The organism is Maricaulis sp., assembly GCF_017642925.1.
Lineage (GTDB): Bacteria > Pseudomonadota > Alphaproteobacteria > Caulobacterales > Maricaulaceae > Maricaulis.
The window spans coordinates 1-55367 of record NZ_JAEPOL010000022.1; the positions used below are offsets into that span (position 1 = coordinate 1).

Below are 55367 nucleotides of genomic sequence, written 5' to 3' on the forward strand. Positions count from 1 at the left end.
GATTTCCGGTGCGGCGCGGATCGACCGCCGCATGTCGGCGAATTTCGGCGTCGGGGTCGGCAGCGATACCGGCCATGTCGGCGCCCGCGCCGGCGTGCGGTGGGGCTGGTAGCCCCGCCGCGAAATTCGTCGGGTACCGGGCGCCCGGGATCGGGGCGCCTGGAATTCGGGAACGCCTAGAATTCGTGGACGATCGAAAAGTCTAGCCGGCTGTCGGTTTCCTCGCGGCCGGGCTGGGCATCGAACTCGTGCTTGACGCGATAGCCCAGCTCCACCCCCCAGTCCTCGCTGATAGCGGTGGTCAGCTTGAAGCGCTGCTCGGCGCGTGAGGCCGGACCTGCCAGCAGCGTCGTCTCCGAGGAGAATTGCGCGGTTTCCGTCACCGCGAAGTCATAGACCGAGCCCAGTTCGAGCACCCATTGCGTCACGCCGCCCTCATCGGTGGGCACGCGGTGGCGGGCACCGGGGCCGGCGCGCAGCACCCAGCTGGTGCGATTGTCGTCGAGCGCGTGCAGCGTCGCACCGGCCGATAGGACAGCGGTATAGTCGAAGCCGGACATGCGGTCCTGCTCATAACTCGATCCGAGATAGAAGCTCCAGGCATCGACGGTCGGGCGCTCGCCGCGCGCTTCGACCAGCCAGCGGTCGCGCGTCACATTGCCGTCGCTCTCGGTGTAGAAATATTCCGTCTTACCGTCGAAACCCCAGCCGCCATTGAGCGGCCGGCTGACTTCCAGCGCCATCGAGTAATTGGTCTGGTCGGTATTGCCGCTGTCGACGGCGAGGCCCGCCTTGGCACGGCCATCCCAGTGATGAGGATGGAACCAGTCCATGCGGCCGGGCCAGTGCGCGGTCCGGGGCGCCTCCGCCTCGCCGGTCTCGATCGTGTCCGTGCCGCTGTCATGCTGCGTGGTGCCGGCCCCCGAGGGCGCGGCCACCGTCTCCGCATCGGTATCCGGAGCGTCGATAATGGAGACCTGCGGCGTGCCGCGGCGGGCAGCCTGGACGATTTCCGGTTCCAGCGCGACCGTGTCGCGAGCAGTCTGGTCCCAGGCGCGCAGCACATCGAGGCGGCGCGGCAGCAATTCGGCGACGGCCGCGCGGACATCGGAGCGGCCGCCCGGTGTGACCGTGGCGATCAGGTCGGCCGTGGCGAGGAATTCCTCATCGTCCTGGCGGACATCGGCGGCGGCCAGCAGGGCCCGGTATTCGCGGGACAGTTCGGCATGAGCCGTTGACGGGCAGAGCATTGCCGCAGCGCCGAGAAGCGGAATCAGGCGAACACGCATACGCAAACCTTTCGTGTGCCGGCAGACCTAACGGCCGAAGGCCGTCAGGTCCAGACATGCACAGCGCAAAAAAGGTGCGGAACCGCGTGTTTTTCAAGCGTAAAACCGGTGTCCGGCCTGGCTTGAAACGCTCTAGTTGAGAAGCCCCTGTTCGGCGGCCATGGACTTCATGGCTTTCTGGAGCTTTTCGAAGGCACGGACCTCGATCTGGCGGATACGCTCGCGCGACACGCCATACTGGTCGGCGAGTTCTTCCAGCGTCTTGGGCTCTTCGGTCAGACGGCGTTCCTGCAGGATGTGCTGTTCGCGCTCATTGAGCTCGCCCATGGCCGACTGCAGCAGCGTCATGCGCGTGTCGAACTCGTCGGACTGGACCAGCTCGTCTTCCTGGCTTTCCGCATCGTCATCGGCCAGCCAGTCCTGCCATTGGCCCTCACCCTCGGTGCCGCGCAGCGGCGCGTTGAGCGAGGCATCGGGACCGGACAGGCGCCCGTTCATCGACACCACGTCCTCGGTGGTCACGCCCAGCTTGGTGGCGATCGCCTCGACCTGTTCCGGCTTGAGATCGCCTTCTTCCAGGGCCTGCATCTGGCTCTTCATGCGGCGCAGGTTGAAGAACAGCTTCTTCTGGGCCGCGGTCGTGCCCATCTTCACCAGCGACCAGGACCGCAGGATGTATTCCTGGATCGAGGCGCGGATCCACCACATGGCGTAGGTCGCCAGGCGGAAACCCTTTTCCGGGTCGAATTTCTTGACCGCCTGCATCAGGCCGACATTGCCTTCCGAGATCACCTCGGCCACCGGCAGGCCGTAGCCGCGATAGCCCATGGCGATCTTGGCGACGAGACGCAGGTGGGAAGTCACCAGCTTCTCGGCGGCTTCCGGATCCTCGTGCTCGCGCCAGCGCTTGCCCAGCATGAATTCCTCATCCTTGGACAGCATGGGGAAGCGGCGGATCTCCGCCAGGTAGCTCGACAGGCCCTGTTCGGGCGAGAGCGCGACTGAAAGTGCGTTGGCCATGATGACATCCTATCCCTTCGGCAGCCTGCGGGCATGCGTCATTTTCACGCCCCCCGGATGCCGCGTCCGAAGCCTATGTAGGAAACGGATACGCCGAATGTTAGCCCCTCACAGTGCTGTGATGTGCATGACTGTCATTCGTGAATGACCGAGCCGGGCGCTCAGGCTTTCTCCGGCAGCCTTGCCCGGGCGATCTGCAGCTCCAGACGCTTGATCTCCCTGAGGGTGCGATTGGTCATCATTTGGTTGCCCAGGCTGGACTTCATGAACAGGCCGATCACCAGCGAGGCCAGGATCAGCACCGCCCAGCGAACGGTCATCACCGGATCGGTGGTCTGGACCATCTGCCAGGCGCCCCAGATCGCAAGCCCGGCGCCGACAATGTTGGTGATATAGGCCACCCACATCACCCAGGCGAGCTTGCCGCGAAACACCGAGAGCGCCTGGCTGAAATAGCCCGGCTCGTCCTCGAACTCGGCCAGCAGGGCCCGGTCGTCGGCATCGAGCGCTTCGGCGATGAGCGCGTCGAGTTCGCTGTCACTGCGTGTCATCACTGTCTCCTTCTCTGTCAGGTTCGAGCGCGGCACGGATTTTCCGCCGCGCATGCATCAGGCGTGTCTTGACGGTTCCGGCCGGAATACCCAGCGCCACGGCGATCTCGGCGACCGAGAACCCGTCCATGTAGTGAAGGCCCATGGCCGCCCGCTGGGCCGGCGGCAGGGCGGCAATGGCCTGCGACACCCGGGCAAGGTCGGACCGGGCTTCGGCCTCGGCCCATTCGACCCGCGCCTGGCCGGGATCGCTGGCCAGGTCGTGAGCGGTGCGGCGGGTGCGCTGGATACGGGAGACGGCCTGTGCCGCCTTGCGCGTTACGATGCGGTAGCTCCAGGCCGGGAAGGCGACCGGGTCGCGCAGACGCGGCAGGCCCCGGACGATATCCACCCAGGCGTCCTGCAACACGTCGCGTGCCATGTCGGACGTATCGGTCAGCCGCCGTGCATGGGCGAGCAGGCGCGGCTGCCAGTAGGCGGCCAGATGCCCGAACGCCGTGCGGTCGCCCGCCTGGGCGGCCAGCACCTGGCTTTCCTGGAAAAGTCTCTGGACGTCGCGCCGCACCGCACCGCTCCTGACCGACGGTCAACCTGCCGTCAGGTCAAAGGTGCCCGAAATGCGCGAACCGGTTCAATCGCGTTTGGGAACGCCGGCCTGGAAGCGCAGATAGCCCCGCTCCACCATGCGCCGCATCGCCTCATAGGCCTCGCACAGCTCGTCATAGGCCGACCGCAAATGGGTCAGCCGCTGGACTTCCTGTTCCGACAGGGGCGAGCGCGAACGCGCCGCCGACATCGCCGCATCCACCCAGGCACCTCGTGCCTTGGAGGCGGACAGGGCCAGGTTCTGGAAATCCTCGATGGTGACGTGATGGATCGTCTTGCTCATCACGGCCTGATTGGCGGCAAACACCGTATAGTCGATCTGTTCGAGATGGCCGCGGCGCTTGCGCTGCTCGACCGGATCCTCGACCAGGTCCGGCTCGAAATGGTCCGAGATCCGGCGATAGCTCGATGTCATCGTCTTGGCCATGGCGACACCTCCTTATGGGCATCCATGGCCGACGCTAGCACAGGATGCATTAACGCCCGGTGTAAACCGGCCGCCCTGACAAAACCCTGACAAGGCCGCAAACTCGCCTGATGCGAGCAGGTGGATTTTCTGGAACGTCTGGCCTGGACTGGAGCTGGTCTGCCAGCTCGGTGGCGCTGATCGCTCTGGATGTTCTGTCCGAGGGGGCTGAATAGCCGGGAGTTGAGAAGGGTATCGGGAAGCGGAAACACCAAGTGGCGTTTGGGACGTAGGGGGCACCGGGCCTTCCCGCTTCCCGATCTGTGTTACGGCGTGGCCGGGCCGCCGCCGAAGATCAGCACGAGAGAACCGCTGACGAAGGCAATGGCGTAAAAATACAGCCGGATTTTCTGCCTCATGGCGGACCTCACACGATTACGTTGTTCTTGCCGGAGAAACGGCCTCCTGACGCTTTGGTTCCCGGGGCGCTGCAGATTTTTTTGCACCCCGGGAAACCGGTCCCGATCAGTCGACCAGGTCGGCGACAATCCGGGTCGCCGCATTGATCAGAAGCACCTCGTTATCGACCCGCACATAGTAGTGGCCATGCGGCGGGGGCGAGAGCTGATAGCGGCCGTAATCGCGCACCACGACATACTCTTCGCGCTCGAACCGGTCGCCGATGCGCCAGGCATCGCGCTGGCCGTCGCGATAGCCCTGTTCATAGGCCCGCGCTTCGTCCCGGCGGTCGTGATCGCCCGGCCCGCAGCGGCCCTGGCGTTCGAGGCCCGGCGGGCAATGCGGCGGATCGGCCTGTACGGGTGCGCCGGCGAGCAGGGCCAGCCCGGCGGCCGCCACTGTGCCGCGCAGAATATTCCTGCAAGTCGCGGACGGATGGAAATGTGTCATGTCCAACCTCCTTCACTGGGGACAGGACGTGAAACGGCCGGACGCGGCCGGAGTTCCCCGGCGAGGCCCTGCCATCGGAGGGCGAGCTTCAGCCGCGGACGGCCAGCGCGATCAGCTTCGCGACCGTGTTGAGATTGCGGCCGGTGCCGGTTTTCGTTGCCGGAACAACGAGTTTCGACTGCGCCATGCCCTCGCCGTAATGGATATAGATTTCCCGCGCGCCGGCGGCGATCTGCTCATCGGCCCGGTGGCGCAGCGTCGCTTCCAGATCGGCCGGCGGCGCCGCGTCGAGGAAGTGCACGATGCAGCGGTTTCCCGCCGCTTCGGGAAACGGGTTGGCGTCGAGCACGGCCTGCATCGCGTCGGGCGAACGCATCACGACACCCACCGGCTTGCCGGCATAGGCCTCCAGCGTGGCCTCCAGCGCCGCGCGGGCATCGTCCGCCGTCATCGCGCTTTCGAAGACGAGATTGCCGCTGGCGATATAGGTACGCGGATTGCCGAAGCCGATCCGTCCGGCCATCGCCCGCAGCTCGGCCATGGGCAATTTCCCGGTCCCGCCGACATTGACGGCGCGCAGAAGGGCGATGTGGGTGGCCATGACGTCGTCCGGAAACCGCGGTTCAGCGTTCCAGTTCGATATCCCAGTAGAGATAGTCGAGCCAGCTTTCGTGCAAGAATTTCGGCGGGAATTTCCGGCCCTGCGACTGCAGCTCGTGCATGTTGGGGCGCTGCGGCGGACGGCGCAGCGGCATGCCGGCCTCGCGCGGGGTGCGGCCGCCCTTCTTCAGATTGCAGGGCCCGCAGGCCGCGACGATGTTTTCCCAGCTGGTCTTGCCGCCCTGGCGGCGCGGGATGACATGGTCGAAGGTGAGCTGGTCGACGCCCGGCGCGCCGCAATAGGCGCATTTGAAACCGTCGCGCAGCCACACATTATAGCGCGTGAAGGCGGGCGAGCGGTCCTGGGCGATATAGTCGCGCAGCGCCACGACCGAGGGCACATGCATCTCGAAAGAGGGCGAGTGCACGACCTCGTCATAATGGGAAACGACGGCGACGCGTTCGAGGAAGACATTCTTGATGGCTTCCTGCCAGGGCCAGGTCGATAACGGCCAGTAGCTCAGGGGCTGATAGTCCGCATTCAGCACCAGACAGGGCCATCCCTGCGGCGCCCGATCAAGCACCTGCATGGCGACCTCCCTCGACAACGCCGCCGGAGCGGCCGCTGAGGGGGTGTGTCTTTTGGACAAGCGTCCTGAAAGCTCACCTCCCGTCGCGCTCAAGACGCGGATTCGTCTCGACGAATCATCTCGCATCCCGGGCTTGGAGGAAGGTTACAGCTATTCGCGTGACACGCCTATGACGGTCTTGAGAATCTTGCGTGTCGGCCCGGCAGGGCCTGTCCGGGCTAGAGGTAGCGGCCCGACAGGGCGCGGCCCAGGAAGTGGGCGCCCAGTTCCAGACCGTCCTGGCCGATCGAGTGCGGAATGCCCTGCGAGATATGCCATTGCGCCCCGTGTCCGGCCGCGGCGATATGTTCGAGCGCGTCGAACATGAAGCCCAGCGGCAGCACCTGGTCCTGGTCGCCATGGATCAGCATGAGGGGCGGCTTCGAGACCATCTCCTCCTTCAGGCGTGCCCCGCCCGGCAGGGCACCGGAAAAGCCCAGTATCCCTGCCAGCGGCCGCTTGCGCCGCAGACCGGCATGCAGCGACAGCATCGTGCCCTGGGAGAAGCCGCACAGGACGAGGTCCTGCTCGCTCAGCCGGTAGCGGTGCAATTCCTGGTCGATGAAGGCATCGACGATGGGCCAGGCCGCGCTGGCGCCGGTCTCGATGCGCTGCGGGTCGAGATTGGAGATCGGGAACCATTGATACCCGTCCGGCGCACCCGGCACCGGGTCCGGCGCATTCGGCGACACCCATTGCACATGCGGCAGATCCTTCGCCCAGTGCTGGCCCAGCCCGATCAGGTCCTGCCCGTTCGACCCGTATCCGTGCAGAAAGATCACAAGTTTCCTCGGCGCCTGTCCGTCGCGCGGGGCCAGGCGGGGTCCGTCGATGGGTCGTGACATTAAAGGCTCCGGTATGGTCTGCGTCTCCCGAGATAGCGGGATGCGGGCGCCGGGGGCAAGGGGCAGACACAAGGCTTCCCCTGCAAAGCGGGGGAAGTGGCCGATCCCGGCCAAGGGCCGGGTGAGGTCGAAGGGGGTGAGTCTGCGCACTGGCGCGCTCCGCGCCGCTTGCGCGGCGCCCCCTCAGTCGGCTACGCCGACAGCTCCCCCGCAAGCGGGGCGAGCCCTGATGGTCCCGCAATGAGCCCCACCCATGCTGATTGAACTCGCTCTCACCTTATTGCTTACCGCGCAGTCTGCCCCGGACCCCGCTGTTCGCGGCGACCAGTGCGCCCGGCTGGGTGGCGCGTTCGGGACGTCATGGACGGATGGCATCACTGCGGAACGGATCGCGCTAGAGCGAGACTTCTATATCTGCCTGAACGAAATCGCGGACACGGGCCGGACCGCAATCGGAGCCGCGCCGGCGCTGCACCGCGAACTCGATAACCCCGATAGAGCCGTGCGCAATGGCGTTCTTCGCACGCTTGCGCATATTGGCGACCAGTCGGTTGTGCCACACGCGCATCAGCTTCTGGAAGCAGGCGACTTCACCGCCTCTCTTGCCGCATTGACCGCCCTGGAGCTTCTGGGAACGGAAGCTGATGTCGAGCCCCTCCGCCGCACAGCGGCAGGCCACTGGTCCGCCATAGTCCGCCAGCGTGCGTGGCAACTCTCGCTCAGCGGCGCCCTGAGCGACACTCGCGAACCCGGATCGGGGCCTGCCCGCGAGGAGGCGATGCGGGTTGATCCCGTCTTCGGCATGCGTATCCCCCGCGTGCCACGAGACCGCGATCTCTATATTCTGCCGCTCAGCGACTGGCCTTACCCGTCCTGCCCATCAGAGACCTTCCGGGTCGCCAGCGAAGTTGTCAGCTGGCGCGACCGCATCCCCGAGGGCCAGCCCACCCCGACCACGCTGCGCTTCGCCGATGGCTCGTTACGCTACACCGGCCGAGGTGAATGGGGCGGAGAACTGGAATGGCAGCCGGATGATGGCCCGCCAGAGCAGATCGTTTCGGACAATATTGTCGGCGCAACCCGCACGAGCGCGAGAACCGTTGTGGTTGTAGCGGGCCTGGCGCACTCTGGGGATGAAGGGCGAGTACTCATTGTCGAACGGCACGGCGACCACTGGCGTGCTGAAGACGCGGCCAGCCTGCCTTCTGCCCCCTTGTGGGTAGTAGATTTTGGCGAGGGCCGCATTGGCATTCGTACGGCGCGCGGCTTTCATGTGTTCGACGGCCGCCGGATGATTGGGGAAGGCCAGTGCGAACCCGGCCCCCTCGCGCCGCCGGAGTTCGCCCGCTAGCGGTTTGCCGGGACGCGGACCCGGGGTACACCTGCCTCCAGCCATGACCTTCACCACGCGTTTCGCCCCCTCGCCCACCGGTTTCCTCCACCTCGGCCATGCCTTTTCGGCGTGGACGGCATTTTCGGCGGCGCGCGAGGCCGGCGGGCGGTTTATTCTGCGGATGGAGGATATCGACACGGTTCGCTGCAAGCCGGAATTCGATGCGGCCATCTTGGAGGATCTTGCCTGGCTGGGGCTGGAGTGGGAGGAGCCGGTGCGGCGGCAGTCGGCGCATTTCGGCGATTTCGACGGCGTGCTGCAGCGGCTGCAGGAACGGGGTGTCGTCTATCGCTGTTTCAAGACGCGGCGGGAAATCCTGGAGGATATCGCCCGCGCGCCGCATGGCGTCGGCGATGTCTATCGCGGACCGGCCGAACCGATGAGCGCGGACGAGGAAGCGGCGCGTGTCGCGGCGGGCGAGGCCTATGCCTGGCGGCTGTCGCTGGCGCGCTGCCGCGATGTGCTGGGCCCGCGCTTTGCCGCGATGCGTTTTGTCGAGGAGGGGCGCGGCGAGATCATCGCCGATCCCGATCCGCTGGGCGATGTCGTGCTGGCGCGCAAGGATGTCGGCACGAGCTATCACATCGCCGTCGTGCATGACGACGCCCTGCAGGGGATCACTCATGTGATCCGCGGCGTCGACCTCTTCGAGCTCACTCCGCTGCACGTGCTGCTGCAGACGCTGCTGGACCTGCCCGTCCCGGTCTATCGCCATCACCGGCTTCTGACGGATGCGAAGGGCGAACGCTTCGCCAAGCGCAACAAGGCCGCCACCCTGCGTGTCATGCGGGCAGCCGGCGAGACACCGGCGGATATCCGGGCGCGCTTCGCCTGAGCGCCCACATGAGCAGGATTTAATCCGCCGCCGCGCATCCGGGCGGCGTCTGTCATGCATCACCCTGACAGGACGTCACGCAATCCATAACGGGGGACAATCATGCCACTGCTTTCACTTTCACTCACCGCAGCGCTCGCCGTCGCGGCGCAAGCCGGTCCGGCACCCTCGCAGGCCTTTGACGACGCGCTGGTTTTCGGCGCCGGCCTAGAGAGTGTCGAACAGGCACTCGAACCGCGCTGCGACAGCCTGCAGGCTGTGTCCCCCTCACCCGCCGGCTTCCCGCTGGCGCGCGAAGAAGAAACCCATCTCGTCTGCCACGGCTTCAGCTTCGACAGCGGCGAACGGCTGGACGCGGCCGTCTTCACCCTCGCCGACGGCGCACTGGTGCAGATCGAGGCCCGCGGCGACACGGCGCCGCTGACCGCGCACGCCGGCGACAGCGTGTCCTACGCCCACTGGACCGCCTATCCGGCCGCCGGGCTGATCCTCGACGATGCCGCAGGCACTGCGCACATCCTTTCCCCCGACGGGCTGCACGCCAATCTGTTTGCCTGGCACAATCCGCTGCTGGACGGCGAACCGCTGGACTACGCGCCTGTCGATGTGTCCATACCGCCGGAAGTGCGGCCGGGCGCCAGCCTCGACACGCTGATGCCGGAGATCGAGGCCGCCTGCCCCGTCGTCCAGGTGCGCGAGATCGATCCGCCCAGCCTGCCGACGCAGCCGGCGACCCAGACCCAGATCAATTGTTTCGGCTATCCCGTCGCCGGTTTCGAACGCAAGATCGAGTTCGTGTTCGGCGATGGCCAGCTTGTGCTGGCCTGGATCCTGACCGGCCGCGGTGAAGCGGATCGCCTGCAGGCGGCGATGGATGCGGCCTATGGCACGCCGGTTCATGCCGGCGACACGTTCCGCTTCTACGAGGATGGCCGGCTCGCGCTGCGTTTCGACAAGCCGGAAATCCTGGTGGTCGAACAGTCGCTGGGCGCCGGGTATATCGACCAGCTCAACGGGGCGGGTGAAGCCGACTAATCCGTCAGGCGCCGTGCCTCGACGCCTTCCACCCACTCGCCGGTGCGCACCAGCCGGCCGTCGCGCCAGGTGTATTCGCGCACGGTGATGCCGCCGCCCGGCACACCGCGCGCATTCTCCCGAATCTCGATCCGGGCCTCGCGATAGTGCTGCACAAAGCGCGCCTGATTGCCCGACATCAGGGCGACGGTCTGCCAAGTCTCGCCCTGTGACACGATCAGCGGGAAGGCGCAGCTGCCGGTGCCGCAGAAATAGGCCACGGCCGGACCGTCGCGGCGGGCCTGGCAGTTCAGGCGGCTGGTATCGACGACATAGTCGGGCCGGCGATCGGCATTGATATCGCCGGAAACCGTCGCGGCGGCGGCGATATCGCCGTCACGGCAGACAAGGGCGCCGCTGCTGATCCGGTCGAGATGATCGTGAAAGGCCTCAAGCACGCCAGCGGGCAGCCCGGCGGCCGGTATCTCCGCTGCATCCCGCTGCGAGCAGGCCATGGCGGTCAGGGCAGCTGTTCCGGCCAGGCCGAAACGCCGCAAAGCGCGTGTCCACATCGCCGCACCCCGTTTGCGCGCCCCAGCGCTGACATCAGACTAGGGCCCGCAGGCGGCGCCCCGCAAGCGGATATGCCGCAGGTTTAATGCGGTCTCCATGCTAGGCAGGCGGCACGGGACACGCTATCAGGCGATCCATGTTCGTGCGTGATCTCTGGTATTTCGGCTGCCTGTCGAGCGAGCTCAAACCGGGCCAGCACCTCCATCGCGAGTTGCTGGGACAACCCGTCCTGTTTGGCCGCGACCATAATGGCAAAGCCTATGCGCTGAAGGATATCTGTCCGCACCGGGGCATCCTTCTGTCCGGCGGCGAAGCCCAGCAGCATGATGGCGAGACCCATGTGGAATGCCCCTATCATGGCTGGCGTTTCCGCACGGACGGGTCCTGCGCCGCCATCCCCTCGCTGACCGCCGAGCAGGCCAGGGCGATGGACCTCACCAAGATCCGCACCCGCGCCTTCCCGGTGCACGAGGACCAGGGCCTGATCTGGATCTACTACGCCCGTGAGGAAGACGCCGGCAAACCGCCGGCGGTCGAACCGCCGAAGCTGGATATTCCCGAGGGCGAAAAGCCGCGCCTGGTCGTGCGCGACGTGTTCAACTGCCATGTCGACCATGCGGTGATCGGCCTGATGGACCCGGCCCACATCCCCTATATCCACCGGCAATGGTGGTGGCGCTCGGCGAAATCCGTGCACGAGAAGGAAAAGAAGTTCGGCCCGGTCGAGCGCGGCTTCACCATGCTGCCGCACACCCCGTCGAAGAATTCCTATCTCTACCGCCTGCTGGGCGAACCGCAGACGGAAATCCGCTTCCAGCTGCCGGGCCTGCGCACCGAATACGTCAATGCCGGCGGCAAGCATTTCACCGGTTTCACGGCCGTGACGCCGACCAATGAAAACTCCACGGCCATCACCATCGTGGTCTACTGGAACCACCCGCTGATCCACGCCATCCCGAACTTCCTGCTGAAGATGGGGATCTCGATCTTCGTCGGACAGGACCGCGATGCGGTGAACGCCCAGCAGGTGGGCCTGGCCTATGATCCCAAACTGATGCTGATCCACGATGCCGACGTGCAGGCGAAATGGTATTTCGCCCTCAAGCGGGCCTGGGACAAGCACCGCGACACGGGCGAGGACTTCAGGAATCCCGTCAAGCCCGCCACCCTGCGCTGGAGAAGCTGATGCTGCCGATCGACGATATTCTCACCGGACTGCTCTACATCGCGATGATCGCCGTTGTGGCCGTGCTGGCCTTCGGCATCATCAATCTCTATCGCGGTGACGAGAAGGCGCGCTCGCGCTCGAACAAGCTGATGCGCCTGCGCATCGTGCTGCAATTCTCCGCCATCCTGATCATCATCGCGATCTTCCTGGTCCGGCAGAATTTCGGCGGCTGAAACCGTCAGTCCGCGAGGCCCTGCAGCGCGTCGCGCACGGGGCCGGCCACCCGGTCGATGCGGCCGTCATTGACGCCCACCGCGCGCACCTCGCCCGCCACCGGATCCACGGCCACCACGACGAACCACATCGTGTTCGAGCCGGCATGCTGCAGCCGGCCGCCCTCACCGACACCCCAGCCCATCGCATACTCGCCGCCGAAGGGCGGCGTGTGCAGCAGCGCCCAACTGTCGGCAGAGAGATAGTCTTCCGGCTGGTCGAGATGTGCCGTCAGGAAGCGGGCGATATCGCTCATCGGGGCATGCACCGTGCCGGCCGGTCCCATCACCGGCGGATTGTCGGCACGCGGCCCGGGCGCCACGGCGTTCAGCCCGCCGAACAGGCCGGCGCGGTGACCGCGCGGCTGGTCGACCGTGTCCGCCGAACCGGGCGCCCCGAAACCGGCGCGGGTCATCCCCAGCGGCTCGAACACTTCGGCGCGGATCAGGTCTTCCCAGCTTTCGCCCGTCACCTGTTCCAGCATCGCCCCGGCGATCACATAGCCGGCATTGGAATAGAGAAACTCCGTCTCGGCCTGCGCCGCCGGTTCGCGCGCCAGCATGCTGGCGGCATAGTCCAGCCGCTGTTCGCCCAGGGGCGCGTCATTGGTGGCGAAACCGACCAGGGCCAGCATGCCCGGATTGGCATCCAGCCCGGCACGGTGCGAGAGGAGATGGCGGAAAGTCATGTCGCGATAGGCCGGATGGATTTCCTCGACGCGATTGCCCAGATGTTCAGCGACCGTATCGTCCCAGCTCACCACACCGCGCTCGGCCAGGCGGGCAACCAGGGTCGCGGTCATCGCCTTGGTATCCGATCCGATATGCCAGAGATCGTCCGGTGCGATCGCGGCTTCGCTGCCGCGGGCCCGCACGCCCGCCGTGCCGATGCGGATATCGCCGCCGCGCGCCACCATGACGGACGCGCCCGGCGATCCGGTCTCCTCGATCAGCTGTTCGGCCGTCACGGCAAGTTCGGCGTCCTGGGCGGCCGGGGCTGCGGTCTGCAGCATGATGACGGGCGCGGCGGCGAGGCAGAGCGGTGACAGCATGGATATCCTCCGGTTTGCCGGCCGGGCTTTCGCGCGCGGCGCCGGGGCGCTAGACAGGCGAACATGGTCCGACTGACGAAAATCTACACCCGCACCGGCGACGCCGGCACCACCCGGCTCGGCGACATGTCCGAAACAGTCAAGCATGACCCGCGGGTCGATGCCTACGGGGATGTCGACGAGACGAATTCCTCCCTCGGCCTCGCCCGCGCGGCGCTGGGCGCCGGGCATGAGCTGGACGAGGATCTGGCGCGTATCCAGAACGACCTGTTCGATCTGGGCGCCGATCTGTGCGTGCCCGAGAGCGATACACCGCCGGACTTCGAACCCCTGCGCATGACGGCCGGACAGGTCGAGCGCCTGGAGGCGGCGATCGACCGGCTGAATGCGCGCCTGGAGCCGCTGAACTCCTTCATCCTGCCGGCCGGCAGCGAAGCCGCCGCGCGCCTGCATTTTTCGCGCACGGTCTGCCGCCGCGCCGAGCGCAAGATTTCCGCCCTGATCGCATCCGGCGCCCGGATCAATCCGCAGGCGCTGAAATACGCCAACCGCCTGTCCGACCTGTTGTTCGTGATGGCCCGGATCGCCAATCTCGATGCCGGCGGCGATGTGCTCTGGGTACCGGGAAAAGACCGGTAGGCGCGCGATTGTTTCCGCGCAGGAAACACGAAAGTGATATCTCCCCGGTCGACATGCGCTGCAGATCGCCTATCTCTGGGTGCGACAATTCAGCTCATCCGGAGACCCGCATGACCCGCTTTCTGACTGCCACTGCCGCCCTCGCCCTGATCGGCGCCGCCGCCCAGGCCGAACCGGTTTCGTTCGAGTTCGACAAGTCCCACACGATTATCCAGGCGTCCTGGGAGCACCAGGGCTATTCCACCCAGTCCCTCCAGTTCACCGATTATGACGGCACGCTGGACCTTGACCTGGAAGACCCGTCCGCCTCGACGGTCGACATCACCTTCAACCTGGTCGACGGCATTTGGGCCGGCGCCAACCAGGAGCGTTTCCTGGGCCACCTCGCCTCGGACGACTTCTTCGGCCTTGACGCCAACCCGACCGCCCATTTCGTCGCCACCGGTTTCGAGACCGAGGATGGCGAGAGCGGCACGATGACCGGCGACCTGACAATGAATGGCGTCACCGCACCGGTCACGCTCAACGTCACCCTGAACCAGGTCGGCGAGACCCAGGACGGCAATACCAAGGCCGGCTTCACCGCCACCGGCAGCCTGATGCGTTCGGAATGGGATATGGGCTTCGCTGTCCCCTACGTCTCCGACGAGATCGAACTCTTCATCTCCACCGAGCTGGTCGCCGCGGCGGAATAGCCGCATCGCGACGATACTGGACGATCGAGGGCGCTTCCGGCCGGAAGCGCCCTCTTTTATGCCTGGCGCGCTGAGCGCAAAACGTACCTGAAGCTCGAATCGAGTCCTTCAGATCACACCGCACCGCAGCATTTTAGCGCTGGCGCAGCGCCGAGAATGCAGCCGCGACCAACCGCACCGGCATACCCGAATCCACATGCCTGGTGCGAATTGACGCACGCGTAAGCCAGCGGGCTGCATTGACTTACCGCACGCGCGAAGGCAGTTTCGCCGCCTGTTCTTTGTAGGTGCGCAGAATATCCCGCGCGCGGCCAACCGGAGCCCCAGCATGAAGATTCTCGTCCCCGTCAAACGGGTCGTCGATTACAACGTGAAGGTCCGCGTGAAGCCCGATCAAACGGGCGTCGACCTCGCGAATGTGAAGATGTCCATGAACCCCTTCTGCGAGATCGCCGTCGAGGAAGCGATCCGTCTGAAGGAAAAGGGCGTCGCCGAAGAAATCGTCGTCGTGTCCATCGGACCGGCGCAGGCCCAGGAAACCCTGCGGACCGCCCTCGCCATGGGCGCCGACCGCGGCATCCTGATCCAGACCGACGAGACCGTCGAACCGCTCGCCGTCGCCAAGCTGCTGAAGGCCGTGACCGACGAGGAGAAGCCGGAAGTCGTGCTGCTGGGCAAGCAGGCGATCGATGACGACGCCAACCAGACCGGCCAGATGCTGGCCGCGCTGCTGGACTGGCCGCAGGGCACCTTCGCCTCCAAGGTCGAGATCGCCGACGGCAAGGCTACCGTGACCCGCGAGGTCGATGGCGGCCTGCAGACGATCGCGCTGGAACTGCCGGCCGTGATCACCACCGATCTGCGCCTGAACGAGCCGCGCTACGCCTCGCTGCCGAACATCATGAAGGCCAAGCGCAAGCCGATCGACACCAAGGCTCCGGACGATTTCGGCGTCGATATCGCCAAGCGTCTGGACGTCGTGAAGGTCTCCGAGCCGCCGAAGCGCGAAGCCGGCATCAAGGTGGAGAGCGTCGCCGAGCTGGTCGACAAGCTGAAGAATGAAGCGGGAGTGATCTGATCATGACGGTTCTCGTTATTGCCGAGCACGACAACAGCGCGCTCAACGACGCCACCCGCGCCGTGATCACCGCCGCCAAGAAGATCGGTGGCGATATCCACGTCCTCGTGGCCGGCAAGGATGCCGGCGGCGTGGCCGAAGCCGCCGCCAAGCTGGACGGTGTCGCCAAGGTGCTGCACGCCGAAGCCGACGTCTTCGCCTCGCCGACGGCGGAAGCCATGGACGCGCTCGTCACGCCGCTGATGGACGATTACGACGCCGTGCTGTCGGCTGCGACCACGATGGGCAAGAACTTCATGCCCCGCGTCGCCGCCCGCCTCGACGTGATGCAGATCTCCGACATCACCGCGGTGGAAAGCGCCGACACCTTCGTGCGTCCGGTCTATGCCGGCAACGCGATGATGACGGTGAAGTCCAAGGACGCGAAGAAAGTCATCACGGTCCGCCCGACCACGTTCGAGAAGGCCGGTGACGGCGGCTCGGCCTCGGTCGAGGATCTCGGTGCCTCCTCCGGCCCGTTCAAGTCGGAATTCGTGTCCGAAGAGCTGTCGGAATCGGATCGTCCGGAACTGACCCAGGCCAAGATCGTCATCTCCGGCGGCCGCGGCATGCAGTCCGGCGACAATTTCCACCTGCTGGACAAGATCGCCGACAAGCTGGGCGCCGCCGTCGGTGCCTCGCGCGCCGCTGTCGATGCCGGCTTCGTGCCGAACGACTACCAGGTCGGCCAGACCGGCAAGGTGGTCGCGCCGGAACTCTACATCGCGGTCGGCATCTCCGGTGCCATCCAGCACCTGGCCGGGATGAAGGACTCCAAGGTCATCGTCGCGATCAACAAGGACGAGGAAGCGCCGATCTTCCAGGTCGCCGATTACGGCCTCGTCGCGGACCTGTTCCAGGCCCTGCCGGAACTGGACGAAGCGCTGGGCTGAGCCCTGCGCACCGCCCGAAACAGGAAACGCCCGGCCGTCCAGCCGGGCGTTTTCTTTTGGTGCTTTCGTCAAGGCAAGAATTCTTGAGTGGTCGCATTTTCGAACCGCAAAACCGGTCCCCACTTTTGCTGAAAATGCTTTAGCCAATCGCCAGCAGATGCCGGCCCAGCCGCCACCAGGTGCGAAGCTCCGAAGGACGCCGCCCGGCCTCTTCCAGCGCATCGAGCGCATCGCGGTCGAGCCAGCGCCCGTCGCGCATCACACCGCGCGGCGTGTAGAGGATGGAGGGGCTGGTCAGCGGGTCACCGTCGACGAGCACCAGATCGGCAAAGCAGCCCACGGCCACACAGCCGACCTTGCCCTCCAGGCCCAGGACATCGGCCGGGTGCACGGTCGCCGAGCGGATCGCCTCGAGCGGCGTCAGTCCGGCCCGAACCAGAAGCTCGATCTCGCGCACCGTCGACACGCCATGCGGCGAGGCCATGATGCCGGAGTCCGAACCGACCGTCAGGCGCACACCCGCCTCGTGCATCATGCCGGTGAAGGCCTCGTAGAAGGCCTGCATCTGCGTGCGGTCTTCATGGACATAGCGCGACCAGAAATCGAACGTGTCCCGCTCGAAACCGGCGACCACCGGGTTATAGCCTTCCATCTCGGGACGCAGCAGATGCCCGCCGCGCGTCTCGACGATGCGCGCCAGATTCTCGTGCACGACAAGCGTCGGATCGACCGTGGCACCGGCCGCGGCAATCGTCTGCGCCAGGGCACGGGCGCCGTCCGGATCGGTATTGTCGGACAGGCCATGCCAGACGATCGACTCGGTGTGCTCGATCGTGTCGAAACCGGCCGGCAGCGTATCGGTGAAGGGCAGCGGGTCGTCTTCGGTGCCCTCGACCGGGTGACCGCTCATCGTCATCCCCAGCGCTGCCGCCTCCTCGCGGATCGCGGCAAAGCTCTCGCGCGACAGGTTGGAATAGAGTTTGAGGTGGCGGAAACCGGCCGCGTGCTGGCGCCGCACGGCCGCGCGCGCCTCATCGCCGCCCATCACCAGCTCGTGCAGCAGGTTGGCATTGCGGCCGCCGCGCTCATTGATGATCGCGCCTGTGGTGATGAGGCGGGGGCCGTAGAGACGGCCTGCATCGATGCGCCGGGCCAGCGGCAGGTGGAAGGGCATGCCGCCCATATTCCGCACGGTCGTCACGCCAACCGCCAGCCCGGCCGCCAGGTCCACCTCGTCGAAAACATGGACATGCATGTCGATCAGGCCCGGCATCAGGGTACGGCCCTGGGCATCGATACGCGGAATGTCCGGATCGATGCCGGACATTCCGTCCGGCCCGATGCGCGCGATCCGCCCGTCCTGCACCAGAACCGACCGGCCGGCCTGCCGGGTACCGGTTTCCGGATCGAACAGTGTGGCGTGCTCGATCAGCCAGGTCCGCGATGCGTTGTGTTCCGGCACCATGGCGCCGGGCACCCGGGCGATGATGACGGCCGAAGCGGCGATCGTGGCGAGGATGACGGCAAGGCCGCCGGCGAGGATACGAAGCATGAATGTCTCCCGTCTGAATTTCGGGAGAGATCAGCATGTCCGGAGACCGGCATCGTCCGGAATCCGGATTCCGGACGTGCGGAATTCGTCAGGCGCTGCGGATACCGGAAACCGGTCCGCCCTCACCCTCGCGCAGGCGCGCCGCATAGGCCGAGGGCGTCTCGCCGGTCTCGCGCTTGAAAACGGCATTGAATACGGATTTCGAGGAAAATCCGGCCGTGAAAGCCAGGTCGATCACGCGCTGGGCGGTGCCGGCGCGGGCATCCTCCTGCATCATCGCGCACACATCCTCGATCCGCAGGCTGTTGATGTAGTCGTTGAAATTGCGCCCCGTCGCCGTCTTGATCGCGCGTGACACGGCCCGCTCGCCCAGCCCTGCTGCCGCCGCGACTTCCGTCCGGGTGAGACGCGGTTCTGAATAAAGCGCCTCGCCGCGCACGACCTCATCGATGCGCCGGAAGTCCTCGGCCTCGGCCGCCGCGTCGCCCGGTGCCGGTGCGGCCGGCTCGTCCCGCGGCGCGTCCAGCGCACCGGGCTCCAGCCCCTCGAACAGGCGGCTGTGGCGCACCGCGATCAGGATCAGCACCACCACGAAGGCCAGCGAGACGCTGATCTGGAAGAGATAGGCGGTCTGGGTCTCCAGCCAGGGCCAGTAGGGATGGATCCAGTGCGCATCCATCCGCAACACGTCGAACACGCCGTCGACGACATAGAAGCCGATCAGGGCGTAAAGCCCGTTGAGCTGGATCGCCCGGGCATCGGACCGGGTCTCGCGGGTCGCCCGGCGGAAGCGGTGGATGAGCCAGATCGCGGCGGCGGAGTAGACAATCAGGCTGATCCGGGCGGCGTGCTCGACCCAGGCGATCTGCGTCGTCAAAGCCAGCGCGACCAGGAAGGGCACGGCATGCGGCCAGTCGCGCCAGGTCAGCGCCGGGCCGGCAATCATGATGCCGCGGACAGTGAGATAGACGAGCGGCGGATAGGCCAGGCGGAAGGCCGGCGTGACCAGCCAGATCTCGCGAAACCCGGCCGTCTCCTCCAGCACGTTGAAGATCATCCAGGTGCAGGACATCGCCATCAGTGCCGAGACCGCCCGCAGCCGCGGCTGCGAGACGGTCAGCAGCACACCCAGACCGGCAATGGCGATCAGGGCGATATGGACGAGATTGACCGGCTGGAGCGTCATGGCGGGCAGATTAAGGACTGGGAACGGCCTGCCTACCCCTTCCAGCCGCGAAAGTCGCGGTATTCGGCCAGGGCGGACACGGCGCGGCGCAGCTGTTGCGGCGCATCGGCGGCCTCGCGCTCGCAGGCATCATAGGCGGCATGCACGCTGTCGAAGATGTGCTGGGGCGCCTTGGTCAGCGCATCGCCGGCCTCGCCCGCGTCGATCCCGGGACCGCCGGTGACCGGCTTCTCGCCACGTTCCAGCAGGACCAGGTGGGCGGCGAGATCGCGTTCGATCACGCCGAGCTGTTGCGCCAGCCCCCGGTCCCGGCTGCGGTGCAGCCAGACCAGGGCCATAATGGCGACAAGAAGAATGAGCGGAAGAAGCAGGGCCATACGGCCCGGACTACTCCGCCGCGCTCCCGCCTTCCAGCACAACGGTCAGCGAGCGCAGATCGACGAATTTGAAGTTCTGGCCGCCGGTCTCGTTCTCGTCGTCCTGCACGACGAAGATCCCGCCGGGGAAAGTCTCGCCCAGATTGGCGGTCGAGATGTCCAGACCGTCGGTATGGGTCACCCCGTCCACGGCGCCGTCGACAATCCGGAAGCGCGTGACGAATGCGTGCGTTTCCAGATCATAGGCCGCATAGGCATTGTCGCTCTGGGAGGAAACGACCAGCCAGCCACCGGTCTCGCCGCGCGGCAGGAGAGCGGCACCCTCGGCGTCGGCGCTGAGCTGCTGGCCATCGACGGCCGCGATCTGCACCGGTTCGGCCGGGTCGGTGGGCTCGGCGCCCATCATCCAGACGCCGGCATTCTCCTCATTCATGTAGACTGTGCCAGTGCGCTCGTCCGCAACACAGCCTTCCGCGATCGTGCCCAGCGTGACGCGGCGGACTTCCTCGGCGGTGACGCTGTCGCCATTCCAGCCCACGCGGACCTGGACGAAAGTGCCCGGATCCTTGTCGGAGACGAAGGCGTAGAGCTCGCCGTCCTGGTGGCTGCGGTAGAAGCAGAAACCGTAGGGTTCGACGATATTGTCCAGCGGCACGGCGCCGGCATAGTTCACATCGCGCGTGTCCGGATCGATGAAGAAGAAGGCGATGCCGATATTGGAACGGTCGGACGCGCCGGCAATGTCGACGACACGATCGCCGAGCGCGAAGTCGTAGCGGACATCGACATTGTTGAGACGACCTTCGGGCAGGTAGGCATGCTCGGCGCCGGTCATGGTGTAGACGTAGACGCCATTATCCTTGTCAGTGCCGAAGATCAGGCTGTCGGCCGGATTGTCCGAGACCCACACGGCCGGATCATCGGCCGCATCGCCCGTACCGGCGACGCTCGCCGTTTCCAGCACAGCCTCGATCTCGACGGCCGGCAGTCCGCCGCCACAGCCGCCCAGTGCCAGTGAGAATGCCGCAAGGCCGAGAATCCGCTTCATCCCTGTCCCTCCAGAAGTCCGGTTCGCCGCGCCATAGCACGGGTTCAACCGAAATGGCACGCGGACAATCGTGACACTTCTTTGACGGGGTGATGCAATTTCGCACCGTCACAAAACTTCAATCCAAACGACACGGAAGTGCAGTCTTAGCGTCATCAGCCTGTCGCGGCTTTTCCCCCAATAAGGCGCCGAAATCGGACTGCCAGGCCCGACTCGCCAGTCATTTCCTTGAAGGGGGACATCATGACCAGGACATTCGCCATGCTCGGCACCGCCTCGGTGCTGGCACTTGCTGCTGCGACCGCCGCCCAGGCCGGTACCATTGCCGGCCGCGTGATGGACGGTTCCCAGACCGTGGGTCTGGAAGGCGCCACCATCCGCATCGTGGAAACGGGCCAGACCGTTGCCGCCGGTTCGGACGGCGCATTCCGCATCGTCGGCCTCGCTGCCGGCACCTACACGCTGCGCATCAGCTATGTCGGCGCCGAGCCGGCCGAGACCTCGGTCACGCTCGCCAGCGTCACCGACACGGCGACCCCGGTGATCACGATCGGCGAAGACGTCGATTATGTCGACAACATCCTGGTGATCGGCCAGCGCGGCGCGCTCAACTCTGCCCTGTCGCGCCAGCGCGCCAATGACGGCAATATCGTCGTCCTGTCCGCCGACGCGATCGGCCAGTTCCCCGACGAGAACGTCGCCGAAGCCGCCCGCCGCGCCGTCGGCGTGAACGTGCTGAACGACCAGGGCGAAGGCCGGTTCGTCTCGATCCGCGGCCTGGATCCGAACCTCGTCTCTACCTCGATCAACGGCGTGCGCCTGACCTCGCCGGAAGCCGAGGACCGCCAGGTCGGTCTCGACGTCATCGACGCCGACGTGCTCTCCAGCGTGGTCATCAACAAGTCGCTGACGCCGGACATGGACGGCGACAGCGTCGGCGGCAATGTCGAGATCGAAACCACTTCGGGTCTCGATGTCGACCACCTCTACATCCGCGGCCGGGTGGCTTCGCTCTACTCCGATATCGAACAGGATTTCGGCTGGCGCGGCTCGGTGAACTTCGCCAACAACTTCCTCGACGGCCGCCTGGGCGTGGCCGGTTCGCTGTCGCACCAGGAACGCGTCTTCGGCTCGGAGAGCTATGAGGTCGACGGCGGCTGGGAAACGGGCGAAAGCGTGCCCTTCCCGAACGAAGTCGAGATGCGCAACTACCAGATCACGCGCGAGCGCACGACGGCGGCCCTGAACTTCGACTATCGCTGGTCGAACGAGCTGAGCTTCTACCTGCGCAATACCTGGTCCGACTTCTCCGACCAGGAGCACCGCAACCGGGTCGAGGTGAAGCTGGAAGACGCCGAGTACAATGACGCTGCTTCTTCCGGCAATCTGGCCGCCTTCGTCGCCGAAGAGATGGAAATCGACCGCGACATCAAGGATCGCCTGGAAACCCAGATGATCTTCGCCACCGATTTTGGCGGCGAATGGCTGCGCGGCAATACGACGGTCGACTGGTCGCTCTCCTACGTCCATTCCGAAGAGGAAGAGCCGAACCGTCTGGACACGGATTTCTCCTACGAGTTCGAGGATGATGAGGTCTTCGGTGTCGACGTTTCCAACCCGCTGCTGCCGCAGCTGGTCTATGGTGGCGGCGCGACCACGGACGCCGTCTTCGATCCGTCGATCTACGAGAATCAGGGTTTCGAGGTCACCAACGGCCTGTCCCAGGACCGCGAATACGCCGCGGCGCTGAACGTCCGTCACGACTTCAACTATGCCGGCATGGCCACCTACATCCAGTACGGTGTGCGGGCCCGCATGCGCGACAAGAAGTATGTGCTGGATTTCGACGTCTATGAGAGCGACGACAATCTGACGCTCGACCAGGTCGTGCGCACGGTCGACTACTCGCAGGACCGCCTCGGCCCGGTGCCGGATCCGGTCGCGGTGCGCGACTATTTCAACGCCAATTTCGGCGGCCTGGAACTGGACCCGATCGCCAGCGACATCGACAGCTATGGCGCGACCTACGGTGTCGAGGAAGACATCATGGCCGCCTATCTGATGGGTTCCGTCGAGAACGGTCCGCTCAGCGTGGTCGGCGGCTTCCGCATCGAGCAGACCGACGTGTCGGCCTATGGCTATGAAGCCTTCCTCGCCGAGGAAGGCTCGACGATCGGTGGCGTGCTGCAGGATCAGGACACGGTGATCGTCACGCCGCAATACGTCTCGGACGACTACACCGACGTGCTGCCCTCCATCCTCGCCCGCTATGAAGTGGCCGAGAACTGGATTGCCCGCGCCTCCTATTATGCCTCGATCCAGCGCCCGAACCCGGGCCAGTTCGCGCCGCGTCTCCTGGTCGAACAGAATGACGATGACGAGATCGAGGGCGAGTTCGGCAATCCGGACCTGCAGCGCCTGGAAGCCGACAATTTCGAGGCCTCGCTGGAATGGTATCCGAACAATGACGCCGTCGTTTATCTCGGCTATTTCTACAAGGATCTGGAAAACGTCATCGGCCCGATCCAGTACGAGAACGAGCTGATCAATGGCCGCCTGTTCGACGAGGCCGACAGCTATATCAACCTGCCGGAAGCGGAAGTGTCGGGCTGGGAGTTCAACTACCAGCAAGCGCTCGACTTCCTGCCGGTCGAAGGCTTCATCGCCGGCTTCAACGCCACCCTCGCCGACAGTGAGGCGACCCTGCCGGACGGCCGTGTCGTACCGCTGCCGCGCCAGTCGGACGAAGTCTGGAACGCCGTGCTCGGCTATGACCAGGGCCCCTGGGACCTGCGCGCCGTCGTCTCGCACCGTTCCGAATTCCTCGACGAGATCCGCGGCGATGCCGACGAGGACCGGATCGTGCTGGACCACACCCAGCTCGACCTGTCGGCGAAGTTCCGCTTCAACGATCATCTCCAGATCTTCGGCGATCTGAAGAATGTCACCGACGAACCGTTCCGCGCCGTGACCCGTCCGGACGGTGTCGACCGGGTGGAACAGTTCGAGGAATATGGCTGGTCGGCCGTCTTCGGCGTGCGCTTCACATATTAAGCAGCACCGCATCCCAGACAGGAAACCCCGGGCCATCGGCCCGGGGTTTTTCTTTTTATTTCCGATAGTTAATTGTCGGTGCGGCCGACGCGAAACTGTCTTCCAGGCGTCACCGATCCGTCGCGTTATCGGCGTAGACAGGCGCCGACCCGCTCCTCCCCGACCGGGTGACCTTCCCGCTTATCCCTCCGGGCAGGGTTTCAAACTCACAGGGCCGTCCGCGTTGTGGACGGCCCTTTTTTCTTGCCGGCCGCGCGAACGCAACAGGGGCAACCAGGAGCACCCGCTTGCCCTTACGACACGGTAAGTTGTTCCGGAGCGGCGGTGCTGCTTGACTGACGGCATCCTGCCAACCGGCTGTTTCTCCAAAAGATGCCGATAGATAACGGACCATGCCGATGAGTATTCTGGCGCCGTGCCTGGCCGCACTTGCTGCACTCTCCCTGCAGGGCGAGCCCGTGCCCGGGCTGCAGTCATCGCCCGACCGCATCCGGGAAAGCGCGCTTCCCGCCCACTATCTGCAGGGTCATCTCGATGCGAAGTCGATCCCGCAGGCGATGCTGGAGCAGGATATTCCCGGGCTCAGCATGGCCTTCATCGCGGATGGCGAAATCGCCTGGCAGATGACGTTCGGCTATGCCGACCTTGCCACGGCAGCCCCGGTCACGCCCGACACCGTGTTCGCGGCGGCTTCGCTGAGCAAGCCCGTCGCGGCCATGATGGCGCTGCACTTGGTCGACCGGGAGGCGCTGAGCCTGGACGCGGATGTCGACGATTATCTGCACGACTGGCAGATCCCCGCCAGCGCATTCACGGCCGAAGAACCCGTCACCCTGCGCCGCCTGGTCGGCCACACGGCCGGCATCGCCAATCATCTGTGGTCGGCCTACGATCCGGGCGAACCGCTCCCTTCGATCGAGGCCATGCTGACCGGTGCGCCGCCTTCGGTCGACCCTCCAGCCGCCGTGGAAGCCGTCCCCGGCGCGCGCTACCGCTACTCCAATCCCGGCTATGCCATCATCCAGAAACTGGTGCAGGACGCGACCGGCGAAGATTTCCAGAGCGCTGCCGAGCGGATCGTCTTCTCCCCGGCCGGGATGACGCGAAGCACCTTCGCCCAGCCGGTCCCGGCGCCGCTGAACGCAGCGGCCGCAACCGGCTATTCGAACCAGCTGCACCCCTATCCAGACCGGCTGTTTCCCTTCCTCGCGGCCGGCGGCATGTGGTCGACACCGGGCGATCTGGCCCGCTTCATGGGCACGCTGATGGAGGATCGGGCAACGGGCGCGGGCCATATCCTGTCGCCTGAACTGGCCGCAGAGGTTTTCGCGCACTCCGAAGGCCGGCTGGGCTTTACCCGGACGCCGGGCGCCGATGGCGAAGTGCTGGTCGAGCACTGGGGCAGCAATGCCGGCTTCACCAGCTACATGGTGGGCCATCTGCCCGGCAATCAGGCGCTGGTCGTCATGACCAACAGCGATAACGGCTTCAACCTGATGGCCTCGATCGCGCGGTCGGTTGCGCATGAATACGGCTGGCCGCTGCTGGAGCCCACGGTCTACACGGAAGCCGATCTGCCCGCGGCGGATCTCCGGCGCTTCGCCGGCACATATGGCGACGGGCTGGCCTTTTCGGTGGCAGACGGTGCCCTCACGCTCGCAGCCCCCGGCGACGCGACGGCACAAACACTTATCCCCGTCGGCCCCGCGACACTCATCTCACCATCGCAGAACACGACCTACCAGTTCATCGAAGCGAATGACGGCGCGATCCGATGGGTCCGCATGACGCAGGGGAGCGGGTATAATAATGATTTTCCAAGGAACTAGACCCCGCCGGGCGGGCGGCTGGCGCAGCCTGGCGCTCTGTGCGCTGGCATCACTGGCCGCGGCCTGCAGCACCACGACCGCACCCGCCGACGGCACGGCAGACAGCCGCGCTCCGGAGCTGGACGTCGCCGGGCTGGAAAGCTTTGTCCGCCAGGAAATGGCGGGCACCGGCGTGCCTGGTCTTTCCATGGCGGTCATCCGCGACGGCGAGATCGCCTACAGTGGCGGTTTCGGCGTGAGGAATGCGCAGACCGGCGGCGCGGTGACAACCGATACCCTGTTCGAAGCGGCGTCGCTTTCCAAACCGGTCTTCGCCTATTTCGCCATGCTGCAGGTGGAGAAGGGTGTCATCGAGCTGGACCGCCCGCTCTACGAATACCTGCCCCATCCGGACCTCCCCGACGATCCGCGTGCGCAGGAACTCACCGCCCGTATGGTGCTGACACACGCCACGGGTCTGCCGAACTGGCGATCCTATACCGGCGGCGTGCTCCAGTTCGTGTTCGATCCGGGAACGCGTTACGGCTATTCCGGCGAGGGCTATGAATATCTCCGGCGGGTGCTGCGGCACGAGCTCGGCGTCAACGATGACGGGCTCCAGGCCGTGTTTCAGGCCGAGGTCGCCGACGAGATCGGCGCGGACTTCATGAGCTATACCTGGGACGCCTCGATCCCCGAGCGTAAAACCTTCGGACACCGGAACGGCATACCGACCGACAATGACGGGCACGACATGAATTTCGGTGCGGCCTACAGCCTCAATACCACCGCCGAAGACTATGCCCGCTTCCTCACCGCGCTGATCCGGCCCGACGCAAGCCGGGCGGGAACGGTTGAACGTCTGCTCGCCGTCCAGGACACAATGCCGGCCGAGGAGGGCGAGCTGCATCGCAGTCTCGGTTTCCAGATCAAGGCGACCGCACACGGGCTGCGCTACGACCATTTCGGCGATAATGGCGACTTCCGCTCCTATTGCCATTTCAGCCTGGACAGCGGCGACGGCCTTGTCCTGTTCGGCAATTCCGACGCCCTGTTCTCATCCGGCCTTGCCAGGCGGATCGTGGAGCATCTGGGAGAGGAGTGGGTCTACGACTAGCCTGCCGCGCGTTTACACGCCCCGTGCAATCGCTGCCCGGATCAGGGCCTTGGCGTCCTCGCTGTCCCATTCGGCCGGGGCGGTGACCCGGCCCAGTTCGCGGCCCTGGCGGTCATAGAGCACCGAGGTCGGCAGGCCCGGCGTGCGGATCTGTGAGAAACTGGCCAGATTGCTGTCATGGATGATCGGCAGGTTTTCCAGCTCGATCCGCTCGAAGAAGGCCAGCACGTCATCCATCGACCGGTCGAGACTGACGGTGACGACCTGGAAATCCTCGCCGCCCAGATCCGCCTGCAGCCGGTCCAGCGCCGGCATCTCCTCCACGCAGGGCCCGCACCAGGTCGCCCAGAAATTCACCAAAATCACCTGGCCGCGATAATCCGACAGGCGGACTTCGTCGCCGTTTTCGTCGACATAGACGGCATCCGGCTGGGGCGGCGCGTCGTCGATCTGGGTGAAACGGCGCATCTCGCCGCGGGCATAGCTTTCCAGCCCGCCCGCATCGCTCTGGTCCATCGCGCTGAACACCACGACAAGGAATCCCACCACGAGGATTGCGGCCATGCCAAAAATGGCTATTCCAAGTGGAGTCTTCATATCGCTTCGCTCCCCAATCCGCAGGAATCCCCGATGGCCGAGAAATCCCCGCAATCTTCCCAGTCCAGCGCCATGTGGGGCGGACGTTTCGAGGCCGGGCCGTCGGCGGTGATGGAAGCCATCAATGCCTCCGTCGACGTCGACCGGCGCATGGCCGAGCAGGATATCGACGGATCCCTCGCCCATGCCCAGATGTTGAGCGAAACCGGTGTGATTTCAAGCGAGGATGCTGCGGCAATCCGCCAGGGCCTGGAACAAATCCGTGAGGAGATCCGCGCCGGGGCGTTTACCTGGTCCGCCGCACTGGAAGACGTGCACATGAATGTCGAGGCGCGGCTGAAGGCGATTATCGGCGAACCGGCCGGCCGCCTGCACACCGCCCGCTCACGCAATGACCAGGTCGCGACCGATTTCCGCCTCTGGCTGCGCGATGCCTGCGACCGGATCGATGCGCAACTGGCTGCATACCAGAAAGCGCTGGTCGCCCAGGCCGAAAAACATGTCGACCAGGTGATGCCCGGCTTCACCCATCTGCAGACCGCCCAGCCGGTCTCGCTGGCGCACCACCTCCTGTCCTATGTCGAAGTGGCCCAGCGCGATCGCGGCCGCTTTGCCGATGCCCGCAAGCGCCTGAATGAAAGCCCGCTGGGCTGTGCGGCACTGGCCGGTACCGCCTTTCCGATCGACCGCGAGATGACCGCGAAGGCACTCGGCTTCGACCGGCCCATGGCCAATTCGCTCGACGGCGTCGCGGCCCGCGACTTCGCGTTGGAAGTGCTCTCCGCCGCCTCGATCTGCGCGGTCAACCTGTCGCGCTTTGCCGAGGAGATCGTGCTGTGGTGCACGCGCCGCTTCGGCTTTGCCTCGCTGTCGGATGCCTGGTCGACCGGCTCGTCGATCATGCCGCAAAAGCGCAATCCCGACGCCGCCGAGCTCGTGCGCGCCAAGCCGGGCCGTATCATCGGTTCGCTGACCGGCCTTCTGACCGTGGTGAAGGGCCTGCCGCTGGCCTATTCCAAAGACCTGCAGGAAGACAAGGCACCGGTCTTCCAGGCGATTGACGATCTGGAACTGGCTCTGCTCTCCATGGCCGGCATGGCCTCTGATCTGACTTTCCACGGCGCCGCGATGGAAGCCGCCGCCGGCGAGGCCTATTCCGACGCGACCGATCTGGCCGACTGGGTCGTGCGCGAGCTGGGCAAGCCCTTCCGCGACGCCCACCACATCTCCGGCTCGATCGTGAAGATGGCCGAGAAGCGCGACATCCCGCTGGCGCAGCTGCCGCTGGCCGACATGCAGAGCGTCGAACCGGGTATCGACGAACGGGTGTTTTCCGTGTTGAGTGCCCGGGCATCGATGGAAAGCCGCACCAGTTTCGGCGGCACCTCGCCGGTGCGTGTGCGCGAACAGGTCGCCGCGTGGAAAGCCCGGCTCGGCTAGCCGTGCAACGTCCGGGCAGAGTTGAGGGAATGGACATGAAACGACGCCTTGCCGCCCTGGTCCTTGCGACCCTGAGCGCCCTGACCGTCGCCGCCTGCGGCCTGCGCGGCGAACTGGAACGCCCGCCACCCCTGTGGGGCGATCCGCCGCCGCAGGATGAAAACGCCGACGGCGACAGCGAAAACTAGCGCCTGGCTCTCCAAATCGTAATGCATGTGGCTCTCGTCTATCGCGGCGGCCATGATAGGGTTCGCGCATGCGTCGCCGCTCGCTCATAGCTGCCGGGTGCGCCCTTGTCTGGGAAGCCTCGGTTCCTGTGCTCTGGCCTGTTCTGGCCTGGGCCTCTGCCTTTGCGATTCTGGCTCTTCTGGGCCTGTGGGACCGGATCGGCGATCCCTGGCGCGCGGCCTATGCCCTTGCCACCCTGCTGCCCGCGGCCTGGCTGACCTGGCGCGGCCTCCGGGCCTTCCGCTGGCCCGATGCCGATGCGCTGGCCCGCCGTGTCGAGGAAGACAGCGGCATCGAGGCGCGTCCGCACGAAGCGCTCACCGATAAGCCGTCTGACAGCGATCCGGTCGCCCTGCATGTCTGGCAGGAACACCAGGCCCGCATGCGCCGCCGCCTCGCCTCGGCCCATGCCCGCCGCCCCAAGGCCGCCTGGGCACGCACCGACCGCTGGGCCCTGCGCGGCGCGCTGGGCCTGCTGCTCGTGGTGTCCTGGTTGGTCGCCGGACCGGCGGCCCGCGACCGTCTGGGCGAGGCGTTCGGCCTGACGCCCATTCTGGCGGGTGGTGAAACCCTGAGCATCGATGCCTGGATCGACCCGCCGGCCTATACCGGCCGCGCCCCGGTCTTCCTCGCGGAAACCGAACGCAGCGCCGAAGTGCCGGAAGGCTCGACCTTCATTACCCGTGTGGCCGGCAGCCGGCGCGAACCGCGCCTCACCCTGCGCAGCGAAGCGGGGACCGAGCGCGGCGAAGTCCGCCAGATCGGCGACGGCGTCTGGGAGGTCCGCGCGCCTGTGACCGGCGATGCCACCGCCCGGCTGGCCGCTCCGGGTACGCGCGAAACCTGGACGCTGGACGCCATTCCCGACACACCGCCGCGCGTGCGTCTGCTGGCCGTGCCGGACGCGACATCCGCCGGCGAGCTGGATCTGCGCTTTGCTGTCGAGGATGATTACGGCCCCACCGGCTATGCGCTCGACATCCGCCCGGAAGACGACGGGAGCGCCGATTGGGAACGCCTTCCCATCGATGCCGTCTCGGTGACCCCGCTCAGCGAGGGCGAGGGGCTGGGCACGCTGCTGGAAACCGCCCGCCACCCGCTGGCCGGCTCGCGCGTGATGATCCGCCTGGCTGTCACCGACGCGGCCGGCAATGAGGGCCTGTCACCGCCCCTCGGCGTGACGCTGCCCGAACGGGTCTTCCTGGACGCACTCGCTCGCGCTGTGGCCGAACAGCGCCGCGGCGTGATGGCGGCCGATGCCGCCTATGCCCCCCTGCCCGAGCGGCCGGTGATGTATGCCGAGGACATCCCGCCCGGTCCGGCCTATCTGGCCGAAGAGCCCGAGCGCCGGATCGAACGCGCGCCGGAAGGCCTGCAATATGCCGCCCGCGCGCTGGACGCGATTTCCGACGCGCCGGTCTATTTCTTCGACGATCCGATCGTCTATCTGGGCATTCGCGAAACCGTTCATCGTCTGCGCCGCGCCCGGGACCAGGTCGACCTCACCGGGCTGGACGACGATCTGTGGAATATCGCCCTGCGCGCCGAGCTGGGCTCGCTGGCCGATGCGGAGGCCGCACTGCGCGCCGCCGAGCGCGCGTTGATGGAAGCCATGGCGCGCGGTGCCGACGAGACCGAGCTGGCCGCCCTGTTCGAGGCCTATGAAGAGGCGATGGACAATTACATGGCGGCCCTCGCTCGCGAGGCGGCGGAAGAAAATGAGTTTGCCGAAGGCGGCGGCGGGCCGCAGCTCGACCAGCAGATGCTGCAGGACATGCTCGACGCCCTGCGCGAAGCGGCCGAGCTGGGCGATACGGCCGAGGCACGCCAGGCGCTGGCCGCGCTGAGCGAGCTTCTGCGCAACATGCAGATGCAGATGGGCCAGGGCACGGGCGGCGAGGGTGAAAGCGACGCCACGTCGGAGGCCATGCGCGAGGCGCTGGAAGAACTCGGCGAGATGATCGGCGAGCAGCGCGACCTGCAGGACCAGACCTTCGGCCTGAACCAGCAGCAACAGCAGGGCGGCGGTGCGCCGCAAAGCGGCGAGCAGTCGGGCCAGCCCTCCGGCCAGGGCTCGCAATCGCTGGCCGAGAACCAGAGCGGCGGTGCGTCGAGCACGCAGCAGCTGGCGGACGCCCAGGGCCAGCTGGCCCAGCGCTTCGGCGAGTCGGCCGAGGCCGTGCCCGGCGAAGGCGAGAGCGGCGAGACGCTCGGCCAGGCCGGTCAGGCCATGCGCGAGGCCGAGGAGGCGCTGCGCCAAGGCAGCACCGAAGACGCGCTGGCCGCCCAGGAACAGGCCCTCGCCCAGTTGCGTGAAGGCGCCGAGGAACTGGCCCGCGAGCTCATGGAGCGTATGGAAGAAGGCCGCGGCCAGGCCATGGGCGAAGGCGAGGAAACCGATCCGCTGGGCCGGCCGTCCGAAGGCGCCTTTGCTGACGGATCCGGTGTCGAGGTGCCCGAGGAGATGAGCCGGGCCCGCGCCCGGGCCATCCTGGAAGAACTGCGCCGCCGGGCCGCCGAAAGCGGCCTGACGCAGGAAGAGCTGGACTATATCGAACGCCTGCTGGATCGGTTCTGAGGCGGCGGGCCGTTGCCTGCATCAACGCTTATCGCAGCCCGGCAGCATACGGTCAGTTGGCAGCCCGACTTGCCGACACTTCGTTCAACAACTCCCGCAGCCCGATGGCTTCGACGCCATCGGCCAGCCGGTAACGCTCCTGACCGCCATATACGAAGAACGCCCTAGCAGGCTGCAGGTCCTCGCATGCGGAGTGGAAGCCCCGGGTGAGCTTCGGCGTACTGGTGCGCTTGATTTCGATTGCCCAGGTTTCGCCGTCCCGCTCGACGAGAAGGTCGATCTCCGCACCGCCCGCCGCCCGGTAGAAGCTGAGTTGATGAGCCTCCAGCTGACCGGCCGCGGCGATATCCTCGACAACAAAGCCCTCCCAGCTGCCACCAAGAACCGGGTGCCCCAGCAAGGCATCGAAGCTGTCAATGCCCAGCAATGTATGGCAGAGCCCGCTGTCGCGGACATAGACTTTCGGCGACTTGACCAGCCGTTTCTTGGTGTTTCTGTGCCAGGGCATGAGCTTGCGGACCAGCAGCAGGTCGATCATCAGATCGCGGTAGTTCGCGACGGTCTTGCTGTCGACGCCCAGCGAACGGCCGAATTCGGACGCATTGAACAGGCCGCCCTGGTGATGCGCCAGCATCGTCCAGAAGCGGCGCAGCGTTTCCGCCGGAATACGCGTCCCGAGCTGCGGGATATCCCTCTCCAGATAGGTCCGGATGAAATCGCGGCGCCAATTGACGCTGGCCCGTGCTCTGGGCGCCAGCAGGCTGCGCGGGAAGCCGCCCCGCTCCCAGAGGGTCGAAACCGGGATGTCCTCATCAAGTTCTCTGGCCGTGACCGGCGCCAGCTCGCGATACGCCACGCGGCCGGCAAGCGACTCCGAGGACTGGTTCATGAGCTCCATCGACGCGGAGCCGAGCAACAGGTAACGCCCGTCGCCGCGGCCGAGCCGGCGAGCCTCGTCGATAAGGCCACGCAGCGTTCCGAAGAGTTCCGGAACACGATGAACCTCGTCGAGAATAACCAGCTTGTCGAGATGATCGCGTAGATAAAGTTCCGGATCCTGAAGCTTGGCCATGTCCGACGGCCGTTCGAGATCGAGATAGATCGATGGCCGGCCCGATGCGATCTCGTGTGCCAGCGTGGTCTTGCCCACCTGACGCGGCCCGAGCAGGACCACCGCAGGGTTTTCATCCAGCGCCTCGACAATTTCCGCAGTCAGATCGCGTGATATCATCCTTGCAGTTTCGTATATAAGTTCCGAATCTGCAAGGATAAGATATCCCCTGTCGTCGCCGGACGCGGCCGGTGAAATCAGTGATGACCGCCGTCAGCCGTTTCCTGGTGCTCGGCGACAACCGGCTCATGCCCGGCAGCCGGGGCCGGAGCATGGTCAGGCGTATCATGAGACGGCGTGTTGTGCGACGGCGCTTCATGGGATGGCTCTGGGTTGGACGGGGCAGCATGCGCGTCCTCATCCTCGCCGGCATCCTCGTGCGCCGCATTGCCGGTCGCGGCATGGGCCATCAGCATCACCTCGACCTCGACCGCCGAGGGCGGGGGATCGGACACGACGGTGCGGAAATCCTGGCGCTTGCCGGCACGGATCTGCGCGGCCGGCACCGACACCGTCCATTCCAGAACCGACTCGCCCTGCGCATCGCGCAGCACGGCCCGCAGGCCCGGCATGGCGCGCGAGCGGCGGTCGAAATTGCGCACATCGCCCTCGATCACGAGAAGCGGAACGCCATGATCCACATCGCGGCGGATATCCAGCTCGCCGACCGAGAAACCGTACGGGTTCACCTCGGCCCCCACCGCGGCATAGGCCGAGGAGGCGCGCGGCCAGAGCGTGACGACATCCACCCGGAAGATCCAGGCGGTCGTCAGCACGACAGCGCAGGCAACGGCCAAAGCGCCCCAGGCCCCGCCCGCAGCAGCGACCGAGAGGGTGTGACGTTTCTTTTCCTGGCGTTCGCGGAAAGCCTTGTGCGGCTGCTTCTCGACGACCGGTTCGGCCGGGGATTGCGGTGAGACCATGTCTTGCGCCGCGGCCGCTTCCGTTGGAATCTGGGCGTCGGCGGTCCATACATGTCCGCAGGATGCACAGCGCACACGGCGGCCGGCGCTGCCGATTGCGTCGGCATTCGCGCGATACCGCGTAGAACAGGACGGACAGCTCAGTACAATGCTCATCGTGCGTCGTTTTCGTCCAACCAGGTTCACCCGTGTCAGTGGAGGCACTCCATCAACCCGAGTATGACCGCTTCCCCGCACAGCGATCCCGAACCGGTTGTCCGCTTCGACAATGTCGGCATGCGGTACGGACGCGGCCCGGAGATTCTGCGCGATTTGTCGTTTGATTTACCACGGGGTTCTTTCCAATTTCTCACCGGACCGTCCGGTGCGGGCAAGACGTCGCTTTTGAAGCTCATCTATCTGGCCGCCAAACCGTCGCGCGGGCTGGTCTCCTTCTTCGGCCGCGACACCGCCACGCTGCCGCGCCGCGACCTGCCGGACCTGCGCCGCCGGATCGGTGTGGTGTTCCAGGAGTTCCGTCTTCTCAATCACTTGAGCGTGTTCGACAATGTCGCCCTGCCGCTGCGTGTGGCCGGAAAGAAGCGCTCGGACTATGCCGAGGACGTCGCCGAACTCCTCGCCTGGGTCGGCCTGGGCGATCGCATGTCAGCCCTGCCGCCAACCCTGTCCGGCGGTGAACAACAGCGCGTCGCGATCGCCCGCGCGGTGGTCGGCCAGCCGGAAATCCTCATCGCCGACGAGCCCACGGGCAATGTCGATCCCGAAATGGGCATGCGCCTGCTGCGCCTTTTCGCCGAGCTGAACAAGCTGGGCACGACGATCATCATCGCGACGCACGATCTGCAACTGGTGCGGATGGTCGATGCTCCGGTGATGACGCTGTCGAACGGTCATCTGCATATCCGCCCCTCACGCGGCCGGCGCCAGCGCGACGCGGATCAGCGCGAGGCCGAAGGCCGTGAAGCGCTGGATGCGATGTCGCCCCCGGGTACGGATACGGAGGCCGGCGATGAGTGAGCCCGCCGTTCCCAAACCGCCCGCCGGCGGCAATGGCCGGCTTCTGCCGCCCGATGCGGGCCGCGACCGTCCGCTGTTTCTCGTCGCCGCCATCCTGGTCTTCCTCGCCTGCGTGGCGGCCCTCGGCGCTCGCGGTGCCTGGCTGCAGGCCCAGACCTGGACCAGCGATCTGGAGTCCAGCCTGACGATCCAGATCCGCCCCGTCGACGAGCGCGACACCACGGCGGATGCCGAGACCGCTGCAGAGATCGCCCGGTCCATGCAGGGCGTCCGGGATGCGACCGCCCGCACACGCGAACACGCGCTGGCCCTGCTCCGCCCCTGGCTGGGCGAAGGCAATCTGCCGGACGATCTGCCCCTGCCACTGATGGTCGAGGTGGAGCTGGACAGCGAGACCGTTCGTGCCGGCAGCTTCCAGCCCGAGGCACTACAGGCCCGGCTGGACGAGGCCGGGCTGGCCGCGACCGTTGACGATCATTCGCGCTGGGCAGCAGCCGTGCGCCGCGCCGCGACGACAGCACAGACGCTGGGCCTCGCCCTTCTGGCGCTGGTCGCCGGTGCCGCTGCGGCCGTCGTTGCCTTCGCCGCACGGGCCAGTCTCGCAGCCCGCGTCGACGTGATCGACGCACTGCACCTGTGCGGCGCCGAGGACCGCTTTATCGCCGGCCTGTTCCAGCGGCGCTTCTTCATGCTGGGCCTGAAGTCCGGGGCCGCCGGCGCGATCTTTGCCGGTCTGGTGTCCATTCTGGTCAGCGTCGGCGGGTCGCCGGCCGATATGGCATTCTTCCTGCCGCAATGGGCGACCGACCCGTTCGAGCTGATCCTGCTGGCCCTGGCCCCCTTGCTGGCCGGTCTGACTGCCGCGGTTTCGGCGCGACTTGCTGTCGCGTCGGACTTGCGGGGACGCTGGTAGCGCGCCACAAAACGGCCGGGTTCGCGAGGACATGCTGATGCAGGTTTCACGGGCGGCAGACGCCGCACAGCGATACGGGATCGGACGGACGCGATGAGCCGGGGCTGGATTGCATTGCGCACACTCGCCTTCCTGCTGGTGGCCGGACTGGCCATCGGCTTTCTCGTGTTCGCCGGCCGGATCGCCACCTACGCCACCCCCGACGCCGGACGCCAGGCCGATGCCATCGTCGTCCTGACCGGCGATGTGGGCCGCACCACGACAGGCATCGATCTCCTGCGTGAAGGCCGTGCGCCCCGGCTGCTGATTTCCGGTGTCGATGCCTCGGCCACGCCGGCCGACATCCAGCGCCATTCCGGCCTGTCCGACGATGAACTCGCTTGCTGCGTCATTCTCGGCCGCGACGCCACAGACACGATCGGCAATGCCCGCGAGACCGGCGCGCTGGTGCGCGAAAACGGCTATCGGAGCTTGATCATCGTCACATCAGACTATCATCTGCCGCGCAGCCTCCTGGAGATGCGCGCCCTGATGCCCGGTGTCGAACTGATCGCCTACCCCGTCCGCACGACCCCGCCCTGGCGGGATTTCGGTGCCTCGCGTCTGTGGCTGCAGGAGTACGCCAAGTTCACCGCCGTGTGGCTGCGCCAGACCGTTACACCGCGTCCCGAAAGCGTCTGATGACCCTGATCCGCTCGCTCGTCTTCTACATCTACATGTATTCGCTCATGGTCTTCATGGGCCTGGTCGGACTGCCCTTGCTGCTGGGGCCGCGCACCTGGTCGCGTGGCTGGCTTCGGGTCTATCTCAAAATGCTCTGGTTCGGCCTGCGCTGGATCTACGGCATCACCTTCGAGGTGCGCGGCCGCGAACACCTGCCCGCAGGCGGTGCGCTGGTCGCCTCAAAACATATGAGCATGTGGGAGACGCTGGCCTTCTGGGAGATCCTGCCCGATCCGGCGATCATCCTGAAACATACCCTCACCTACATGCCCTTCTTCGGCTGGTTCGCCGTGAAGCTGGGCAATATCTCGGTGAACCGGAAGAAGGGCGCCAGCGCGCTGAAGGGCATGATGCGCGATGCGGCCCGCCGGGCCGGCGAGGACCGGCAGATCCTGATCTTCCCGGAAGGCACCCGCGTCGAACCGGGCGAGCACCCCGACTTCAAGCCGGGTGCTGCCGGGCTGTATCTGAATATGGGCGTGCCCTGCGTGCCGGTGGCGCTGAATTCCGGCGTCTTCCTGAAATCCTATTGCGGCCTGAAACGGCCGGGCCGGATCGTGGTCGAGTTTCTCGAACCGATCCCGCCAGGGCTGGGCAAGCCCGAATTCCTGCGCGAACTGCATACGCGCATCAACACCGCATCGGACGCCCTGCAGGCGGTCGATGACGCCGGAATGCCGTTGGGGAGGACAGGCCGGTGACCATGAGAACCAAACTGCTATGGCCCATCGCGGCCATTATCGGGCTGTTCGTGCTGTATTCGGCCTACTGGGTCATCGCCAGCGGACAGATCCGCAAGGGCGTCGACGAATGGATCGCCGACAAGGAAAATGCCGGCTACCAGATCGAGCATGCCGGTCTGCACATCGGTGGCTATCCCTACCGTTTCCAGATCCGGCTCGTCGAACCGCATTTCCGCGCGCCGCAGAGCGATGGCGGCTGGGATGCCCGGCTGCAGGAACTTAGCGCGAACGCCATGCCGCACGACCTGTCGCACTGGATCGTCGCCTTTGGCGGTCCGCTCTTGCTGGAAGACTATGCCAGCGAAGGCAGCGTGATCGAGGTGACCGGGTCGGACGCCCGGATCAGCCTGGTCTACAATGCAGCCGGTGAGACCGAACGCGTCGGTGCGGAATTCCGCGACCTTGTGGTGACCACCCATGCCGGCACGCCGCCCGATATCCGCTCCATCGACGAGCTCCTGATGTCCGGCGCTGTGGACGAGGAAGACGGCCTGCGCATGCGCCTTGCCGTCTCCGGTGTCCGCGCCGCACCGGATGTGCTGGAGCCCGATGTCGAGCGTGCCTTCGGCGACACGGCCCGCACCGCCCGTATCGATCTGGAAGTCACGCATTGGTCGGCCCTCGCCGACGGCGCCAACGCCATCGCCTGGCGCGATGCCGGCGGCGCGCTGCAGATCGCCGATGCCGAGCTGGAATGGGGTCCCGCGCATATCACCGGCAATGGCGACTTCACCATCGACAGCCTGGCACGCCCGGACGGGCGCCTGTCGCTGCGCATTACCGACCCGGACACACTCGCAGACGCCCTGATCGAGGCCGGCGTGGTCCCGCGCGAGAACGAGCAGGCGCTCAGACTCGCAGCCATGATGGCCCCGCGCAGCGCCGAAGGGGTTGCCCTGCCCTTCCGCATCCATGACGGCGGGATCTATCTGGGTCCGGTGCGCCTGGGCGCCATCGACGAGTGATCGCCCGACCGCCGGTGCCTAGCCACGCATGAACTCGGCCAGACCGTCCACCAGGCGCCGGTTTTCCTCGGCCTTGCCGACCGTGGCGCGCAGCGCATTGGGCAGGCCATAGGGCTCGACCGGGCGGATGATCAGGCCCTTCGACGTCAGGAAGGCGTCGGCGTCCTTCGCCGTGCGGCCCGGCGTCTCGGGGAAGTGGATCAGCACGAAATTGCACACGCTCGGGGTCACTTCCAGGCCCAGACCGCCGATCTGCTGACGCAGCCAGGCGACCCATTCCTCATTGTGGTCGGCCGAGCGCTTCATGAAATCGCGATCGGCGATCGCCGCCGTGCCCGCTTCGATAGCCGGCAGGTTGACGTTGAACGGGCCGCGCACCCGGTGCAGCACGTCGATGATGGACTTGTTGCCATAGGCCCAGCCCAGACGCGCACCGGCCAGACCGTGGATCTTGGAGAAGGTACGGGTGACAACGACGTCGTCGCGTTCGCGCGCCAGTTCCAGACCGGCGGAATAATCGGCATTGCGCACGAATTCGGCATAGGCCGCATCGACCACCAGCAGCGTGGAGGCCGGCAGCGCATCGCGCAGGCGGCGCACTTCGGCGTCGGAGATATAGGTGCCGGTCGGATTATTCGGATTGGCCAGGAAGACGATCTTGGCGTCATCGCCGGCCGCCTCGATCAGCGCATCGACATCGGTGGTGTAGTTGCGCTCGGGTGCGGAGACGATTTCGGCGCCGGACTGCATCGCCACCAAGCGGTAGACGAGGAAGCCGTATTGCGACTGCACCACCTTGTCGCCCGGATTGAGATAGGCCCGGCCCAGGAGCTGCAGGAGTTCGTCGGAGCCGCAACCGCAGACGATGTTCTCCGCTTCCAGCCCTTCCTCGCGCGCGATCGCTTCGCGCAGCTTGGTCGCGCCGCCATCGGGATAGAGATGCAGGCGTTTGGCCGAGGCCTCGAACGCCGCCGCGGCCTTGGGCGAACAGCCCAGCGCGTTCTCGTTCGAGGACAGCTTCACCGGATTGGCGATGCCCGGCGCTTCCGCGGCACCCGGCTTGTAGGGACGAATGTCGAGAATGCCCGCGCGCGGCTCAATACCCATGAAGCGACCTCTAGTCCTGGAGCGTCCGGTCAGCCCCTTGCCGTCCGGACAGGTGACGGGGAGATAGCGCGGGCTGCGCCTGCCCTTCAAGTGCGCGTTTGCGAACGGGCGCAGTGCGCCGTTGCGGCCGGACCGCGCCGGTATGCTTCACGGCCTCTGCCAGGATGACCCCGCCCAGACCGGGCCAAGCATATTCCCCGACCTCTTCCCACACCGACGCGATACGCCTGTGGGTCGCCCAGCCCCAGGGCGGCGCGTAGAGCGCCCGCGACCAGGCTGTGGCTTCCAGCAGCGAATCCTCGAGCAGGCCGGACAGCTGGCCGCGCGTAAACGGCCGGCCATGGCCGAAGGGCGTCTTGTCGGACAGCGCCCACATGCCGCTGCGCGAGGCGGTCACAAGCATCAGCCGTCCTTCCGGCGCCATCACCCGCCAGATTTCACGCAGCAGGACGGGCAGGCTGTCCGCCTCTTCCAGCGCGTGGACCAGCAGCACCCGATCGAACAGCGCTTCGGGAAAAGGCAGGTGGACCTCATCGCCCAGCGCCGTCGGTGTGCCTTCGCGGGCCGGCACGATCACGCCCTGCCCGGCGGGCATGAAGGAGATGCAGCGCCGCGACTGGCGCCGGTAGGGATCCAGATAGGGATTGGCAAAGCCCAAGCCCAGCACGTCGAGATCGCGCGTCTCGGGCCACAGCGCCCGGATGCGGCGGCCTATCATGCGGCGGGCGGTCAGACCCTGGCGGGTCTTGTAGAAGCGATCGAGTTCGGTGGCATCGCGGCGCACTGGCCAGACTCCCCGTTCATGTCCTACACAGTCGGCATTCAAGGCCACACTAACCCAAGCCGCGGCAACGACAATGAGCGACCTCCTTATCCGGCAATTCCCCTGCCTATCGGACAATTACGGCTTTCTCGTGCACGATCCGGAGAGCGGGGAGACCGCCACGATCGACACGCCGGACGCCGACCGCATCCTGGCCGAGGCCGAGGCGGTAGGCTGGCGCATTACCCAGATCTGGAACACGCACCATCATTTCGACCATGCCGGCGGCAATGCCGCCGTGCGCGCCGCGACCGGCGCCCGCATCGTTGCGCCCCGCTATGACGCCCACCGCATCCCGGACATCGACGTGCCCGTCAGCGACGGCGACACCGTCGCTCTCGGCCGGCACGAGGCGCGCGTGCTGTTCACGCCGGGCCACACGCTGGGCCATGTCTGCTATCACTTCGCCGATGACCGGATCGCCTTTGTCGGCGACACGCTGTTCGCGCTGGGCTGCGGCCGCCTGTTCGAAGGCTCGCCGGAGCAGATGTGGACCAGCCTGAGCCGCCTGGCGGCCTGGCCCGAGGAAACGCGCATCTATTGCGCACACGAATACACCCAGGCCAATGCCGCCTTCGCGCTCTCGGTCGATCCGGACAATCGCGACCTGCAGGCCTATGCCGCCGCTGTCGAGGCCGAACGTGCCCGCGGCGAAGCAACCGTGCCGACCACGATCGGCGCCGAACTGGCCGCCAATCCCTTCCTGCGTCCCGCCGATCCGGCCATCCGCAAGCGCCTCGGCCTGGAGACCGCCGACGACACCGCCGTCTTCGCGGAAATCCGCCGTCGAAAGGACAATTTCTGAGCCCGTCGCTCCTTGCCGTCAGAGTGTCGTGTTGACACACCCTGCCCTCGGGGGTGACAAAAACTGTCCGGCAGTCGACCTCCGCGATCGGCACGCGGCCGGGCAATGCGGGATGTGCTGCCATGGAACCATCATCGAGCGACCGCCGGTCCGGTCATCCGCCGGCACCGGGCTTTGCCGCCCTGTTCACACCCAAGATCGTCACCGTGCTGCGCGAGGGCTACGGGCTGACGCACCTGCGCGCCGACATGGTCGCCGGGCTGACGGTCGCCATCGTCGCCCTGCCCCTGTCCATGGCGATCGCCATCGCGTCGGGCGTCTCGCCCGCACAGGGTCTCTATGCCGCGATCATCGGCGGTTTCCTGGTCTCGTTACTGGGCGGCAGCCGCTTCCAGATCGGCGGCCCCGCAGGCGCCTTCATCGTGCTCGTCGCGGCAACCCTGGAACAGCACGGACCGGACGGGCTGATCCTCGCCACACTGATGTCCGGCGCGATCCTGATCGCAACCGGCTATATGCGGCTGGGCACTTATATCAAATTCATCCCCTATCCGGTGACGATCGGCTTCACGGCCGGGATAGCAGTCATCATCTTCACCAGCCAGCTGCGCCCTATTCTGGGGCTTGAGCTGGACGGCCCGGAGCCCAGCGCCTTCGCCCCGAAGCTGGAAGCCCTCGCCGCCGCCCTGCCGACGCTGAACCTGCAGGCCGCCGGCCTTGCCGTTGCGACCATCGCCATTATCGCCGGCCTCAAGGCCTGGCGGCCCGGCTGGCCGGGCATGCTGGTCGCCATCGTCGCAGCCTCGGCTGCCGCGGCGCTGCTGGACCTGCCCGTCGAGACCATCGGCAGCGCATTCGGCGGCATCCCGCACGGGCTGCCCGCACCGTCGCTGCCCGCCCTCTCGCTGGACAAGGCGATTGCCGTGCTGCCCAGCGCCTTTGCCTTCGCCCTGCTCGGCTCGATCGAGTCACTGCTCTCCGCCGTCGTCGCGGATGGCATGACCGGCCGGCGTCACCGGTCCAATTGCGAGCTTGTCGCCCAGGGGGTCGCGAATATCGGGTCCGGCCTGTTCGGCGGGCTGTGCGTGACCGGCGCCATTGCCCGCACGGCGACGAATATCCGCGCCGGAGCCCGCAGCCCGGTCGCCGGCATGCTGCACGCCGCCTTTCTGCTCGCCTTCATGCTGATCGCGGCACCGCTCGCCCGCTACATCCCGCTCTCCGCCCTCGGCGGCATCCTCGCCGTCGTGGCCTGGAACATGGCCGAGCGGCACCAGTTCTTCGGCCTGCTGCGCGCCTCCAGGGGCGATGCGCTGGTTCTCCTGTCGACCTTCCTCCTCACGGTCTTCTATGACCTGACTGCCGGTATCGTCGTCGGCTTCTCCCTCGGCGCGATCCTGTTCATCAACCGCATGTCGGAACTGGCAGGCATCGACCGGGAGGACGGGCTGGTCCAGCGCGACATCGCCGACAGTGTCGAACGCGACGGCTATGATGCCGGCCTGGCGACCGATCCGGATATCGTCATCTATCGCATTCGCGGCGTGTTCTTTTTCGGGGCGGCATCCACGGTCGACAGCGTGCTGGGATCCATCGCCGACCGGCACCGCGCCTTCATCCTCGACTTCACGCACGTCCCGGCCATCGACTCGACCGCAGCCCACACGATCGCAGCCTTTGCCCGCAAGGCGGCAGAACGGCACGCCATCGATATCTGGCTGACCGGTACGAATGCGACGGTGCGCGAGGCGCTGGAGCGTCAGGGTGTCACGCCACCCCTTGTCGCCTATGCCGCATCAATCGAGGATGCCGTCTCGTCCGTTCGCCAGAACAACGCCGCCACCGGAACATGACCATGAGCCTCACACCGGAAATCCGCACCCTTATCGACACGCTGGGCATGCAGCCGCATCCTGAGGGCGGCTGGTTTGTCGAGACCTTCCGGGATGCCGACGGACCGGACGGCCGGTCGCGCTCGACCGCGATCTATTTCCTTCTGACCGCGGGGCCCGGCTCGCACTGGCACCGGGTCGACGCGGTGGAGACCTGGCACTGGTATGCCGGCGCACCGCTTGTCCTTTCGGTCAGTGAAGATGCACAGACCACGCGCGCGATCGAGCTCGGCCCGGATGTGGCGGAGGGTCAGCGGCCGCAGGGCGTGGTACCGGAGGGTGCCTGGCAGGCCGCGCGCACAACGGGCGCCTGGAGCCTGGTCGGTTGCACGGTGGCCCCGGGTTTCGAATTTTCAGGATTTGAACTGGCACCCGAAGGCTGGGCGCCGGGGTAGGATTTGCCCTGGAGCATTTTCAGCAGAAGTGGGAACCGGTTCTGCGGTTCGAAAATGCGACCGCCCAAAAAGCCGGAGCCATATCATCCGCCTCGATGACGATGAAGAGATCTAACTCGACATCCGCGCCAGGACCTGGGCGATCATCGCCGAGGACGGCCGTCCGGCGTGGCCCGCATCCGGCGCAATCACGATCACCAGCCGGCTCTCTTCGACAAAGGCCGCCGGCCGGTCGCCCAGCACCAGGCTGATCTCCGTCAGATCGCGCAGACGCCGGCGATCGCCGGGCACGAGTTCGACGGCGCGGTCAATCAGATCGAGCGTGTCGAACTGGATGCCGAGGCCGGCCCGCGGGGCCGGGGCATACTGCACCGAGATATTGCGGTCGAGCTGGCGGGCCAGATCGCCGGCGAGGCGCTCGGCACGGCTTCTGACTTCACCGGGGGAGCGCGGGATCGGCGACAGGCCGGCCGCCGGACTGGCGAATTCGACAATCACACCGTCGGGTGCGTCGGCGGGAAAATAGGTCGCGCCGCCCAGTGCATTGAGCCGAATCAGCTCGCGTCCGGTATCGGTGATAAAAGCGGTTCCGCCCCCCGGCGCACGGTCGGGATAGAGCACGATCACCTCGCTGTCCAGCGCATCGCGCTCGCGCAGCAGGGCAGCTTCGCCGGACCGGTCGAACAGGAAGAAGGCGCCGGTATCGGCCCGCTGGTACCAGCCGGTGGTCTCCTGCACCCGCTCATTGCGCAACAGGCGGTCGCGCAACGGGTTCTGCATTCCCGAAGCGGCGCCGGCAGCGAGTGCGGCGATCAGTATGGCGGTTATCCAGCGTATCATCCCGGTCAGCATCATCAGTGGCAAGACGGCAAATTTGCGGCAGGCACTGCAGCCCGCTGCCGAGCCGCATCAGGCCATGTACTGGCCGCCATTGATGGTGAGGGTGGAGCCGGTCATGAAACCCGCCTCCTCGCTGCACAGATAGACGACGAGCGCGCCGATCTCGCCGGCCTCGCCCAGCCGGCCGGCCGGGATGCCGGCGATAATGCTCTCGAGCACTTTTTCCGGCACGGCCGCGACCATGTCGGTATTGATGTAGCCCGGCGCCACGCAATTCACCGTGATCCCCTTGCGGGCGGTTTCCTGGGCCAGCGCCTTGGTGAAGCCGATCACGCCAGCCTTCGCTGCGGAATAATTCACCTGGCCCATCTGGCCCTTCTGGCCGTTGATCGAGGAGATGTTGACGATCCGGCCCCAGCCGCGCTCGCGCATGCCGTCGATCGCCGGGCGCGTGACATTGAACATCGAGTCCAGATTGACCCGCATCACCTCGCGCCACTGTTCCGCACTCATCTTGTGGAACATGGTGTCGCGCGTGATGCCGGCGTTGTTGATGACGATATCCACCGGCGCGCCGGCTGCCTGTTCGGCTTCTGCAAGCCCGGCGGCGCTGGCATCGGCGTCGCCGACATCGAACTTCACCACCTTGATACCGGTTTCCTCGGCGAAGGCCCGGGCGGCCGCTTCATTGCCGGCATAATTGGCGACGACCGTGTGGCCGGCCGATTTGAGCGCGAGACTGATGGCGGCGCCGATGCCCCGAGTGCCGCCGGTCACGATTGCGGTGCGTGTCATTCCATCCCCCGAAATTCGACATGGCTCATCGGCCATTTGCGTTCGCGCTTGCAGCAGACCACATTAAGCGCGTACACCCTTAGATGAAATAGCTACGCGCTCGTGTCGAGCGAATTGCGGCTCGACCGATAAAAAAAGGGCGCACCACAGGGGAGTAAGCGGTGACCAAATCGAACGGAAAGTCGCCCGAGATCATCATCAAGAAGTATGCGAACCGGCGCCTCTACGACACCTCGACCAGCCAGTACGTCACACTCGATTATCTGCGCGACCTGGTGAAGAAGGGGACAGAGTTCCAGGTGGTCGACGCCAAGAGCGGCGACGACCTGACGCGCGGCGTTCTGGCCCAGATCATTTTCGAAGAGGAGTCGCGCGGCGCCAATCTGCTGCCCGTCGATTTCCTGCGCCAGCTGATCGGCTTCTATGGCGACAGCCTGCAGAGCGTCGTGCCCGGCTATCTGCAGATGTCGATGAATTCCTTCGCCCAGCAGCAGGAGGAATTCCGCGAGCGCATGACCGAGGCGATGACCTCGCCGCAGGCCTCCATGGCCATGCTTGAGGAACAGACCCGCCGCAACATGGAGATGTTCGGCCAGGCCATGCGCATGTTCTCGCCCTTCAATCAGCCGGGGGAAACCCCGGATGAGGCCGGCAAGGCCGCGCCGGAGAAGGAGAGCGAGGATCTGTCCGCCATGCGCGAGGAACTCGATGCGATGCGTGCCAAGCTCGACCAGATCCTCGACAAGAAGAAATAGAGCGGCCCCGCGCCGTTAAGACTTTCGTACCGAATTGACGCACCCGGCGGTCCCGCGACCGCCGGGTGTATTCATTTACAACCTCTAAACCCTGTTTTCGCACCCGGATCGTGGTTAACCTCTCATTAAGAGTTGGCATCGGCCTTGCGAAGCAGACGGCATGACCACGATCCGCAGTGCATATTCTGTCCCGACCCCGACCCGCCGGCGCGTAGAGCCGGCCGGTCGTGCACGCGGTTCCAGCGACCATCCGCCCCGGCAGGACCGTGCCCTTGTCACCGTCCCGACCCGGCAGAAGACCGACGGCTATGCCGAACGGTCCTTTGTCCGCGCGCGTCCTGCCACGGCGGAGGTCATGGTCCAGATCATCGGTGGCGATATCCCGCGCCGCGGCATCAAGGCCGACCCCAGCGAGGTCGAGCGTTTCCGCCGCACCTACGCCCAGGCCGCACAGCCAAGCGCGCCGGCCCCGAAATGGGAGCGGCGCGCATGAGCCTGTCTCTTGGAACCGCCCGGCGTGCCGGTTTCTGGCTGGATGTCAGCCTGGGCGCCGGACTGGTGTTTTTCCTAGTCTAGACAAAAACCTTTCGCCCCGCTTGCGCGGGGCGAAAGGTTTTTGTGCCTATTCCCCGCCGACCGCGAGGTCGCGGCGGGCGGCGACGATCGTCACCACGAAACCGGCCACCGTATCCATCAGCGCCATCATGGTGATGAGGAAGAAGACCGAGGTGCCGAAACGGCCGACCAGCAGAAAGAGCGCCATGGCGATCACGAAGACGGCCATGGACAGGCCGTGATTGATGATCGTCGCAGTCCCCGTGCCGGCCGACTTCACCAGCTCGATGAACATCATGATCAGCGCGAAGATGATCAGCAGGTCGCCGACCTTCATGCCCCAGGGGCCTGATACCAGCGGCACCTGGAATACGGTATTGTCCATCAGCGCGGCTGCCGCTGACGGTTCCCCGCCCGTGAAAATCACCAGCACCGCATAGACGATGACCGGAATTCCCAGCAGTGGAATGACATTGAACATGGAACTTCCCCCCTTGGATCCGCCGGCGCGCCGAGCCTGGTTCGCCGCCGTCATACCTAGCAATACGCCGTTATCCCCGCCTCCGGCCATCTCGCATCCTTTCGTCCCCTGACCGGCGGCCGCGGGCGGGCGCCGGTATCAATACTCGTCGGTTCCGCGCGGGCTGCGCGCCCGCGAATTTAACCACATCATGCCAAGGATGTCTGTCAAAGAGGCGAAAAGACGGCCGAAATTCGTATATTTTGACGAACCGATCGTGCGGTGGCGGTGGGAAACCGGCCGGAATTCGCACAGATAACCCTCGCGATTCATCAGGGCCGGGATGAAACGGTGCTGGTGATCGAAGAAGGGCAATTCCAGATAGGCCTGGCGCCGGAAGGCCTTCAGCCCGCATCCGGTATCGTTGCAATCATCGTTCAGCAGCCCCTTGCGGATACCATTGCCGGCGCGCGAGGCGAATTTCTTCCAGGCGCTGTCCTGGCGGTTCGCCGTTCGGTCGCCCCCGACCAGGGCGAGCCGGTCCGGTGCATCGGGGCGCATCAGCGCATCGATCACCGTGGGCAGGTCCTGCGGCGGGTTCTGACCGTCCCCGTCCAGGGTTGCCACGACTGCACCACGCGCATGCATCACGCCGGTCCGGATCGAGCGCGACTGACCGGCATTGTGCCGGTGCGACACGACCCGCAGCATGGGCAGCTCGGCCTTCGCTGCAACCAGCTCGTCGCGGGTCGCGTCGGACGAATGGTCGTCGACGAAGATGATCTCGAAATTGCGGCCCTCGAGCGCTTCGGCGATCTCGCGGGCGAGCGGCACGACATTGCCGGCCTCGTTATAGGCCGGAACGACGACGGAGATTTCCGGCAGGGCGGAGGGGGTCTGGCTCATGGGATGACGGCTTGAGCTTGCGAAACAGGGTCTGCCCGTTACATACCGGGTTTGGTTCGCGACGCGAGGGTTTTCTCATGTCCGGCGTAAACCGGAGAGGTGGATGACCGAGCTTTCCCGGGGCCTGCGCGCCTGTTTCATCATTGCTGCGATTGCGGCCGCGGCGGCCCTGGCCGGGATATTCACCCTGCCGCCGCTCGACCGTGACGAGAGCCGTTTTGCCCAGGCGACGGCCCAGATGCTGGAGAGCGGCAATCTCGTCGAGATCAATTTCCAGGACGAGGAACGCAACAAGAAGCCCGTCGGTATCCACTGGCTGCAGGCGGCCAGTGTCGCCGCCCTGTCGAGCGCCGAGGCGCGCGAGATCTGGGCCTATCGCATCCCCTCCATGCTCGGCGCCATCCTGGCGGCGCTCGCCTGTTTCTGGGGCGGCCAGCGCCTGGTCGGCCGCGAAGCGGCCTTTGCCGGCGCGGCGCTTTTTGCAGCGACCGTGATGCTGGGCATCGAGGGCGGCATCGCCAAGACCGACGCCATGCTGGCCGGCGCCACCACGCTCGCCCTGGCAGCGCTGGCCAATCTGCGCGCCGGCGGGGGCCGCAAGACCGCCCTCCTCTTCTGGTTCGCACTCGGTCTTGGTGTGCTGATCAAGGGCCCGGTGACACCGATGGTGGCCGGCCTGACGATCCTGACGCTGGTGATCTGGGAGCGCGAGTGGCGCTGGCTGAAACCGCTCCTCTTCTGGGCCGGGCCGGTACTGGCGGTCGTGATGGTCCTGCCCTGGATCGTCTCCATCCAGATCGCCACCGAGGGCAATTTTCTGCGCGAGGCGCTGGGTGTGGACATGGGACCCAAGATCATCTCGGCCCAGGAACGCCATGGCGGCTGGCCGGGCTATTATCTCCTTCTGCTGCCGCTGACCTTCTTCCCGGCCATCCTCTTCCTCATTCCCGGCCTGACGCGCCTGATACCGGCTGTGCGCGGACGGATCGATGACAAGGCCACCCGCACCGCCCGTTTCCTAATCGCCTGGGCACTGCCGACCTGGATCGTCTTCGAACTCATGCCCACCAAACTGCCGCACTACGTGCTGCCGACCTATCCCGCCCTGGCCCTGATCGCAGGCTGGGGGTTTGTGGAGCTGACCAAGACCGCGAACTGGGCCCGATGGACCGGCTGGGCACTGTTCGGACTGGCGGCGCTGATCTTCGCGATCTTCGTTCCGGCGGTTTTCATGACCTTTGGCGATGGCACGAGCCGGGATGTGCTGGCCCTTGTACAGGCCAGCTTCGACGGCGCCGCCGAACCCGGGCTTTCGCCGACGATGATGGCACTCGTGCTCGCCGCGGCCGCGGTCTTTTCCGGGCTGGCGGGCGCGACCCTGATCGCAGGCTGGCTGCGCGCCGGCTCCGTCGCGCTCGTCCTGGCCGTGCTGTCGGGACTGAGCTGGCACGTGATGACACGCGGCGCGGCCCTGCCCGGCGCCGAAGCGGTACGTCTTGCCGAGCGGGTGCGTGCCGTGCGGGATATGTCGGAGGAGATCGCGCGCATCGCGCCGCATGACATCGTGACGGCCTCGTCCTACACCGAACCCAGTCTCGTCTTCTCGCTGGGCACGGACACATTCCTCGGATCGGCAGAGGATGTGCTGGCCTTTGCAGAAGCGCGCGAAGCCCCCACATTGCTGGTGCTGGACCTGTCGCGCGACGAGGATCTGCGCGCCGCTTTCGCCGGTGGGAGCCGGCCCGGCAGCGCCTGGCCGGAGCATGACCTGTTCGACCGCCTCAACACGCTTGGCGACTGTCACCGGGCTTGGCTTCCCGGTACGAATTATTCCAGAGGCAGTGACACGACTCTGGTTGCGATCTTCTCGCGCTGCCAGCCGGACACGCCTCAAATCCCGGAGCTTGATGTTCAATGACCCGAAAGATCGAAATCGTTGAAGTCGGCCCGCGTGACGGGCTGCAGAACGACCCGGCGATGATGTCGACGGATACCAAGATTGAATTCGTCGAACGCCTGATCGCGGCGGGCGTCCGCCGCATGGAAGCGGCCAGCTTTGTCCACCCCAAACTCGTGCCGGCCATGGCCGACAGCGATGATGTGATGCAGCGTGTGCCGCGGCAGGACGGGGTGAAATATATCGGCCTCGCCCTCAATGAGCGCGGCATGCGGCGCGCGCTGGAGGCCGGCTGTGACGAGGTGAATTATGTCATGGTCGCCTCGCCGGGTTTCGGCCTGAAGAACCAGAATGCGACGCCGGAGCAGACCGCCGATCTGTTCGACCGCATCGCCATCCTCGCCCATGACGAGGGCGTGCCCGTTTCGGTGACCGTCTCCGTGGCCTTCGGCGACCCGTTTGACGGCGAGGTCGATCCTGCCGTCGTCGCGCAGCTGGCCGGCCGGGCCCGGTCCGCCGGTGCGGTCGAATTCGCCATGGGTGACACGATCGGCGTCGCCGACCCGTGGAAAGTCCGCAAGACCCTGGACCTGGTGCGTGCGCAGAGCGGCGACATGCGCCTGCGCATGCACTTCCACAACACGCGCAATACGGCGATGGCCAATATCTACGCCGCTGTCGAGGCCGGCGTCGATGTCATCGACGCCTCGGTCGGCGGGATTGGCGGCTGTCCCTTCGCCCCGGCTGCGACCGGCAATGTGGCGACCGAGGATGTGGTCTACATGCTCGAGCGCGGCGGTTTCGACACCGGGCTCGACCTGGGCAAACTCATCGAAACGGCGAAATGGCTGGAAACGGACGGGCTGAAACACCCGGTGGATTCGGCGCTCTCGCGGGCTGGTGCATTTCCCGCTCCCGCCCGCTGACCATTGCGACATCCATCCTTCCCCTTGATGGGGAAGGTGGGCCGAAGCAAAGCTTCGGGTCGGAAGGGGTGAATCCCGGTGTTGGCCTTTTTAGTGCAAAACCGCGAACACCTCGCCCTCACCCCATCCACCACGCCTTCGGCGCGGTCCCCCTTCCCCATCAAGGGGAAGGATGGCTCATGTCGCAGTCGAGTGTTTACTGTCCGTCCCGGCCGCCTAGCGGCTGCCGCTGGCACGCCGGATGCGGCGCAGGCGCAGCGCCACGCGCTGGCGGTGGATGAAATTCTGCACCTGCGCCTTCAGGCGCAGGAGCGTGATCCGCCCCCAGATCGCCGCGAAGATCGGCCCGATCATCGCCATCGTGGCGAGCCGCTGCAGCGGTCCGGGATAATGCTTCCAGAAATACTTGATGAAGCCCAGCGCCTTGTGGGTCTCCACGAAGAAGGGCGACGTGCGGCTGGTGCCGCCGTAGTGGAGGATTTCCGCCCGCGGCTCGAAATACACCCGCCCGCCCTGCGCACGCACCTGGCGGCACAGATCGATATCCTCGACGTGCAGGAAATAGCGCTCGTCGAACCCGCCATGATCGAGGAAGGCCTGGCGCGGCACCATCATTGCGGCGCCCGAGACGACCGGCACATCCATTACACCGTCGGCCAGCGGCTGGTTCTCGAAATGCAGATTGCGGGCGCCCGGCAGAAACCGTTCCAGCCCGAGGAAGCTGACCATCGCCGAGACCGGTGTCAGCTCGCCGCGACGGCCGCCGCGCTGTTCGGTGCCGTTCTCGTTGGTGATGCGCGCGCCGAGCACCCACATGCCGGATCCCAGCTCGGCCGCGGAGGCCTTCATCCGCCGCATGGATCCGGGACGCAGCACGGCGTCGGGATTGAGAAACACCACCCATTCGCCGGAGGCACGCTGGGCGCCGATATTGCAGCCCTTGGCAAAACCGAGATTGGCGCCGGTTTCCACCAGGACGAGCTTGTCGCTGCCCGCCGCCATTTCGCGCAGACGCCGGATCATGTCGGGCGGATTGCCGTGATTGACGAGCACGAATTCGTCGACACCGGGCGCCGCCAGGATCGCGGCGACAGCCTCGAGCAGGCGCGGACCGGTCTGCCAGGAGACCGTAACGACGCTCAGACGCGCGGCACCCGCCCCCGGGGCTGCTTCGCTCCGAGGAAGAAGACCGACGTCGCCGCCAACGCTACTGTCCCTTGGTGCCATTCCTGCCAGACCCCGTAGGAGAACACGATAAGGGATACATACACCACAAGTATCCAGACCACTCCAACGGCCTGCAGCCGTGAAAGTTGCGGAGCACCTGCAATTCTTCCCCCCATGGCAACCAGACAGGACGCCAGGAGCACAGCTCCGACAGCGCCTGTTTCAAGCCAGATGTGCAAAGTCGCATTGTGCGGGTGCAACGGCAAGCGCTCGATTGTGTAGCCGGCCAGTTCCATCTCGGCGTTGAGCGGACGGGACGCATCCAGCCCATACCCCGTCCAGGGCTTTTCCCGGATCAGTTCACCGGCATAGGACCAGATCTCCAGGCGCCAGACCCAGGACAATGGCATGGCATCGCGCAGGCTTTGCGGCATGTGCGCAATCACATCCGGCAGGGCAAGCGGCATGACGATCAGCATGCCCGCCACCGTCCCGAACACGATGGCCAGCAGCGTGCGCGGCCAGAACACGGTCAGAACGGCCGCGATGCCGGCGAGAATGAAGGCGACCGTGTTGACCTCGGTGTCGAAGGCGAAAGCCGCGACCGCCGCCAGGCCGACAAACAGCGCCCCGATCAGCGGACCGCCCTCGCGCCAGGCGATCAGCGCCGCGGGAACCGACAGCAAGAGCAGCGGCACGGCCGCATGTCCCAGATTGCGGTTCACATGGATCATCTGATCCCGCTCGGGCAGGCTGCCCATGCCCTCGACGGCGATCTTGAAGCCGCGGGTCGCGCTGCCGTCCAGCATCGCTTCGGCAAAGAGATAAAGGCCCAGCCCGGCGACGAGGAACATGATCGCCGCCTCGACACGCCGCTGCCAGGCGCCGCCCAGCTTGCCGATGCGCACGGCAAACAGCGCATAGAGCGGAATGCCCAGACAGGTCCGCCAGATTTGACCGGGATCGTCGTGCGGCGACCACAGGAAGCTCAGCGCAATCCAGACCAGGAACAGGCCGCCGGCGATCAGCGAGATCGGCACCCGGCCGGGCCGCCAGAAGGACGGCTCGACCGGGAAGGCCACCAGCGCCATAAGCGCTACCGCCGGCGCGATCATCAGCGATCCGGCGATACCGAAGAGGAAGGAGAGTGCGAACGCGGCGATGCCGGCTATGCCTGCCCTGGTATCATCGCGCACGTCCGCGTCCCTCCCCTACGCCGTCAGTTCCGCTTCAGGTCCGGCGGCGTGGCGTCAGCCGCCAGGCGGGCGATCGCCTCGTCCAGCGGCAGGACTTCCTGCTTGTTGCCCTCTTCACCCAGGAAGCGCAGGGCGAGCGTGCCCTCCTCGGCCTCCTTGCGGCCGACAACGGCAATCACCGGCACCTTGCCGACCGAGTGTTCGCGGACCTTGTAGTTGATCTTCTCGTTGCGCAGATCGGTCTCCACATTCAGCCCGGCCTTCACCATCGCCGCCTTCACCGTTTCGGCATAGCTGTCGGCATCGGACGTGATCGTCGCGATGACAATCTGGCGCGGGGCCAGCCAGAAGGGCAGCTTGCCGGCATAGTTCTCGATCAGCACGCCCAGGAAACGCTCCAGCGAGCCCAGGATCGCCCGGTGCAGCATGACGGGGCGGTGCTTCTCGCTGTCATCGCCGACAAAGGTCGCATCCAGGCGTTCCGGCAGGTTGAAGTCGCACTGGATCGTGCCCGTCTGCCAGTCGCGGCCGATCGCGTCCTTGACCACAAAGTCCAGCTTGGGGCCATAGAAAGCGCCGTCGCCGGGATTGTGCTCGTATTCCAGACCCGACGCTGCGGCGGCTTCCTTGAGTGCCGCTTCGGCCTTGTCCCAGACCTCGTCCGACCCGACCCGCGTTTCCGGACGGTCGGAGAATTTGATGCGCGGCTCCTCGAAACCGAAATCGGCATAGACCGACTTCAGCAGCTCGCAGAAGGCCCTCACCTCCTCGGTGATCTGGTCGACCGTGCAGAAGATGTGCGCATCGTCCTGCACGAAGCCGCGCACCCGCATCAGACCGTGCAGCGAGCCGGACGGTTCATAGCGGTGGCAGGAGCCGAACTCGGCCATGCGCAGCGGCAGGTCGCGATAGGATTTCTGGCCCTGGTTGAACACCTGGACGTGGCACGGGCAGTTCATCGGCTTGACCGCCAGGACCTTCTCTTCCTGGTCGATCGAGGAAATGAACATGTTCTCCCGGTACTTGTCCCAGTGGCCGGAGGCCTCCCAGAACTTGCGGTCCATCAGCTGCGGCGTCCTGATCTCGACATAGCCCGCCGCTTCCAGCCGCCGGCGCATATAGTCCTGCACCGCGCGATAGAGGCGCCAGCCATTGGGGTGCCAGAACACCTGGCCCTGGGCCTCTTCCTGGAAGTGGAAGAGCTCCATCTGCTTGCCGAGCCGGCGGTGATCGCGCTTCTCGGCCTCTTCCAGACGGTGCAGGTGTGCCTTGAGCTGTTTCTCGTCGGCCCAGGCCGTGCCGTAGATCCGCTGCAGCATGGCGTTGCGATGATCGCCGCGCCAATAGGCACCGGCCACCTTCATCAGCTTGAACGCCTTGCCCACCTTGCCCGTGGAGGGCAGGTGCGGACCACGGCACAGGTCGAACCAGTCGCCCTGGCGGTAGATGGTGATCGTCTCGCTCTCGGGCAGATCGCGGATCAGCTCGGCCTTGTAGGCCTCGCCCATCTTCTCGAACTCGGCGATCGCCTCATTGCGGTCCCAGACCTCGCGCACGAAGGGCAGATCCGCATCGACGATCTCGCCCATGCGCTTTTCGATCGCCTCGAAATCTTCCGGGCTGAACGGCTCTTCGCGGGCAAAATCATAGTAGAACCCGTCCTCGATGGCCGGGCCGATCGTCACCTGCGTGCCGGGGAAAAGGTCCTGCACGGCCTGAGCAAGGATGTGGGCCGCATCGTGGCGGATCACCTCCAGCGCCTTCTCGTCCTTGCGCGTCACGATGGCGACCTGGGCGTCACCGTCCAGCGGCCGGGTCAGGTCCCAGTCCTGGCCGTCTACCTCGGCAATGATGGCCGCCTTGGCCAGCGATTTGGAAATGCCCTCGGCCAGGTCGAGGGGCGTGGCGCCGTCGGGAAGCTCGCGTTTCGATCCGTCGGGAAGCGTCACATTGATCATCGGTCACATGTCCTTGTTGTCGGCGCGGCCCGCCGGCGAAAGCTCGTCCTGCGCTGGTCCCGGCGACCGGGTCCGGAAGGCCCAGACCCGCCACCAGGGAACATGCGTACGCGCCTCCGGAACCGGGTCGAAACCGAACGTGCCGCCCGGGCGGCATCGTCCCAGCCGCCCCAGCGTCAGCCAGAAACCGCGCCAGGGGCCCTGCGCCGTCACCGATCCGATCGCATAGTGCGAACAGCTCGGCTCGTGGCGGCAGCGCACGCCCAGCGCATAGAAGACCGGCGACAGGGTCCATTGATAGACGCGCAAGGCGCCGATCATCACGGCCCCGACGAGCGGGCGGTCTGGCGTTTCTTTCCGTTCCGTCGAACGCATATGGATTCAAGCCTTTTAACGCCGCTGGACGCGCTGTCCACCATGGACATCAAGCGCGCACCGCGGGCCGCAGTAAAGCCTGTGGGTGAAGTGTGGAAGCCTTTTCGGACTGCCCGGGCTCGTCCCGCCGGCAAAGCGGGGCCGGACAGCCCTATCCAGTGAGCGAGGTCGGAGTCTGCGCAGTCGCCGCCTGGCGGGCCGCCTCGGTCACGGCCTCGAAGGCCAGCATCACCGACTGGTGACGGGCGGGATAGGCGCGGGCGCCTTCCAAGACGGCAAGTTCGCCGAAACGGCCGCGCGGCGCCGGCTTGCCCTGTTTCAGCATGGCCAGCAGGCTGTCGCGGGCGACTTCCAGCTCTTTCAGCGAAGCGCCGACGACCTGGCGCGCCAGCACCGAGGCCGAAGCCTGGCCCAGCGCACAGGCCTTTACCCGCAGGGCGAGGTCGGCAACGCGGTCGCCACGCATGACGATATCGATCTCGACTTCAGAACCGCACAGGCGCGACACCTTGCGCACCGACGCCTGCGGACGTTCAAGACGCCCGATGCGCGGAATATCCGCCGCCAGCCGCAGGACGGCATTGGAGTAGAGTTCGTCAGCCATTACGCCCTCTATCTAGTGCGTTTCC

Annotated in this window: 55 protein-coding genes and 2 pseudogenes; 27 read left to right on the top strand and 30 right to left on the bottom strand. The window is 66.0% G+C overall.

Going from position 1 to position 55367, the window contains the following annotated elements; translation table 11 throughout:
• Positions 1–176: 176 nt before the first annotated feature.
• The 9 genes from JJ918_RS15135 to JJ918_RS15175 form a co-directional block, all read right to left on the bottom strand.
• Entirely contained in the window at positions 177–1289 is a 1113-nt protein-coding gene (locus JJ918_RS15135; RefSeq protein WP_291889157.1) for a DUF481 domain-containing protein, read from the bottom strand.
• A gap of 132 nt (positions 1290–1421) precedes the next feature.
• A complete protein-coding gene (rpoH, locus tag JJ918_RS15140) occupies positions 1422–2309 on the bottom strand; it encodes an RNA polymerase sigma factor RpoH (RefSeq protein ID WP_291889161.1) in 888 nt (295 codons plus the stop codon).
• A gap of 161 nt (positions 2310–2470) precedes the next feature.
• A complete protein-coding gene (locus JJ918_RS15145) occupies positions 2471–2860 on the bottom strand; it encodes a DUF6768 family protein (protein ID WP_291889164.1) in 390 nt (129 codons plus the stop codon).
• Positions 2847–3425 carry an RNA polymerase sigma factor gene (locus JJ918_RS15150; protein ID WP_291889167.1) on the bottom strand — a complete coding sequence of 193 codons (579 nt, stop codon included), beginning with the start codon at positions 3423–3425 and terminating at the stop codon, positions 2847–2849. The genes JJ918_RS15145 and JJ918_RS15150 overlap by 14 nt, the downstream gene beginning before the upstream one ends.
• A gap of 66 nt (positions 3426–3491) precedes the next feature.
• The gene (locus JJ918_RS15155) at positions 3492–3893 is read right to left on the bottom strand and encodes a hypothetical protein (protein ID WP_271188074.1); all 402 of its coding nucleotides are present in this window, start codon (positions 3891–3893) and stop codon (positions 3492–3494) included.
• Between the two features lie 504 nt (positions 3894–4397).
• Positions 4398–4781 (bottom strand): RcnB family protein, encoded by a 384-nt coding sequence (locus JJ918_RS15160; RefSeq protein WP_291889172.1) that lies wholly within the window; start codon positions 4779–4781, stop codon positions 4398–4400.
• Between the two features lie 88 nt (positions 4782–4869).
• The gene (locus JJ918_RS15165) at positions 4870–5382 is read right to left on the bottom strand and encodes a DUF1697 domain-containing protein (protein WP_291889175.1); all 513 of its coding nucleotides are present in this window, start codon (positions 5380–5382) and stop codon (positions 4870–4872) included.
• Between the two features lie 22 nt (positions 5383–5404).
• The gene (locus JJ918_RS15170) at positions 5405–5971 is read right to left on the bottom strand and encodes an HNH endonuclease (RefSeq protein ID WP_291889177.1); all 567 of its coding nucleotides are present in this window, start codon (positions 5969–5971) and stop codon (positions 5405–5407) included.
• 218 nt (positions 5972–6189) lie between these two features.
• On the bottom strand, positions 6190–6855 hold the full coding sequence (locus tag JJ918_RS15175; protein WP_291889179.1) for a phospholipase: 666 nt from the start codon (positions 6853–6855) through the stop codon (positions 6190–6192).
• Positions 6856–7108: 253 nt separating this feature from the next.
• Between JJ918_RS15175 and JJ918_RS15180 the strand changes: the two genes are divergently transcribed.
• The 3 genes from JJ918_RS15180 to JJ918_RS15190 all read left to right on the top strand — a co-directional run bounded on the left by JJ918_RS15180 (position 7109) and on the right by JJ918_RS15190 (position 10118).
• The gene (locus tag JJ918_RS15180) at positions 7109–8206 is read left to right on the top strand and encodes a HEAT repeat domain-containing protein (RefSeq protein ID WP_291889181.1); all 1098 of its coding nucleotides are present in this window, start codon (positions 7109–7111) and stop codon (positions 8204–8206) included.
• A gap of 43 nt (positions 8207–8249) precedes the next feature.
• A complete protein-coding gene (gene gluQRS, locus JJ918_RS15185) occupies positions 8250–9083 on the top strand; it encodes a tRNA glutamyl-Q(34) synthetase GluQRS (RefSeq protein WP_291889185.1) in 834 nt (277 codons plus the stop codon).
• Positions 9084–9185: 102 nt separating this feature from the next.
• Positions 9186–10118, top strand: coding sequence for a hypothetical protein (locus tag JJ918_RS15190; protein ID WP_291889188.1), 933 nt, complete (start codon positions 9186–9188; stop codon positions 10116–10118).
• On the opposite strand, the gene JJ918_RS15195 is transcribed toward JJ918_RS15190, so the two are convergent.
• The gene (locus JJ918_RS15195; RefSeq protein ID WP_291889191.1) at positions 10115–10669 is read right to left on the bottom strand and encodes a hypothetical protein; all 555 of its coding nucleotides are present in this window, start codon (positions 10667–10669) and stop codon (positions 10115–10117) included. The genes JJ918_RS15190 and JJ918_RS15195 overlap by 4 nt on opposite strands.
• A gap of 137 nt (positions 10670–10806) precedes the next feature.
• Here JJ918_RS15195 and JJ918_RS15200 point away from each other — a divergent pair, with 137 nt between their 5' ends.
• Positions 10807–11856 carry a Rieske 2Fe-2S domain-containing protein gene (locus JJ918_RS15200; protein ID WP_291889193.1) on the top strand — a complete coding sequence of 350 codons (1050 nt, stop codon included), beginning with the start codon at positions 10807–10809 and terminating at the stop codon, positions 11854–11856.
• On the top strand, positions 11856–12071 hold the full coding sequence (locus JJ918_RS15205; RefSeq protein ID WP_291889195.1) for a twin transmembrane helix small protein: 216 nt from the start codon (positions 11856–11858) through the stop codon (positions 12069–12071). The genes JJ918_RS15200 and JJ918_RS15205 overlap by 1 nt, the downstream gene beginning before the upstream one ends.
• A gap of 5 nt (positions 12072–12076) precedes the next feature.
• On the opposite strand, the gene JJ918_RS15210 is transcribed toward JJ918_RS15205, so the two are convergent.
• Positions 12077–13162: a serine hydrolase gene (locus tag JJ918_RS15210; protein WP_291889198.1), complete on the bottom strand. Its 1086-nt coding sequence runs from the start codon at positions 13160–13162 to the stop codon at positions 12077–12079.
• A 63-nt stretch (positions 13163–13225) separates the two neighbouring features.
• Between JJ918_RS15210 and JJ918_RS15215 the strand changes: the two genes are divergently transcribed.
• The 4 genes from JJ918_RS15215 (at position 13226) to JJ918_RS15230 (ending at position 16506) form a co-directional block, all read left to right on the top strand.
• Positions 13226–13801, top strand: a complete 576-nt coding sequence (locus JJ918_RS15215) for a cob(I)yrinic acid a,c-diamide adenosyltransferase (protein WP_291889200.1) — start codon at positions 13226–13228, stop codon at positions 13799–13801.
• A 110-nt stretch (positions 13802–13911) separates the two neighbouring features.
• Positions 13912–14496 (top strand): YceI family protein, encoded by a 585-nt coding sequence (locus JJ918_RS15220; RefSeq protein ID WP_291889202.1) that lies wholly within the window; start codon positions 13912–13914, stop codon positions 14494–14496.
• 328 nt (positions 14497–14824) lie between these two features.
• Complete coding sequence (locus JJ918_RS15225; RefSeq protein ID WP_291889204.1) at positions 14825–15574, top strand: electron transfer flavoprotein subunit beta/FixA family protein; 750 nt, start codon at positions 14825–14827, stop codon at positions 15572–15574.
• A 2-nt stretch (positions 15575–15576) separates the two neighbouring features.
• The gene (locus JJ918_RS15230; RefSeq protein WP_291889206.1) at positions 15577–16506 is read left to right on the top strand and encodes an FAD-binding protein; all 930 of its coding nucleotides are present in this window, start codon (positions 15577–15579) and stop codon (positions 16504–16506) included.
• A gap of 139 nt (positions 16507–16645) precedes the next feature.
• On the opposite strand, the gene JJ918_RS15235 is transcribed toward JJ918_RS15230, so the two are convergent.
• The 4 genes from JJ918_RS15235 to JJ918_RS15250 all read right to left on the bottom strand — a co-directional run bounded on the left by JJ918_RS15235 (position 16646) and on the right by JJ918_RS15250 (position 20669).
• Positions 16646–18058 (bottom strand): amidohydrolase family protein, encoded by a 1413-nt coding sequence (locus tag JJ918_RS15235; RefSeq protein ID WP_291889209.1) that lies wholly within the window; start codon positions 18056–18058, stop codon positions 16646–16648.
• An 88-nt stretch (positions 18059–18146) separates the two neighbouring features.
• Complete coding sequence (locus JJ918_RS15240) at positions 18147–19244, bottom strand: AraC family transcriptional regulator (protein ID WP_291889212.1); 1098 nt, start codon at positions 19242–19244, stop codon at positions 18147–18149.
• 32 nt (positions 19245–19276) lie between these two features.
• A complete protein-coding gene (locus tag JJ918_RS15245) occupies positions 19277–19621 on the bottom strand; it encodes a hypothetical protein (RefSeq protein WP_291889215.1) in 345 nt (114 codons plus the stop codon).
• Positions 19622–19631: 10 nt separating this feature from the next.
• Positions 19632–20669 (bottom strand): phytase, encoded by a 1038-nt coding sequence (locus tag JJ918_RS15250; RefSeq protein WP_291889218.1) that lies wholly within the window; start codon positions 20667–20669, stop codon positions 19632–19634.
• 243 nt (positions 20670–20912) lie between these two features.
• On the opposite strand from JJ918_RS15250, the gene JJ918_RS15255 reads away from it, so the two are divergent.
• The 3 genes from JJ918_RS15255 to JJ918_RS15265 all read left to right on the top strand — a co-directional run bounded on the left by JJ918_RS15255 (position 20913) and on the right by JJ918_RS15265 (position 26648).
• Positions 20913–23723, top strand: coding sequence for a TonB-dependent receptor (locus tag JJ918_RS15255; RefSeq protein ID WP_291889221.1), 2811 nt, complete (start codon positions 20913–20915; stop codon positions 23721–23723).
• A gap of 392 nt (positions 23724–24115) precedes the next feature.
• Positions 24116–25552 carry a serine hydrolase gene (locus JJ918_RS15260; RefSeq protein ID WP_291889223.1) on the top strand — a complete coding sequence of 479 codons (1437 nt, stop codon included), beginning with the start codon at positions 24116–24118 and terminating at the stop codon, positions 25550–25552.
• On the top strand, positions 25533–26648 hold the full coding sequence (locus tag JJ918_RS15265) for a serine hydrolase (protein WP_291889225.1): 1116 nt from the start codon (positions 25533–25535) through the stop codon (positions 26646–26648). The genes JJ918_RS15260 and JJ918_RS15265 overlap by 20 nt, the downstream gene beginning before the upstream one ends.
• Before the next feature lie 12 nt (positions 26649–26660).
• Here the strand turns inward: JJ918_RS15265 and JJ918_RS15270 are convergent, their stop codons facing one another.
• Complete coding sequence (locus JJ918_RS15270) at positions 26661–27212, bottom strand: TlpA disulfide reductase family protein (protein ID WP_291889228.1); 552 nt, start codon at positions 27210–27212, stop codon at positions 26661–26663.
• A gap of 66 nt (positions 27213–27278) precedes the next feature.
• Between JJ918_RS15270 and argH the strand changes: the two genes are divergently transcribed.
• The 3 genes from argH to JJ918_RS15285 all read left to right on the top strand — a co-directional run bounded on the left by argH (position 27279) and on the right by JJ918_RS15285 (position 31491).
• On the top strand, positions 27279–28685 hold the full coding sequence (gene argH / locus JJ918_RS15275; protein WP_291889232.1) for an argininosuccinate lyase: 1407 nt from the start codon (positions 27279–27281) through the stop codon (positions 28683–28685).
• 35 nt (positions 28686–28720) lie between these two features.
• Positions 28721–28873, top strand: a complete 153-nt coding sequence (locus tag JJ918_RS15280; protein WP_291889235.1) for a lipoprotein — start codon at positions 28721–28723, stop codon at positions 28871–28873.
• 68 nt (positions 28874–28941) lie between these two features.
• Positions 28942–31491 (top strand): DUF4175 family protein, encoded by a 2550-nt coding sequence (locus JJ918_RS15285; RefSeq protein WP_291889238.1) that lies wholly within the window; start codon positions 28942–28944, stop codon positions 31489–31491.
• 52 nt (positions 31492–31543) lie between these two features.
• Here JJ918_RS15285 and JJ918_RS15290 read toward each other — a convergent pair whose 3' ends face one another.
• The 3 genes and pseudogenes from JJ918_RS15290 to JJ918_RS17275 all read right to left on the bottom strand — a co-directional run.
• Positions 31544–32722, bottom strand: coding sequence for an ATP-binding protein (locus JJ918_RS15290; protein ID WP_291889241.1), 1179 nt, complete (start codon positions 32720–32722; stop codon positions 31544–31546).
• A gap of 77 nt (positions 32723–32799) precedes the next feature.
• Entirely contained in the window at positions 32800–33525 is a 726-nt protein-coding gene (locus tag JJ918_RS15295) for a DUF3426 domain-containing protein (RefSeq protein WP_291889243.1), read from the bottom strand.
• Between the two features lie 51 nt (positions 33526–33576).
• Positions 33577–33681 (bottom strand): annotated as a pseudogene (locus JJ918_RS17275) (MJ0042-type zinc finger domain-containing protein); the annotation flags it as partial.
• Between the two features lie 63 nt (positions 33682–33744).
• On the opposite strand from JJ918_RS17275, the pseudogene ftsE reads away from it, so the two are divergent.
• From ftsE to JJ918_RS15320, 5 genes and pseudogenes are all read left to right on the top strand, one after another.
• A pseudogene (ftsE, locus tag JJ918_RS15300) lies at positions 33745–34428 on the top strand (cell division ATP-binding protein FtsE); the annotation flags it as partial.
• A 106-nt stretch (positions 34429–34534) separates the two neighbouring features.
• Positions 34535–35455 carry a hypothetical protein gene (locus JJ918_RS15305; protein WP_291889247.1) on the top strand — a complete coding sequence of 307 codons (921 nt, stop codon included), beginning with the start codon at positions 34535–34537 and terminating at the stop codon, positions 35453–35455.
• A 93-nt stretch (positions 35456–35548) separates the two neighbouring features.
• Positions 35549–36136, top strand: a complete 588-nt coding sequence (locus JJ918_RS15310; RefSeq protein WP_291889249.1) for a YdcF family protein — start codon at positions 35549–35551, stop codon at positions 36134–36136.
• Complete coding sequence (locus tag JJ918_RS15315) at positions 36136–36879, top strand: 1-acyl-sn-glycerol-3-phosphate acyltransferase (protein ID WP_291889251.1); 744 nt, start codon at positions 36136–36138, stop codon at positions 36877–36879. The genes JJ918_RS15310 and JJ918_RS15315 overlap by 1 nt, the downstream gene beginning before the upstream one ends.
• 2 nt (positions 36880–36881) lie before the next feature.
• Complete coding sequence (locus JJ918_RS15320; protein WP_291889252.1) at positions 36882–37886, top strand: DUF2125 domain-containing protein; 1005 nt, start codon at positions 36882–36884, stop codon at positions 37884–37886.
• An 18-nt stretch (positions 37887–37904) separates the two neighbouring features.
• Here the strand turns inward: JJ918_RS15320 and hisC are convergent, their stop codons facing one another.
• Positions 37905–38993, bottom strand: a complete 1089-nt coding sequence (gene hisC, locus JJ918_RS15325) for a histidinol-phosphate transaminase (RefSeq protein WP_291889254.1) — start codon at positions 38991–38993, stop codon at positions 37905–37907.
• Positions 38994–39003: 10 nt separating this feature from the next.
• The gene (locus JJ918_RS15330) at positions 39004–39777 is read right to left on the bottom strand and encodes a methyltransferase domain-containing protein (RefSeq protein ID WP_291889255.1); all 774 of its coding nucleotides are present in this window, start codon (positions 39775–39777) and stop codon (positions 39004–39006) included.
• 73 nt (positions 39778–39850) lie between these two features.
• Between JJ918_RS15330 and gloB the strand changes: the two genes are divergently transcribed.
• The 3 genes from gloB (at position 39851) to JJ918_RS15345 (ending at position 42908) form a co-directional block, all read left to right on the top strand.
• Positions 39851–40621, top strand: a complete 771-nt coding sequence (gloB, locus tag JJ918_RS15335; protein ID WP_291889257.1) for a hydroxyacylglutathione hydrolase — start codon at positions 39851–39853, stop codon at positions 40619–40621.
• 122 nt (positions 40622–40743) lie between these two features.
• Complete coding sequence (locus JJ918_RS15340; RefSeq protein ID WP_291889259.1) at positions 40744–42474, top strand: SulP family inorganic anion transporter; 1731 nt, start codon at positions 40744–40746, stop codon at positions 42472–42474.
• A 2-nt stretch (positions 42475–42476) separates the two neighbouring features.
• Positions 42477–42908 carry a cupin domain-containing protein gene (locus JJ918_RS15345; protein WP_291889260.1) on the top strand — a complete coding sequence of 144 codons (432 nt, stop codon included), beginning with the start codon at positions 42477–42479 and terminating at the stop codon, positions 42906–42908.
• A gap of 111 nt (positions 42909–43019) precedes the next feature.
• Here the strand turns inward: JJ918_RS15345 and JJ918_RS15350 are convergent, their stop codons facing one another.
• Together JJ918_RS15350 and phbB are read right to left on the bottom strand one after the other, a co-directional pair.
• On the bottom strand, positions 43020–43748 hold the full coding sequence (locus JJ918_RS15350) for a DUF4908 domain-containing protein (RefSeq protein WP_291889263.1): 729 nt from the start codon (positions 43746–43748) through the stop codon (positions 43020–43022).
• 69 nt (positions 43749–43817) lie between these two features.
• Positions 43818–44543, bottom strand: coding sequence for an acetoacetyl-CoA reductase (gene phbB, locus JJ918_RS15355; RefSeq protein ID WP_291889265.1), 726 nt, complete (start codon positions 44541–44543; stop codon positions 43818–43820).
• Positions 44544–44704: 161 nt separating this feature from the next.
• On the opposite strand from phbB, the gene phaR reads away from it, so the two are divergent.
• Positions 44705–45298 (top strand): polyhydroxyalkanoate synthesis repressor PhaR, encoded by a 594-nt coding sequence (gene phaR, locus JJ918_RS15360; RefSeq protein WP_291889267.1) that lies wholly within the window; start codon positions 44705–44707, stop codon positions 45296–45298.
• Positions 45299–45458: 160 nt separating this feature from the next.
• Positions 45459–45791 (top strand): hypothetical protein, encoded by a 333-nt coding sequence (locus JJ918_RS15365; protein ID WP_291889269.1) that lies wholly within the window; start codon positions 45459–45461, stop codon positions 45789–45791.
• 129 nt (positions 45792–45920) lie between these two features.
• On the opposite strand, the gene JJ918_RS15370 is transcribed toward JJ918_RS15365, so the two are convergent.
• Together JJ918_RS15370 and JJ918_RS15375 are read right to left on the bottom strand one after the other, a co-directional pair.
• Complete coding sequence (locus tag JJ918_RS15370; protein ID WP_291889270.1) at positions 45921–46334, bottom strand: hypothetical protein; 414 nt, start codon at positions 46332–46334, stop codon at positions 45921–45923.
• Between the two features lie 138 nt (positions 46335–46472).
• Entirely contained in the window at positions 46473–47219 is a 747-nt protein-coding gene (locus JJ918_RS15375) for a glycosyltransferase family 2 protein (protein WP_291889272.1), read from the bottom strand.
• Between the two features lie 103 nt (positions 47220–47322).
• Here JJ918_RS15375 and JJ918_RS15380 point away from each other — a divergent pair, with 103 nt between their 5' ends.
• Both JJ918_RS15380 and JJ918_RS15385 read left to right on the top strand, forming a co-directional pair.
• Positions 47323–49137: a glycosyltransferase family 39 protein gene (locus JJ918_RS15380; protein ID WP_291889274.1), complete on the top strand. Its 1815-nt coding sequence runs from the start codon at positions 47323–47325 to the stop codon at positions 49135–49137.
• Entirely contained in the window at positions 49134–50042 is a 909-nt protein-coding gene (locus tag JJ918_RS15385) for a hydroxymethylglutaryl-CoA lyase (RefSeq protein ID WP_291889276.1), read from the top strand. The genes JJ918_RS15380 and JJ918_RS15385 overlap by 4 nt, the downstream gene beginning before the upstream one ends.
• 216 nt (positions 50043–50258) lie before the next feature.
• Here the strand turns inward: JJ918_RS15385 and JJ918_RS15390 are convergent, their stop codons facing one another.
• The 5 genes from JJ918_RS15390 to JJ918_RS15410 form a co-directional block, all read right to left on the bottom strand.
• The gene (locus JJ918_RS15390) at positions 50259–51269 is read right to left on the bottom strand and encodes a glycosyltransferase family 2 protein (RefSeq protein WP_291889277.1); all 1011 of its coding nucleotides are present in this window, start codon (positions 51267–51269) and stop codon (positions 50259–50261) included.
• The gene (locus JJ918_RS15395; protein WP_291889279.1) at positions 51182–52405 is read right to left on the bottom strand and encodes an O-antigen ligase; all 1224 of its coding nucleotides are present in this window, start codon (positions 52403–52405) and stop codon (positions 51182–51184) included. Before JJ918_RS15395 ends, JJ918_RS15390 begins: the two co-directional genes overlap by 88 nt.
• A gap of 23 nt (positions 52406–52428) precedes the next feature.
• A complete protein-coding gene (thrS, locus tag JJ918_RS15400) occupies positions 52429–54363 on the bottom strand; it encodes a threonine--tRNA ligase (protein ID WP_291889281.1) in 1935 nt (644 codons plus the stop codon).
• Positions 54364–54366: 3 nt separating this feature from the next.
• Positions 54367–54738: a membrane protein insertion efficiency factor YidD gene (yidD, locus tag JJ918_RS15405; protein WP_291889284.1), complete on the bottom strand. Its 372-nt coding sequence runs from the start codon at positions 54736–54738 to the stop codon at positions 54367–54369.
• A 151-nt stretch (positions 54739–54889) separates the two neighbouring features.
• Positions 54890–55342, bottom strand: a complete 453-nt coding sequence (locus JJ918_RS15410) for an iron-sulfur cluster assembly scaffold protein (protein WP_291889286.1) — start codon at positions 55340–55342, stop codon at positions 54890–54892.
• Positions 55343–55367: the final 25 nt, after the last annotated feature.

Coding starts and splice junctions, on each gene's coding strand:
- JJ918_RS15135 (WP_291889157.1), bottom strand. CDS start 1,289: ATGCGTGTTCGCCTGATTCCGCTTCTCGGCGCTGCGGCAATGCTCTGC.
- rpoH (WP_291889161.1), bottom strand. CDS start 2,309: ATGGCCAACGCACTTTCAGTCGCGCTCTCGCCCGAACAGGGCCTGTCG.
- JJ918_RS15145 (WP_291889164.1), bottom strand. CDS start 2,860: ATGACACGCAGTGACAGCGAACTCGACGCGCTCATCGCCGAAGCGCTC.
- JJ918_RS15155 (WP_271188074.1), bottom strand. CDS start 3,893: ATGGCCAAGACGATGACATCGAGCTATCGCCGGATCTCGGACCATTTC.
- JJ918_RS15160 (WP_291889172.1), bottom strand. CDS start 4,781: ATGACACATTTCCATCCGTCCGCGACTTGCAGGAATATTCTGCGCGGC.
- JJ918_RS15165 (WP_291889175.1), bottom strand. CDS start 5,382: ATGGCCACCCACATCGCCCTTCTGCGCGCCGTCAATGTCGGCGGGACC.
- JJ918_RS15170 (WP_291889177.1), bottom strand. CDS start 5,971: ATGCAGGTGCTTGATCGGGCGCCGCAGGGATGGCCCTGTCTGGTGCTG.
- JJ918_RS15175 (WP_291889179.1), bottom strand. CDS start 6,855: ATGTCACGACCCATCGACGGACCCCGCCTGGCCCCGCGCGACGGACAG.
- JJ918_RS15180 (WP_291889181.1), top strand. CDS start 7,109: ATGCTGATTGAACTCGCTCTCACCTTATTGCTTACCGCGCAGTCTGCC.
- gluQRS (WP_291889185.1), top strand. CDS start 8,250: ATGACCTTCACCACGCGTTTCGCCCCCTCGCCCACCGGTTTCCTCCAC.
- JJ918_RS15190 (WP_291889188.1), top strand. CDS start 9,186: ATGCCACTGCTTTCACTTTCACTCACCGCAGCGCTCGCCGTCGCGGCG.
- JJ918_RS15195 (WP_291889191.1), bottom strand. CDS start 10,669: ATGTGGACACGCGCTTTGCGGCGTTTCGGCCTGGCCGGAACAGCTGCC.
- JJ918_RS15200 (WP_291889193.1), top strand. CDS start 10,807: ATGTTCGTGCGTGATCTCTGGTATTTCGGCTGCCTGTCGAGCGAGCTC.
- JJ918_RS15205 (WP_291889195.1), top strand. CDS start 11,856: ATGCTGCCGATCGACGATATTCTCACCGGACTGCTCTACATCGCGATG.
- JJ918_RS15210 (WP_291889198.1), bottom strand. CDS start 13,162: ATGCTGTCACCGCTCTGCCTCGCCGCCGCGCCCGTCATCATGCTGCAG.
- JJ918_RS15215 (WP_291889200.1), top strand. CDS start 13,226: ATGGTCCGACTGACGAAAATCTACACCCGCACCGGCGACGCCGGCACC.
- JJ918_RS15220 (WP_291889202.1), top strand. CDS start 13,912: ATGACCCGCTTTCTGACTGCCACTGCCGCCCTCGCCCTGATCGGCGCC.
- JJ918_RS15225 (WP_291889204.1), top strand. CDS start 14,825: ATGAAGATTCTCGTCCCCGTCAAACGGGTCGTCGATTACAACGTGAAG.
- JJ918_RS15230 (WP_291889206.1), top strand. CDS start 15,577: ATGACGGTTCTCGTTATTGCCGAGCACGACAACAGCGCGCTCAACGAC.
- JJ918_RS15235 (WP_291889209.1), bottom strand. CDS start 18,058: ATGCTTCGTATCCTCGCCGGCGGCCTTGCCGTCATCCTCGCCACGATC.
- JJ918_RS15240 (WP_291889212.1), bottom strand. CDS start 19,244: ATGACGCTCCAGCCGGTCAATCTCGTCCATATCGCCCTGATCGCCATT.
- JJ918_RS15245 (WP_291889215.1), bottom strand. CDS start 19,621: ATGGCCCTGCTTCTTCCGCTCATTCTTCTTGTCGCCATTATGGCCCTG.
- JJ918_RS15250 (WP_291889218.1), bottom strand. CDS start 20,669: ATGAAGCGGATTCTCGGCCTTGCGGCATTCTCACTGGCACTGGGCGGC.
- JJ918_RS15255 (WP_291889221.1), top strand. CDS start 20,913: ATGACCAGGACATTCGCCATGCTCGGCACCGCCTCGGTGCTGGCACTT.
- JJ918_RS15260 (WP_291889223.1), top strand. CDS start 24,116: ATGCCGATGAGTATTCTGGCGCCGTGCCTGGCCGCACTTGCTGCACTC.
- JJ918_RS15265 (WP_291889225.1), top strand. CDS start 25,533: ATGATTTTCCAAGGAACTAGACCCCGCCGGGCGGGCGGCTGGCGCAGC.
- JJ918_RS15270 (WP_291889228.1), bottom strand. CDS start 27,212: ATGGCCGCAATCCTCGTGGTGGGATTCCTTGTCGTGGTGTTCAGCGCG.
- argH (WP_291889232.1), top strand. CDS start 27,279: ATGGCCGAGAAATCCCCGCAATCTTCCCAGTCCAGCGCCATGTGGGGC.
- JJ918_RS15280 (WP_291889235.1), top strand. CDS start 28,721: ATGAAACGACGCCTTGCCGCCCTGGTCCTTGCGACCCTGAGCGCCCTG.
- JJ918_RS15285 (WP_291889238.1), top strand. CDS start 28,942: ATGCGTCGCCGCTCGCTCATAGCTGCCGGGTGCGCCCTTGTCTGGGAA.
- JJ918_RS15290 (WP_291889241.1), bottom strand. CDS start 32,722: ATGATATCACGCGATCTGACTGCGGAAATTGTCGAGGCGCTGGATGAA.
- JJ918_RS15295 (WP_291889243.1), bottom strand. CDS start 33,525: ATGGTCTCACCGCAATCCCCGGCCGAACCGGTCGTCGAGAAGCAGCCG.
- JJ918_RS15305 (WP_291889247.1), top strand. CDS start 34,535: ATGAGTGAGCCCGCCGTTCCCAAACCGCCCGCCGGCGGCAATGGCCGG.
- JJ918_RS15310 (WP_291889249.1), top strand. CDS start 35,549: ATGAGCCGGGGCTGGATTGCATTGCGCACACTCGCCTTCCTGCTGGTG.
- JJ918_RS15315 (WP_291889251.1), top strand. CDS start 36,136: ATGACCCTGATCCGCTCGCTCGTCTTCTACATCTACATGTATTCGCTC.
- JJ918_RS15320 (WP_291889252.1), top strand. CDS start 36,882: ATGAGAACCAAACTGCTATGGCCCATCGCGGCCATTATCGGGCTGTTC.
- hisC (WP_291889254.1), bottom strand. CDS start 38,993: ATGGGTATTGAGCCGCGCGCGGGCATTCTCGACATTCGTCCCTACAAG.
- gloB (WP_291889257.1), top strand. CDS start 39,851: ATGAGCGACCTCCTTATCCGGCAATTCCCCTGCCTATCGGACAATTAC.
- JJ918_RS15340 (WP_291889259.1), top strand. CDS start 40,744: ATGGAACCATCATCGAGCGACCGCCGGTCCGGTCATCCGCCGGCACCG.
- JJ918_RS15345 (WP_291889260.1), top strand. CDS start 42,477: ATGAGCCTCACACCGGAAATCCGCACCCTTATCGACACGCTGGGCATG.
- JJ918_RS15350 (WP_291889263.1), bottom strand. CDS start 43,748: ATGATACGCTGGATAACCGCCATACTGATCGCCGCACTCGCTGCCGGC.
- phbB (WP_291889265.1), bottom strand. CDS start 44,543: ATGACACGCACCGCAATCGTGACCGGCGGCACTCGGGGCATCGGCGCC.
- JJ918_RS15365 (WP_291889269.1), top strand. CDS start 45,459: ATGACCACGATCCGCAGTGCATATTCTGTCCCGACCCCGACCCGCCGG.
- JJ918_RS15370 (WP_291889270.1), bottom strand. CDS start 46,334: ATGTTCAATGTCATTCCACTGCTGGGAATTCCGGTCATCGTCTATGCG.
- JJ918_RS15375 (WP_291889272.1), bottom strand. CDS start 47,219: ATGAGCCAGACCCCCTCCGCCCTGCCGGAAATCTCCGTCGTCGTTCCG.
- JJ918_RS15380 (WP_291889274.1), top strand. CDS start 47,323: ATGACCGAGCTTTCCCGGGGCCTGCGCGCCTGTTTCATCATTGCTGCG.
- JJ918_RS15385 (WP_291889276.1), top strand. CDS start 49,134: ATGACCCGAAAGATCGAAATCGTTGAAGTCGGCCCGCGTGACGGGCTG.
- JJ918_RS15390 (WP_291889277.1), bottom strand. CDS start 51,269: ATGGCACCAAGGGACAGTAGCGTTGGCGGCGACGTCGGTCTTCTTCCT.
- thrS (WP_291889281.1), bottom strand. CDS start 54,363: ATGATCAATGTGACGCTTCCCGACGGATCGAAACGCGAGCTTCCCGAC.
- yidD (WP_291889284.1), bottom strand. CDS start 54,738: ATGCGTTCGACGGAACGGAAAGAAACGCCAGACCGCCCGCTCGTCGGG.
- JJ918_RS15410 (WP_291889286.1), bottom strand. CDS start 55,342: ATGGCTGACGAACTCTACTCCAATGCCGTCCTGCGGCTGGCGGCGGAT.